Genomic DNA, 55,954 nt, shown 5'->3' with positions numbered 1-55,954 from the left:
TCCGTCGTCGTCGCTCCGTCAGCCGCAGTGCTCGAACGGGCTGGTGTAGCTGGAGCTGCCGACCGAGCCGCCCCACCTGACGCAGGTGCTCGGCGCCGACCGCTTGACCGGGCCGGCGTAGTACTCGAAGCTCCCCGAGTCGGTGGTGCGGGTCGAGCCCTGCGGCTCGAGGAACGCGGACACCGCCGACGGCGTGCCGATGTTGGTCGACTTCAGCGTGACCACGCAGTTGTTGCCGGTGCTGGCGTTGTACATGAGGTAGACGCGGCCGGCCGTGCCGAGCGCCGCCGAGTCGATCTGCGTGAAGCCGCTCCCGCAGACCTCGCCGGGCGTGTACGGGTTGGCCGAGCCGCACGCGTTCGTGCTCGTGACGGCCTTCTTCTGGCCGAGCGACACGGTCACACCGTCGACGGTCGGGCTGGTGTCGACGGTGCCGGAGGCGTTGCGCTGCTCGTAGTGGAGGTGCGGAGCGCTCGAGCCGCCGGTGGAGCCGACGGTCCCGATCACGGTGCCCTGGCTGACGGACATGCTGCCGCCCGCCGCGCGGACCATCGTGGCGAGGTGGGCGTAGCGGGTCCGGGTGCCGTCGCTGTGGACGATCTCGACCCACTTGCCGTAGCTGGTGCCGCCTGCGTCCCGGAAGGTCGCGGTGCCGCCGGCCGTGGCGCGGACGGTCTCACCGTTGATGGCGTCGCTGCCGTAGGACTGCCAGTCGATCGAGCCGGACGGGTTGTGCCCGCCGGTCCAGTTGTTGGCGTAGAAGGTCTTGCCGCAGTTGAACGGGGACTTGTGCCCGCTCAGCTGGATGCTGACGTCGGCCGAGGCCGGCGACGGGGTCATGGCGAGCGTGAGGGCGACGGCGGCCAGCGCTGCGAGCAGCCAGCGCGTGGAGATCGATCTGACGAGCGTGGTGGTGGTCAACGTGCTCTCCGTTCTGTGGGCGGTACCGGTACGACGAGGCTATGGGTCACCGGTGAACGGAAACATGGGCTGTTCTGACCATTGACCAAACGTTTCTTGACCATCGACGAGGGGTCAGCGTGCGAGCCGCTCGACCACGGCGCCGTAGAGCCACGGTGCCCGCGACGCCGCGGGCACGATCGCCCCGCGGGCGGGGCTCGACGCCCAGGCGAGCAGCCCGGTCGTGAGCGCGCGATAGTCGCGCGTGACCGTGCGCCACGCGCGCTCGTACGCGGCGGCGTCATCGAGGTGCCGGACGGCGGCCTCGGCCTGGGCGAGGCCCACCCGTACCCCCTCGCCCGTCAGCGCGTCGACGTAGCCCGACGCGTCGCCCACGAGCCGCACCCGGCCTGCCGTGCGGCGCCGCGACCGGACCCGGAGGGGACCGGCACCGAGCAGCGGCCCGGAGCCCGACGCCGAGGCGAGCCGTGCGCTCAGCTCCGGGAACTGCGAGCGCAGGTAGGCGTCGAACCCGGCTCCCGCGGCGGCCGCCGTCGGCCGGACGCCGAGCAGCGCGACGCCGACGACGTCGGCGGCGACGGGCGTGACGTAGGCCTCCGCGCCGGGGGCCCAGTGGACCTCGACGAGGTCCGTCCACGGCGCCACGTCGAAGTGGCGGCGCAGGCCGTACCGGTCGCGGGTCCGGCCGTCGCGCCCCCTCCCGTCGCCTGCCCGCGGCCCGACGTCGAGGCCCCCCAGCCGCCGCACCGCGGAGTGCAGGCCGTCGCACCCGAGCACCCAGCCCGCGCGCAGGGCGAGCGGCGCTCTGCCGCCGGAGCCGGCGTCGTCGAGGCCACCGGGCTCCCGCCCGGGGACCATCTCGACGTCCACGCCTGCGGTGTCCTGCCGCAGGCCGGTGACCCTGCCGTGCAGGAGCGTCACGCCGGAGTCCGCGGCGCGCTGCCGCAAGGCCGCGTGCAGCACGGTGCGCCGGACCCCTCGACCCGACCCGGCGGCGAACCGATGGTCGGCGTGCCCGTCGGCCGTCCGGTAGCTGATGCCGGTGAGCGGGTGGCCCGGAGGGTCGGCCCCGAGGGCCTGCACCGCCCGCAGGGCGCCGGGGAGGAGGCCCTCGCCGCAGGCCTTGTCGAGGATGCCGGCCCGCCGGTCGACGACCAGGACGCCGAGCCCGGCAGCCCGGGCGTGCAGCGCCGCAGCCAGGCCGACCGGTCCGGCGCCCACCACCACGACGTCGGCGTCCACGGCCCGGGCAGTCATGCCGTCGTGGGCGTTCCCGTCGCGGCCCGGCGGAGCGCCCGCTCCTCGGCCGGGATACGGAACCGGGCGAGGAGCACCAGGTTCAGCACCGTGAACCCGACGGCCGTCACCCAGCAGGTGTGCACCAGCGGGAGGGCCACCCCCTCCGCCACCACCGCCACGTAGTTGGGGTGCCGCATCCACCGGTAGGGGCCGGCGGAGACCAGCGGCAGGTCCGGAACCACGATGATCCGGGTGTTCCAGCGACGCCCCAGCGTCGTCACGCACCACCACCGCAGTACCTGGCTCGCCACCACGACGGCGAGCATGGGCCAGCCGAGCCACGGCAGGAACGGCCGTCCGGCGAGCACTGCCTCGGCCACGCAGGCCACGAGGAGCCCGGTGTGCAGGGCCACCATCGCGGGGAAGTGTCCCCGCCCCGACTCGACGCCGCCGCGAGCGAACGACCACCGCGCGTTGCGGGCCGACACCACCAGCTCGACGAGGCGCTCGACTCCCGTGGCGGCGACCAGCGTGATGTAGAGACCGAGCATCTCAGCGGCCCTCCAGCTGCAGCAGCACCAGCTCGCACGACACTCCAGGGCCGAACGCCATGAGCACGGCCGGAGACCCTGGCGGGGCCTCGGACCGGGCGAGCGTCCGGGCGAGCACGTCGAGGACGGACGCCGACGAGAGGTTGCCCGCCTCGGCAAGGCTCGCGCGGCTCTCGCGGACCGTGTCCTCGGGCAGCCCCAGGGCGTCCCGTACCGCGTCGATCACCCGCGGCCCGCCCGCGTGCACCACCCATGTGGGCACGTCGGAAGGTGTCAGCCCGTGCTCGGTCAGCAGGTCCTTGACGTCGGCGAGCAGGTGCGCGCGCAGCAGGTCGGGCAGGCCCGCGGAGAGGACGATCGCGAACCCCGTGTCGCGCACCTCCCAGCCCAGGGCTCCCGTGGTGCCCGGGTACAGCCGCGATCGGGTGTCGAGCACCCTCGCCGTGCGCCGCAGGCGGCCTGCCGCGGGCCGCTCGGGAGCCGACGTCGGCCGCGCCAGCGGGTGCATCGCCCCCACCACGACGGCAGCGGCCGCCCCGTCGCCGAACAAGCCGCTGGCCACCATGTTCGCCGTCGAGTCGTCACCGTGCTGGAGGGTGAGGGAGCACAGCTCCGCGGACACCAGGAGCGACACGTCGCGGGGGCGGCCCAGCAGGTGGTCGTGCACGCGCGCCAGCCCGCCGGCCCCACCCGCACAGCCCAGGCCGAACGACGGCGTCCGCCGCACGTCGCTGCGCAGCCCGAGCCGCTCGGCGAGCAGCACGTCCAGCGACGGCGCGGCGATTCCCGTCACGGAGGTGGCGAACACATGGTCGACGTCCGACGCGACGAGCCCCGCCGCGTCCAGGGCCCGCCGGCAGGCCTCCTCGGCCAGCACGGCGGCCTCGCGGACGAAGACCGCGTTGGCCGCCCCCAGCGACCCGAGCTCCGCGTACTCCTCCAGCGGCAGCACCAGGTGACGCCGGTCCACGCCGGCGCTCGCATGCAGGCGGCCCAGCAGCGCCGTCCGGCCCGGGTCGGGTGCCACCAGCGGTCCCACCGCCGCGGTGATCGCCTCCTGGGCGTACACGTGCTGGGGCAGGACCGGCTCGACGGCCACGACGCGCGACATCTCAGCATCGTGGCCCAGGACCCGGCCACCCGCGCGGGGGACTCGTCCGGGCTAGCGTTGCGAGCATGGTCCCCGGTACCGAGGTACGCCGCCTGACCCGTGGTCTGGTGCTCGCCAGCCACGCCGCCCCGGCTGCGGTCGTGACCGGCCTGGCGGCAGCGCTCGCCGCGGCCCTGGGCTCCGGTTCCCATGTCGTCGCGCTCGTCGCGGTGGCGGTGGGCACCGGCCAGCTCTCCGTCGGCTGGTCGAACGACTGGATCGACGCCCCGCGCGACGTCGCCGTGGGCCGCACCGACAAGCCCGTGGTCGCGGGGCTGGTCACCGCACGCACGTTGCGCGGAGCGGCGTTCTTGGCTGCCGGGGTGTGTGTCGTGGCCTCGTTGGCTCTCGGCGTGGTGCCCGGGACCGCTCACGTCGTCGCTGTGGCAGGGGCGTGGGCGTACAACGCCCTGCTCAAGACGACGGTGTGGTCCTGGCTGCCCTATGCGCTGTCGTTCGGGCTGCTGGCCGTCTTCGTCGTGCTCTCCGCGCCCGGCCCGCGGGTCCCGGCGGGCTGGGCGGTCGCGGCGGCGGCGCTCCTCGGCGTCGGGGCGCACGTCGCCAACACGCTGCCTGACCTGGACGACGACGCCGCGACGGGCGTCCGAGGGCTGCCCCACCGGCTCGGTCGGCGCGCGTCCGGCGTGCTCGCCCCGGTGCTGCTGGTCGTCGCGGCCGCCGTGGTGGTCGCCGGGCCGCCCGGTGCGCCTCGGCCTGCCGCCTGGGCCGGCGGGGCGGCAGCCGCGGGCCTGGCACTCGCCGCGGGTGTGGTGGCCCTGACCCGGCCGCGCAGCCGGGCGCCCTTCGGCCTGAGCATGGGGGTCGCCGTGGTCTGCGTGGTACTGCTTGCTCTGGCCGCGCCGCACACCGCGGTGCTGCCATGACGCCGGGTGCGCGCCAGACTGCCTCCAGGACCGCCTAAGGGCCGCTTCGCGGACCTGGAAGCAGTCTGGCGTGCATCAGGTCAGCTGCTGCTCCAGGAACGACGTGTGCGTGTTGTGGACCAGGCGGGCGCGGGCGCCGTTGACGAGGATCATGTGCGGCGGGACGTGGCCGCAGTCGACGTCGGCGATCACCGGGACACCCAGGGTTCCGAGCGCGTCCAGGACTGCCTCGTCCTGGGTGAGGGTGGGGGAGCCGGGAGCGGTCGTGCGCCCCACGAGGACCGCGGCGGCGCCGTCGAAGAAGCCGTTGAGGCGCATGCCGTGCAGCGAACGGCAGATCGAGAAGGCGTCGTCCTCACACGCCTCGACGTAGACGACGAGCGGCTCGTCGCCGCCAGGGCCCCGCAGCGGCGCCGGATCGGCGAAGCGGGTTCCGGCCAGGTGGCGCAGGGTCTCGATGCACCCGCCGATCAGGCGGCCCGAGACGTCGACGTCCCCGGAGCCGCTGTCGAGGCGCCGCCAGCTGCCCGTCCCGTTCCAGTGGTGCCGGGTGGGAGTCGCGTCGTCCTCCCAACGGTCCCAGTCGTTCGCCCGGTGCACGCCGGGAGGCGCCTGCCGGAACAGGCTCGCGGGGCCGCCCTCGTCGTCGTACCCGGAGACGAGGTCGAACCAGTGGAGCAGGCCGGTGGCTGGTTCGTACGGTGTCTCCATGAGGTTGTCGCCGTGCACGGTGGCCCAACCGGAGAGCAACGTCAGCGGCACCAGGAGCGTCGAGATGTCCGAGTAGCCGACCACCCACGTGGGCTCCGCGTCGCGCAGGGCGTCGAAGTCGAGGAGCGGGACCAGGTCGATCGCCGTCTCGCCGCCCCACGGCGGCACGACGGCTCGGATCGAGGGGTCCAGGAGCATGCGCATCAGCTCGTCGGCGCGGGCTTCGGCCGGAGCGCTCACGTGCGAGGAGCCGTCCATGCAGTCGCCGACCTCGACGTCGGCACCGTGATCCCGCAGCCACGCGACGGCGACGTCGAGCCGACCACGGAGGCGGGCCGGAACTCCGGACGAGGGCGACGTGACGCCGATCCGGTCACCGGGCTGGAGGAAGCGGGGGTAGCGCACCATGGCCGGATCCTTCCACGGCGGGGACGTCGTCCGGGGGTGTCGGTGGGTCGCCGTACCGTGGTGCCCGTGAACCGTGCCGGCCAGTCTCTCGCGTTCGTCGTGTTCCCGACGGTGATCGGGCACTGTGCGCTGGTGTGGGACGAGAGGGGAGCCGTCGTCGGCTCGACCCTGCCGCAGGGCGGCGAGGGCCAGGTGCGGCAGGCGGTACGGCGGTGGTACCCGGGGGCGGTGGAGACGGCGCCTCCGGCGCCCGTCGCCGACGCGGCTGCGCAGGTCGCGGAGCTGCTGGCCCAGGGGACCGGGGACCTGGCCGGGGTACGCCTGGACCTGAGCGCCGTGCCGGACTTCGACCGCCGGGTCTACGAGGTGGTGCTGGCGATCCCGCCGGGGCAGACGCTCACCTACGGGGAGGTCGCGGCCCGGCTCGGCGCGCCCGGGGCCGCGCAGGCGGTGGGGCAGGCGCTCGGCCGCAACCCGTTCCCGCCCATCGTGCCGTGCCACCGGGTGCTGGCCGCCGGCAGGAAGATCGGCGGATTCTCCGCCCGGGGCGGCGCGCGCACCAAGCTGCGGATGCTCGAGACCGAGGGCGTCTACCTCGAGCAGCCGACGCTCTTCGACCTCTGACCTCCGGCGCGAGCCGGGGGAGCGGCGAACGGCTCAGGCGCAGTTGTCGCAGTTGCCCATCGCGGGGAGCTGGTGGAAGCAGCCGGGGCAGATGTGGACCGGGCGCTCCTGGACCACCTTGCGCTTGACGGGCTCGCGCTTGACGGCCGGACGCTTCGCCGGTGCCTTGACGGCGCGGGCGGGAACCACGGTGCCGACGGGCAGGGCCGCCTTGGCGTCGAGAAGCTCGGCGCGCACGTCGAAGCCGAGCGCTTCGAGGATCGGGGCGGTTCCCGAGCGTCCGGGGCCGAACTCCTCCGCCTGCGCGGGAGTGCCCGTGGCGAACCCGTGGGCCACGCCGAGGATCGCCTTCGAGTCGTACGAGCGGCCGTCGTGCCAGATCACGTACTCGCGCGAGGGACCGAACCCGTGCTCGGACTGGAACTGCTCCGGGCCGACCTGGTCGTGCTCGCGCAGGGCGGTCAGGACGTGATCACGGGTGACTGCGCTGAACGTGGGCATGGGTCCGACTCTACGCAACATCTGGGGGCCCAAGATCCACTGCGCGATCCGGTCCATGAGCCTCGCCGCTCCGTATGCTCGCGAAGTGTCCTACGGAAGCGTGGTGCTCTACCGGAACATGAACCTCGGGCAGGCCCGGAGCCGCAGCCCGCGCCGGTCGGAGCTGGAGGGAGCGCTCCTGTCGGCGGGGGCGCGGTCGGCGCGGTCGTTCCAGTCCAACGGGACGGTCCTCCTCGACGCGGACGACCCGGGGCGCGTCGTGGAGGCGGCGGCGGGTCTCCTCGCGGCAGCCTCGGGGTACGACGACGCCGCGTTCGTCCGCTCCCTCGACGAGCTCGCCGACGCCGTGCGTGGCGACCCCCTCGCCGCCGCTGTCCGGGACGAGGGCGGCACGCGTTGGGTGGAGACGGTCACGATCTTCGACGACGGGCCGCTGCCCGTGACGCTCCCGTGGACCAGCTCCCGGGCCACGGTGCACCTCGTCGCCGAGCGGCACGGGATCGTCGTCGGCCTGGCCAAGGAGACGTCTGCCGGGACGGGGAGCCCGACGGTGGAGGTGGAGCGGCTCACCGCCGGCGCGGCGACCACCCGCACGCTGGGCACGGTTCGCCGGCTCCTCGCCGTCGCCGGACGGGAGTGAGGCCGACGATGTCCCAGGGTCCGTCTAGATTGCCCGCATGTCCACCGAGCACGTGAGCGCTGTCGCCGCCAGCTTCGACGAGCGGGCCGCCACCTACGACGAGAGCGTCATGCATCGCGAGCTCGCGGTCGCCGTCGCGCAGTTCGTGGGCCTGGGCGCGGTCTCCGGGGCGGGCGCGGGCGTCCGCGTCGTGCTCGACGTCGCGACCGGGACGGGCCTGCTGCTCCGGGCGCTGAGCGCGCGGGTCGCGCCGGACGTGCGGCTGATCGGCGTCGACCTGTCGCCCGGGATGCTCGCCGTCGCGCGGGCGCACCTGCCCGGCGCGACCCTCCTGGTCGGCGACACGAGCGCCCTCGGGCTGCCCGACGGGTCAGCCGACCTGATCACCTGCGTCACGGCGCTGCACCTCTTCGAGGACCCGGTGGCCGTGTTCGCGGAGTGGGCGCGCGTGCTGGCGCCGGGCGGGCGTGTCGTCACCGCCACGTTCGCGGCGCCTCCCGGGGGGAGCGGACGCGGTCCTCGCGTGGTGAGCTCGCGCCCGTACCGGGCGAACCACGCCGCGTTCGAGTCGCACGAGCTCGTGGCCGGGGCCGCGGCGTCGGCGGGGTTCTCGTTGTCGCGGCGCGGGACGTGGACGGGCGCCGAGGACCGCTGCGTGCTGACGGAGCTCACCCTGGAGAGCCCGCCCGGCTGAGCGACCGCAGGAACTCCCGCACCCGGCGGGCCATCTCCTGGGGAACCTCAGCGACGGTGAAGTGCCCGCCCTCCGGCAGACGGTCGAAGACGCGGAGGTCGAGGTAGTGGCGGCGCGCGATCGACTCGGGGTACGACGCCTCGTGGCGCTGCACCAGGACCGCGGCGGGCACGGCCGTGGGCGGGATCGGGTCCGGCTGGTCGGCGCCCTCGTAGTACGGGCGGAAGGACGACCCGATCGTCTGGGTCACCCAGTAGATGGTGGCCTCGGTGAGGATCCTGTCCCGCGAGATGCGCCGCTCCACCCACCGGGGGTCGCCGGCCGGGGTGTCGCTCCACTCGACGAGCTTCTCGGTGAGCCAGGCGAGGAGGCCCGCGGGGGAGTCGTTGAGGGCGGAGGCCAGGGTGTCGGGCCGGGTGGCCTGGACGTGACCGTAGGCGCCGTCGGTCTCGTGCCGGGCCGCGATCTCGTCGAAGAAGGCCCGCTCGGCCGGGTCGGTGAGGCCGGTGCGCTCGCCGCTCGTGGGGAAGTGGGCGTGCGTGGCCACGATGCCGGCCACGTGCTGCGGATAGCGCGCGGCGATGAGGTCGCTGACGTTCGCCGTGACGTCCTCCCCGTAGGTGAGGTACCGGTCATAGCCGAGCACCTCGGTCATGAGCGCGTGCATCGTGGCGGCCAGGCGCTTCTCGGACATCTGGCCCGCGCGGTACGGCGAGGAGAACGCGAAGCCGGGGAGGCTCGCGACGACGACGTGGACGTCGGGCAGCAGGTCGGCGAAGTCGAGCTGCAGGGCGAAGGTGTGGGGCCAGCCGTGCATCACGAGCAGCGCGGGCGCGTCCGCCTCGGCCGACCGGAGGTGCGCGAAGTGCACCGTGGCGTCCCCGACCTCGGCCAGGAACTGCGGGTGGCCGTTCAGCCATGCCTCCCGCGCACGCCAGTCCCAGCCGATCCACGCCTCGACCAGCTCGCGCAGGTACGTGGCGGTCAGGCCGGACGACGGCCGCCGCGGCGAGTCGTCCAGTATCCTGGCGCGCTCGAGTCGGTCCCGCAGGTCGGCGAGCACCCGGTCGGGAACGTGCAGCGTGAACGGTCGCGGTTCGCTCATGGAGCGACGCTATGCCGTGCCACCCACAGTCGACGGGACGCGGCCAGGGCTGCTCAGTCCCACCGCGGGAACCCGCCGATCCGGACGAGGTTCCCGTGCGGGTCGACGACTGGGAAACCGGTTACCCTGGCTCCACCCTTGCCGCCGTGGGACACCTGAAGGGCCTGTTCATGGACGCGCTGGAACTCCTGGACCGCGAGGCGACGGCCCTCGGCATCGCCCTCCACAGCGTCGAGCTGACCGTCGACGGCGAGCCGGTGCTCAGCACCGGGTCTGCCCCGCTGGGGGTGCACACCCCGCACCGGATGTATTCGGTGACCAAGTCCTTGACGGGCCTCGCCGTGGGGCTCTTGGCGGACGAGGGTGGCCTGTCGCTCGACGACCCGGTCGTCGGCTACTTTCCTGAGCGCGGCGAGGTGCATCCTTGGCTCGCCCAGACCACCGTCGCGCACCTGCTGGCGATGCTCGGACCGCACGCCGCGACCACGTACCAGCGGTCCGAGACCGACTGGCTCGCGTCGTGGTTCCGCGTGCCGCCGGCCTTCCCGCCGGGTGCGGTCTTCACCTACGATACGAGCGGCTCGTACGTGCTGGCCGGCCTCGCCGAGCGCGTCGCCGGGACCACGCTCGCCGGGTACCTGCGCCACCGCCTCGCGCCGCTCGGCCTCGGCGACGACTTCCGGATCCTGCCCGGCCCCGACGGCGTCAGCCATGGCGGCTCCGGCCTCGTCTGCCGCCCGCGGGACCTGCTGCGCCTGGCCCACCTCCTGCTCGACGGCGGGGTGTACGACGGCGAGCCGCTGCTCCCCGCCGCCTACCTGCGCGCGGCCACGACCGTGCAGGCAGACACCGCCTCGCTGACGTGGGGGACGCCGTTCCGCGACGGCTACGGCTACCAGCTGTGGCTGCCGGAGCGCGGCGGCTACCTCATGTTCGGCCTGGGCGGCCAGATCGTGTACTGCGACCCGGAGCAGCGCCTTGCCCTCGTCGTCACCGCCGACTCGCTGACGTGCGAGAGCGGCGACCAGCGGCTCGCCGGGCTGGTGTTCCGGCACCTCGTCGACCCGGTGGCGGGGCCGGGCGCGTCCTCGGCCGACGACGGCCACCGTGCCCTCGCCTGGCCCTGCCCGCGGCACCTGCCGGAGCACGCCGTCGACGTGCGCGGACGCTACTCGGCCCGCATGCCGGGCGCTTGGGTCGCCGTCCTCGACGTCGATCTCTCGGCGGACGGGGGCGTCGTGGCGGCGTCGTCGGGCGAGTGGCGGCTGGAGGTGCGCCTGGGCGCGCCGCACGTCCAGCCTTTCGGACCCAGGGCCCGCCCGGTCGTCGTGGCCGCGGGCTGGGTGGCGCCCCGCACGCTCGACGTCGAGGTGCGGTGCGTCGACGACGAGCTCGAGGTCGTCCGCCTCCGCCTGCACGCCGGTCCCGACGGCACGCTGACGGTGCGCGGCGAGGGCTTCGGGGAGCAGGCCGATCCGAGGTGGACGTTCGCGGGCGCCTACGAGCCGGCTCCCTGAGCCGCCTCAGACGTGGAGGCGCTCGCCGTCGACCGTCACGTCCGTCAGGTGCAGGCCGGGGGACTGCTCCACCTGGAGGCCAGGACCCTCGCAACCGGTCACGCGCACCCGCGTCATCCGGAGGTCACCAGCGAATCCGACGAGGAAGCCTGCGCGGGCTACCTCGTCGACCCCGGTCGCCATGGCGGGGTACCCGGGCACGGCGTCGTCCGCGTAGGAGATCGAGACGTCGTCGAGGGTGACGTCCTCCAGCGGGCGCTCCGGCAGCCCGTAGAGGTAGCCCGCCGCGGCGTGGACGTTGCGGGCGGTCACGTGCGCCAGGTGGATGCGACGGAAGAGCGGGGTGCCGTCGTCGATCGGCTGCGGCGTGCGGTCGTGGACGATGGGGTCCATGCCGCCGGGCCCGCAGAAGTAGTACTCGTTGAGCACGAAGGGGCACATCACGTGGTCCATGACCACGTTGGTGACCCGCACGTCCTCGACGACGCCGCCACGTCCGCGCCGCGACTTGACCCGGATGCCCCGGTCGGTGCCCTGGAACACGCAGTTGCTGATGACCACGTTGCGGACTCCGCCGCTCATCTCCGAGCCGATGACCACGCCGCCGTGGCCGTGCACCATGGTGCAGTTCGTGATCGTGATGTTCTCGCAGGCGACCCGCTCCCTGGTGGCCTGTGTGCCGGCCTTGATGGCGATGCAGTCGTCGCCCACGTCGATGTGGCAGTCGCTGATCCGGACGTTCTTGCACGACTCGGGGTCGATGCCGTCCGTGTTGGGCGAGTCGGCGGGGTTGATGATCCGGACGTTCTGGATGGTGACGTCCTCGCAGAGCAGCGGGTGCAGCGTCCAGCTCGGCGAGTTCTGCAGCGTGACGTCGCGGACCGTCACCCGGCGGCACTCGTGGAGGCCCACGAGCGTGGGGCGCGGGTAGGCGAGCGACTCCCGGTCGTTGCGGAAGACGTCCCACCACGGCGCGCCCTCGCCGTCGATGACGCCGAACCCGGTGATCGCGACGTCGGTCTCGCCGTGCGCGTACAGGCAGGACGCGTAGATGCTGGCGGGGGCGCCCTCCCAGCGCGCGTCGACCACCGGATACAGGGCCGGGTCGGCGACGAACTGCAGACGGGCGCCCATCTCGAGGTGGAGCTCGACGTAGGAGCGGAGCCGCAGCGAGCCGACCCGGTGCGCGCCCGCGGCCACGACGACGGTTCCGCCGCCGGCGTCGTAGGCCGCGTCGATCGCGGCCTGGATGACCTCGGTCGCGAGCGCGTCGGGTGCCTGGGGTGCCTGGATCGCGATGGTGGGCACGTGCTGTCTCCTTGTCGCCGCGTGGGAAACCGGTTTCCCGCGACGGAACGTAGCACGGTGCGCGCAGGCTCGACAACGGGTTTCGGGGGCCTCCCCCTCTCCCCGCGCACGCTTCGAGAACGCCATCAGGTGGTGTCAGGCTCTGAGAAGCGCGGCCTGATGACGTTCTCGAGGCGGACTACCGACGCACCACGTCACACCCGCCGCGCCGTGTGCAGCACCAGGTCCGCGTTCACCTCGAACCGGTCGGGCAGCACGGCGCCGACCGCCGCGAGTGCAGCGGCGCGCTCCGGCTCGGCGAGCAGGCGGTAGGCGGAGACGGTGTGGAGGTGCCCCAGGTAGGCGTCGCGTCCCATCACCGGCCGACGCCGGAGGACCCGCTGGGTCACGTCCCCGAACCGGGCGTCGGCCAGGAACTCGTTGCCCGGCCACGCGATGCCGTCGACGTCGGGGGACGGGGCGGCGATGCCGGCGCCGTCGGGCAGCCAGGAGCGGACGGCGTCCGCCTCGGCGGCGACGAGGCCGAGGTCGCCCAGCGCGAGCGGGCCGCCGACGGAGGCGAACAGCCCGCCCGGCCTCAGCAGCGCTGCGGCGCGGTCGAGGCGGCCGGCCGGGTCGGTCCAGTGCCAGGCCGCGGCGGCGAACAGCAGGTCGACCGGGCTGAGCCGTTCCACGTCGAGCGCCTCGAACGTGGACAGCACCGCCCGGACCGGCAGCCCTGCACACTCCCGGACGAGCACCGCCAGCATGCCGGCGTCGGGCTCGACGGCGACCACCTCGATCCCCGCCCGGGCAAGGACCCGGGTCGCCTTGCCGGTGCCGGCCCCCACCTCGACGGCGGTCGAGAGGGGCCCGCCCGCGAGCGCGGTCAGCAGCTCGGGCAGGTCGTCCGGGTAGCCGGGCCGGAACCTCTCGTAGTCCTCGGCGGCGGATCCGAATCTGAGGCCGCGCGGCGGTGACACCATGCGGGCAAGGCTAGGCGAGGGCGCGGTTCAGAACCCCTCCAGGTGTACCGCCTTGCGGACCGTCAGCTCGTCGAGGAGGTCCGGGCCGTAGCCGGCGCCGCCACCGCTCCCGCGGCGCGGGTCGGCGGACCCGCCGGGCGCGCCACCGAACACGGCGTTGATCTTGACGGTGCCGACGTCGAGCGCGTCGGCGGCGCGCAGCGCGTGGTCGAGGCGCGGCGTCAGCACGGTGGCGGCGAGGCCGTACGACGACGTCGCGGCGCGGCGCAGCCCGTCGTCGAAGTCCGCAACGCGCACCACGGGCGCCACCGGCCCGAACGTCTCGTCCCTGAGGAGCGGGACGTCCTCGGGGCAGCGGTCGAGCACCGTCGGGGCGTAGAACGTGCCGGGTCGGTCGAGGCGGCGCCCGCCCGTCACCACCTCGGCGCCGGCCTCTACGGCCCCCGCCACGTGCGCCTCGACGACGGCGAGCTGTTCGGCGTCCACGAGCGGTCCCATCGTGGTGGCGGGGTCGGCCGGGTCGCCCACGACCAGGCCCTCGGCGAGGCGCGCGAGCTCCGCGACGACGGCGTCGGCCACCTCCTCGACCACGTACGCGCGCTCGACGGCGGTGCAGAGCTGGCCCGCGTTCGTGAACGCGCCCGTGGCGATCTGGGCGGCCGCGGCTGCCGGGTCCACGCCGGCGTCGACGAGGATCGGGTCCTTGCCGCCGTTCTCCAGCAGTGCCCGGGCGCCACGGGCGCCGGTGGCCGCGGCGATCCAGCGCCCGGCCGCCGTCGACCCCACGTGGGCGACCAGCGCGACGTCGTCGTGCTCCACGATCGCCCGGCCGGTCGCGGCGTCCCCGCTGACGACCGACAGGACACCGGGCGGCAGCGCCCCGGCGACCAGCCCGGCGAGCAGCGCCCCCGGCGCGTCGCTGCGCTCGGACGGCTTGTGCACCACGGTGTTCCCGGTGACGAGCGCTGCGGCGAGCAGGCCCGCCGCGGCAGGGTACGGGTCGTTCCAGGGCGTGAGGACGGCGACGACGCCGCGTGGCTCGCGCCGGACGACGTCGAGCGCCGCGGGGTCGCCCGCCAGGACCCGCCCCGCGCGGGCCAGGCCGGTCACGGCCGCCTCGTCGAGCAGGTCGGCGGCGACGACGGCAGACTCGCGCGCCTCGTGCAGCAGGCGACCGGTCGTGGCGCACAGCAGGTCGCCGAGCTCGTCCGCCGCCTCGCGCACCGCTGCGGCGGCCTGCCGCAGCAGCCCCGCACGCTCGGCGGGAGGAGTCGCGCGCCAGCCGGGGAACGCGGCCCGTGCGGCGCGGACCGCGGCGTCGACCTGGCCCGCGTCGGCGCAGACCACGGTCCGGCCGGGACCTCCGGTCGACGGGTCGAGCCGCTCGATGGTGCGGGCGGGGCGGGCGGCGGTGGTCGTCATGCGAGCCTCCTCGACAGCCGGGCACGGGCTGCGCCGTGCGGACGGCCACGAGCCTGGCCCAGGCCCGGCCCGCTCGCATCGCGGGTCGCGGCGCCCCCGCGATGAGTTCCGCCGCCTCCGGCCGTCTGCCCCTCGGGGAGCACGCCGAACGAGGAGGAGCGGACCATGCCTGACACCGAGATCCTGGAGACCGAGTTCCTGCGGCCGGGGGACGCGGGCTACGACGAGGCGCGCCAGGTGTGGAACGCGATGGTGGACCGGCGTCCGGCGCTCATCGCCCGCTGCCGCAGCACGGACGACGTCGTCGCGGCGCTGGCGCTGGCCCGGCGCGACGGCCTGGAGGTGGGCGTGCGGTGCGGGGGCCACAGCGTCGTCGGCCACGGGGTGCCCGAGGGAGGCCTCATGATCGACCTGACCCCGATGGGCGCGGTCGAGGTCGACCCGGAGGCCCGCCTGGCGCGCGTCCAGGGCGGCGCCCTCCTGGGCGCGCTGGACCGGGCCGCGCAGGAGCACGGGCTCGCGACCACCGCGGGCAACGTCTCGCACACCGGCGTGGGCGGGCTGACGCTCGGCGGCGGGATGGGCTGGCTGGGCCGGCAGTGCGGCCTGGCGTGCGACAACGTGGAGTCGTTCGAGGTGGTCACGGCCGACGGCGAGGTGGTGCGCGCATCCTCCGACGAGAATCCCGGCCTGTACTGGGGGCTGCGCGGGGGCGGCGGCAACTTCGGCGTGGTCACCGAGTTCGTGTTCCGGCTGCACCCGGTGGGCTCGCAGGCGCTGAGCGTCGAGCTCGACTTCCCGGCCGACGGTGCCCTGCCCGCCCTGACCCGCTGGCGCGACCTGGCGCTCCGGGCGCCGCGCGAGGCCGTCTACACGGCGTACGTGGCGGGCGGCACCGCGATCCTCGGCTTCGTGTGGGTGGGTGACCCGGAGGCCGGGCGGGCGCACGCCCGAACGCTCGACACCCTGGGCGAGCCGGCCGAGCAGCGCGTGGAGGAGCTGAGCTACCTCGCGCTCCAGACCCGCGACGACACCCCGCAGGGGCACACGTTCCGCCGCTACTGGAAGGGCCACTACTTCCGCACGCTGCCGGACGCCGCGCTCGAGCGGCTGATCACGCTCGACCCCACTGTCGCCGCGAGCCTCCAGTCGTACGGCGGCGCCATCGCCGACGTGCCCGACGACGCCACGGCGTTCAGCCACCGCGACGCGGCCTTCGAGCTCGTGGTCGCCGTCCGCTGGACCGAGCCGGCCGACGACGAGGCCCGGGTCGCCGCAGCCCGCGCGGCCGCCTCCGCGCTGGAGCCCTTCGCGAGCGGCGCCTACGTCAACACGCTCGGGGACGACGGCGCCGCGGGTGTCGGCCGCGCCTACCCGCCCGCCAAGCTGGCCCGGCTCACGGCCCTGAAGGACGCGGTGGACCCGCGGAACGTGTTCCACCTGAACCAGAACGTGCCCCCGAGCGGTCAGGGGTGAGGCGCGGGCATCACCCGATCCCGAGCGAGCGGCACCGTCCTGACGCAGCATGACGTCACAAGCAGGCGCGTCGAGAAGGTGGCGCTCTCTCGCAGGACCGGGAGGCCTCATGACGACCACGCCGCAGACCGACCAGCCCACGCCGTCGCGCCGCATGCCCGTGCCCCAGCCCCGCGGACCCGTCAGCCAGGCGCTCCTCGACGTCCTGCTCGCCGGCCCGCCCGGCCCGCCCGGCCAGGCCCGGGCCGACGCGGCGAGCCTCGCCCCCGTCGCCGCCGCCCTGGACGACGCCGGGATCGACGGTCCCGACGGCCCGGAGGCCGCCCTGTCCGACGACGTCCAGCTCGCCCTCCTCGCGCTGTACGAGCTGCACTACCGCGGCCTCGACGGCGTCGACGACACCTGGGAGTGGCACCCTGACCTCCTCGCCGTCCGCGCCCGGGTCGAGGGCCCGTTCGAGGCCGCCCTGCGCCGGCGGGTCCCCGTCCCCGAGTGCGAGACCACCGACGCCGTCGGCGTCGCCGACCGCCTCTTCCGGCTGGCCGCCGAGGACGACGGCCCGAGCCTGTCCCGCTACGTCGCGAAGAAGGCGGACGCCGAACAGGTGCGGGAGCTGCTCGCCCTCAAGTCGGTCTACCAGCTCAAGGAGGCCGACCCGCACACCTGGGCGATCCCCCGGCTCGCCGGCACGCCCAAGGCCGCTCTCGTCGAGATCCAGGCCGACGAGTACGGCGGCGGAGCACCCGGCCGCATGCACGCCGAGCTGTTCGCGCGGGCGATGCGCGGCGTCGGGCTGGACGACGCCTACGGCCGGTACGTCGACGTGGTCCCCGCCGTGTCACTCGTCGCGGTCAACACCATGTCGCTGCTGGGCCTGCACCGGCGGCTGCGGGGCGCGGTCGTGGGCCACCTCGCGGCCTTCGAGATGACCTCCTCCATCCCGTCCCGCCTCTACAGCAACGGGTTCCGCCGCCTCGGCCACAGCGAGGACACCACCTGGTACTTCGACGAGCACGTCGAGGCCGACGCCGTCCACGAGCAGATCGCCGCCCGCGACCTCGCCGGGCGCCTCGCCGAGGAGGAGCCGGACCTGCGCGACGACGTCCTGTGGGGCGCCGCCGTGTGCCTCGCCGTCGAGGGCGACGTCGCCGCGCACGTCCTCGAACGGTGGCAGCGCGGCGAGCCCGCGCTGCGCGTCCCGCCCGGGTCGCCCACCCAGCCGGCCCCGGCCGACCGGACCGCCGCGGCCTGAGGCGCGCCATGATCCCCGGAGCCGTGTACGTCCTCCCGCTGCGACGGCAGCACGTCGTGCGCGCTGACGTCGCCGACCTGGCCACCTACCTCGCCCGCGTCGCGGCCGTGCTTCCGGTCGTCGTCGCCGACGGCTCGCCACCGGCCGTGCGTGCCGCGCACACGCGGGCCTGGGGAGAGCACGCGCGGGTCGTGCCCGTCCCGGCGTCCGGGCCCGGCACCAACGGCAAGGTCGTCGGGGTCCTGGCGGCGCTCGCTGCCACCGTCGAGGACCGGGTCGTCGTGGCCGACGACGACGTCCGGTACGACGACGCCACGCTCGCCCGGGTGGTCGGCCTGCTCGACGTCGCGGACGCCGTGGTGCCGCAGAACGTCTACGACTCCCTGCCCTGGCAGGCCCGCTGGGACACGGCCCGCTCGCTCGTCAACCGGGCGTTCGGCGGCGACTACCCGGGCACTCTCGCCTTCCGGCGCGCCGCCCTGGGGCCCGCCGGCTACGACGCGGGCGTGCTCTTCGAGAATCTCGAGCTGCTGCGCACCGTTCGGGCCAGGGGAGGCCAGGTCCTCCGCGCCCCGGACGTGTACGTCCCGCGCCGGCCGCCCACCGTGCGGAAGTTCACCGAGCAGCGTGTACGGCAGGCCTACGACTCGTTCGCCCAGCCGGGGCGGCTCGCGGCCGAGCTCGCGCTGCTGCCTGCGCTCGGCACGGCCGCCTCGGCCGCGGTCCTCGGGCGTGGGCGGGCGCGGCGTGCCGGGGCGGCGGCCTGCGCCCTGCTGGCCGGAGCGGCGGTCGCCGCGGCGGAGACCGGGCGGCAGCGTGCGCAGGGCGCCCGCCGGTTCCCGCCGTCGGCGGCACTGTGGGCGCCCGTCTGGGTGGTCGAGCGGGCGGTGTGCGCGTGGGCGGCGCTGGCATGGCGTGTCCGGGGCGGTGTCCCGTACGCGGGGGCACGGCTGCGGACCGCTGCCCACCCGGAGGGCGAGCTGCGCGCCCGGGCGACCACAGGACCGTCGTCGGCCCGCCAGGACGAGCACCGGGAGGCGGCATGACCATCCCCGACCCCAGGTGCCGTCGGCCCGACGGCGTCGCGTCGCCGCGCGAGGCCGAGGTCACCGTCCGCGCCTGCCCCGACGGGCCGCTGCTGGTGCGGGGCCCCGCCACGATCGTGGGGGCGGACGGCGAGCCGGTGGCCCGCCACCGGGCGACGGTGGCGCTGTGCCGCTGCGGCGGGACCGCCATCCCGCCCTGGTGCGACGGCACGCACAAGGTGAACGGATTCCGGGCCTGACGACCGGACTCAGCGCGCCGCGTCCTCCGCCCCGAGCGAGCGGCCCTCGCGGAAGGCGCGCTGCCGCACGTACTCGTGGAAGCGGTCGAGCAGCTCGAGCTGCGCGCGGGCCGTGGCGATCAGCCCGTCGAGCTGCGCCGGGTCGAGCCCGAGGTCCTCCGCGTGCTCGCGCAGGGTCTGCCAGCCGCCGATCTTGCCGAGCACCGCCGACCGCATGAGCTCGGCCTCCAGCACCGCCGACATCGGTGAGCGCCGCAGGAGCCGGCCGTTGAGCTTGAGCCGTCCGGCCTTCTCGCCGAGCCAGGCCGTCGCCGTGCGGTAGCGGCGCGGCGGCACCCGGAGCCGGTCGAGCAGGTCTCGGTAGAGCTCCCGCTCGCCGCGCAGCTGCTCGGTCGCCTCGGCGAGCTCGGCGTGGAAGGGGGTGTCGCGGTAGGTGCGGGTCATGAGCTCCATGCGCTCGAGCCCCGCCGTCGCGCCGGTGAAGTGGTCGGAGAGGTAGAGGCCCAACAGGTACCGGTCCATCGAGCCCGGGATCCGGACCTCTCCGGTGTCGCGGAGCGGCAGCACCGACGAGCCGGCGGGCCGCGGAGTGGCGGGGCGCAGCGGAGCGGACCGGAGGCCTTGTCCCACCGCGATACCGTCGAGCAGCTCCTCGACCGCCTCGGCGGCCGTGCGCCGCGGCGCCCACCCCAGCTCGGTCCGGACGCGCGCGGTGTCGAGCACCGGGACCGTCATCGCCATGTCCAGCCAGCCCGGGTCGGAGCGCACCAGCCGGCTGTCGTAGGCGACGCCGAGGACGGCTCGGACCGCGGCGGGAGGCACCGCGACGAGCCGCCCGTGGTCGACGATCCGGGCGAGGTCCTCGCCCCGGAGCAGGTCGTCCGCCGCGACGTTGAACGCTCCGCGCGCCCGCTCGACGACCACGCGGCGGTAGGCGTCCGCGACGTCGTCGGCGTGCACGGCCTGCATGCGCAGGCCGGCGGGCAGCGGGAGGACGGGCAGCCGGCCCTGCCGGAGCAGCTGCGTCGGTACCAGGGGGCCCAGGAAGTACCGCACGACCGACTGCGCGGCGTCCGCCTGGAAGATGAGTGACGGGCGCAGCCGCGCCACCACCAGGTCCGGGTGGGAGGCCTCCACCTCGTCCAGCACCCGCTCCTGTGCGGCCTTGTCCACGCTGTAGTGCGACGTCGGGATACCGTCGGTGGGCCAGTCCTCCTGGCGGGGCTCGTCGTCGTCGACGGGGGAGTACGCCCCCACCGACGACGCGACCACCAGCTGCGGCACGCCCGCGCGGACGACCGCCTCCGCAACGCGCCGGGTGCCCTCCACGTTGGTGCGGCGTAGGAGCCCGCGCTCACGGTTGGGTTGGATCAGCCAGGCGAGGTCGACCACGGCATCGGCGCCGCGGAACCGCTCGGCGAGCCGCGTGACCACCGTCTCGTCGAGGTCCTCCGCCGCGACGTCCTCCACCGCCCACCCGGCCTCCCGGTACGGCTCGGCAGTGCGGTCCGGCAGGCGGCGGGCGATCCCGAGCACCGAGGTGACCCGAGGGTCCGTGCGCAGGGCGTGCAGCAGCGCCGTCCCGACGTTCCCGGTGGCTCCCACGACGACGACGCGCATGAGGCCACGGTGGCACCGGTGCGCCGCGCACGCACGCGGCATGGTCCACTGGTACGTGCTCACCGTCCGCCACACGTCGCCGCGCCGGCTCGACGTCGCCCTGACGCTCGCGCCGCTCGCGCACGGGCCGGCGGACCCCACGTTCCACCGCGCCGCCGACGGCACTATCTGGCGTACCTCGCTGCTGCGGACCGGGCCGGTGACGCAGCGGTTCGCCCCGGCGGGGCCGCACGAGGTCGTGGTGCAGCTGTGGGGCGCCGGCGCCCGCGAGGCCGCCGAGGCGCTCCCGGCGCTGCTCGGCGAGGACGATGACGCCACCGGCTTCGTGCCGCCGCCGCAGGTGCAGGACGCGCACCGGCGGGCTGCAGGTCTCCGGATGGCCCGCAGCGGCCGGGTGCTGGAGGCTCTCGTGCCCGCCGTGCTGGAGCAGCGCGTGCAGACCGTCACCGCGCACCGCGCGTGGCGGTGGATCGTCACCCGGTACGGCACTCCTGCGCCCGGGCCGGTGCCCGCGGGCCTGCGGGTCGTGCCCGACGCGCGCACCTGGGCTCGCATCCCCGTCTGGGACTGGCACCGCGCCGGCGTCGACCCGGGACGCGCCCGTACGGTGGCCCGGTGCGCGGTGGTGGCGCCCCGCCTCGAGGAGGCGTGCGCGATGGCGCCCGCCGAGGCACGGGCCCGGCTGGAGAAGGTGCAGGGAGTGGGCGTGTGGACGTCGGCGGAGGTGGCGCAGCGCGCCTTCGGCGACGCGGACGCTGTCTCCGTGGGCGACTTCCACCTGCCCGCCGCGGTCGGCTGGGCCCTCGCGGGCGAGCGGACCGACGACGACGGCATGCTGCGCCTGCTCGCCCCGTACGCGCCGCACCGGCACCGCGTCGTCCGCCTGCTGATGATCGACGGACGCCACCAGGCCCCGCGCCGGGGACCGCGGCTGCCGGTGCCCGACTACCGGGCGTTCTGACCTGGCTCGTGCCCGCCTGGCCGCGCCAGCCGGTCCGCCAGCGTCCGGCCGATCCACGCCGACGACCGCACGGCGCTTCCGCACCGGGCTGCCAGCAGCCCGGGTGCGGGCTCCGCGACGACCAGGGTCTTCTCGTCCGTGTCGACGCCCCACAGGACCCGTTCGACCCGGGCGTCGCGCAGCCAGGGCAGCACGTCACCCAGGCCGTGGGCCAGCAGCTTGTCCCAGTAGTCGACCGGCCCGGTGACGTCGTCGTCGTCGACCAGGTCCTCCTGCCCGACGACGACCCGGAACTGCCCGTCGAACCTCTTGACGAAGACGTACGCCCAGCCGTTGCCGAGCGGCACGATCGTGTGGGGGAGGGCCTCCCGGGGGCCCTCGACCGGCAGGTCGAGCACGAACAGCTGCCGCTTCTCGGAGGTGGCGTCGAGCCCGGGCAGCACCCGGTCCGTGGCGGCGCCCAGGGCCAGCAGGACGCGGCCCGCCCGGAGCTCGCCGCGAGAGGTCTCGACGACGTGCCCGCCCGTCCCGCCGGCCGGCCGCACGCCCGTGACGAGCGTCCCCGGGTGCCAGGACGCGCCGGAGCGGCCGGACTCATCGAGGAGGTGCGTCACCAGCCGCGCCGCGGAGACGTTCAGCGCGGGCACCGCCTGTCCCAGGTCGAGCTCGTGGTACCAGTTCTGCAGCGCGTCGAGGTCCACCCCGGACTCGAGCAGGCCGCGCACGAACCCTGCCGTCTCCGTGGTCATCTCCGACTTGACCGGGTGGTCCCACGTCCAGCGGATGCTCCCGCCGGAGTACCGATAGGTGGAGGTGTGCTCCGGGTCGTCCGGCCGGTCGTCGCTCACCACGGCGACCCGCAGGCCCGGGTGGTTCCGGGCAAGGAAGTAGGCCGTCGAGGCGCCGATCGGGCCTGCGCCGCAGACCGCCACGTCGACCTCGGCGGGCAGGTCGTCGCCGGCTGTCGGGGGAAGGGTCATCGCAGGCCTCCTGGCAGGTAGGTGAGTCCGGTCCGGGCGTAGGCGTCGAGCAGGTCGTCGGCGGGCGTGCGCCCGTGCGCGAGCAGGTTCGCGAACGGAGCCAGGAGGGCCTGCTCCGGGCGGCCGGCCAGGGCCGACGTCGCGGCGGCCAGCACCTGGGCCGCGCCGTCGGCGATCTCCGCGTCGTGGAAGGCGCCGGACGCCGCCCGCTGATGGAGCGCGCGGCTCGGGACGTCGCTGCGGTCGGGGAGCGCGTCGGAGAGGCACACCCCCAGCACGAGTGCCCCGCCGGCGAGGAGCAGGTCGCGGGAGAGGAACGCGTCGTACGCCTTGAACTCGATCCGCCCTCGCTCGCGGGGGATCCGCGGGGCGTGGTGGAAGGCGGGCGACACGGCCGGGTCCGGGTCGCGCTCCACGAAGCACCGGGCCGCCGCACGCGGCCCGGTGCGGACGTACGTGCGCCGGCTGGGCCCGGACCACAGGCCGCCGTCGAAGAACGGGGAGCTGAAGCTGAACGGCACCAGGTACGGGCTGTAGTGGGTGAGCCTGCGGGCGAGGTCGACCGCGTCGTCGTCGGTGGCGTCCGGGAAGGACAGATTCACGTCCGGCCCGTAGGTGAGGTTGGAGATGTCCGCGTGGTCGTAGTCGCGGTCCTCGGACCGCAGCGCCTGCTCCCAGTCGTTGAGCGGCGGCTCGAAGCGGTACTCCGTCTGCGTGGGGTGGAAGCCGACGACCGCCAGGCCGAGCCCGAGCGGCTCCAGCCGCTCCGCGAGCAGGGCCTGGAGGCGCTCCAGGTGGTCGGCCGCCTCGGTCAGACCGGCGCTGACCGGGGTCCGGATCTCCACCCCCTTGACCCGCAGGTCGGCGAAGACCCCGTCGGGGCCGAACCGTTCGTCGCCCTCGAGGTACCAGTAGCCCGACTTGATGCCCATGTCGCCGTGGGTGATCGCGTCGTCGTCGGTCCCCTCGCCCCCGGCCAGGGCGGTGTGGAGCGCGCGGAAGTCCAGGTCGGAGGCGCCGCGGACGCGGCCGGTGGGGTCCACCAGGGCGTACTCGAACTCGAACCCGCAGCTGTACGGCACCGCCCCACCGTACGGGGCGGACGTCCGTTTTGGGCGGAACATTGCGAACGTGTCGAGTGTGGTTCGCCTTACCTCTGTGAATGACGCCCTCCAGGCGCAGACCCACCTCGTCGTGACCGCCACCGAGCGGCGCACCCCCGGCATGGTCCGCCTGCGACTCCGCTCTCCCGACCTGTCGGCCTTCGCGGGGAGCGTCTTCACGGACCGCTTCGTCCGGCTGGTGTTCCCGCAGCCGGACGGGTCCACGGTGCTGCGGACCTACACCGTGCTGGACCCGTCGCCCGCCGACGGGACGCTGACGATCGACGTCGTGGACCATGGCGGGGCGGGCTACGCCGGCCCGTGGGCCGCGCGGGCCAGGCCCGGCGGCACCATCACGGCGCGCGGTCCGGGCGGCTACTACCGCCCGGACCCGACCGCGGACTGGCACCTCCTCGCGGGCGACGAGTCCGCGCTCCCGGCGATCCGCGCCGCGCTCGCCCTGCTGCCCGACGACGCCCGTGGTCACGTGCTCCTTGAGGTCCCGGCCGCGGAGCACCGGCAGCCGCTCGACCACCCCGCCGGTGTCGAGGTCACCTGGCTGGTCGCCGGTGAGCCGGCCCCCGGCGTCGAGCCGTTCGCCGCGGCCGTGCGCGCGCTGCCGTGGCTGCCCGGCCGGGTCCAGGCCTTCGTGCACGGCGAGGCTCACGCCACGATGAAGGGCGTGCGGCCCTACCTGCTGTGGGAGCGCGGCGTGCCGCCCGAGGACGTCTCCATCTCCGCCTACTGGCGGCGGGGCGCCACCGAGGAGGGCTTGCGGCGCTGGAAGGCCGAGCAGGTCCGGGCGCGGGAGCTGCAGCCGGTCTGAGCGCGAGCGCGTACCCTCGCCGTCGTGGAGACCGCAGAGCTGCAGATCCTGCTGCGGACGGGGCTGGTCGCGCTCGTCCTCGGAGTCGTCGGCGTCCTGAGCGTCTATGCGCGCAAGCACCCGAACCTCGCCAAGAAGGTGCCCGGCGGCGTCCGGCTGCCGAAGTTCTTCGGCTTCGTGGGCTGGCTGCTCGTCGTGGTCGGCGCGGTGATGTGCCTGGTGGCTTTCGGGGACGACGGTCCGCTGGACATGCGGGTCGCGTCGGTGACGGTCCTCGCCGGCGGGCTGCTGTTCCTCGTCGGCTACCGGAACTGGTACATGGTCATCGGCACGGACGAGCTCTCGTTCCGGACGTTCTTCGGCGTCGCCCGGACGGTGCGGTACCACGAGGTCACCTCGTACGAGATCGTGCAGCGCCAGGGCGGTCCGGTCCTGACGCTGCACGCTGTCGACGGTTCCCGGTTCACCCTCAACGCGCGGACCTTCGACGTGACCCGGCTGATCGGCGGGATCGAGGAGCACCGGCGTAGGTTCGGGCTGCCGCCGATCACGTCGTGACGCCGCCCGCGAGGTCGCGCAGCGCCGGCAGGGCCCGCTCGAGCATGGGGGTCGTGGCGGTCAGGCTGATCCGGAAGTGGCCCGGTCGGTCGAACACCGTCCCCGGCAGCACGAACACCCCGCGGTCGGCGAGCGCCGCGACGAAGGTGGTCGCGTCGCCGCCCGGCGCGGCGCTCCACAGGTAGAAGGTGCCCTCGGGCACGGTGAGGTCGTACCCGGCCTCGCCGAGTGCGCCGACCATGAGGTCCCGTCGGCGGGTGAGCTCGGTGAGGTCGAGCGAGACGGTCTCGAGGGCGGGCACCGCGTACTGCATGAGGGCGTCGGGGAAGCCCCAGCCCATCCCCATCTGGAGGGGGAGCGTGGCGGCGCGCAGGTCGTCCCGGACGTCCCGGGGGATCAGGGGCGAGAGCGCGAGGTAGCCGAGCCGCTGGCCCGGCGCGAGCAGCACCTTGCCGTAGCTGTAGTCCACCAGGGTCCACGGGTAGCAGGCGGCCGGGCTGGTGAAGCCGACGCCGTCGAAGCGGATGCGCCGGTACGGCTCGTCGGACAGCAGCCAGATGCGCCGGCCGTTACGCGCCGACGCGGCCTCCAGCGCCGCGGCCAGCTCGACGAGCCGGTCCTTGCCGTAGACGCGGCCGGTCGGGTTGGCGGGCGAGTTGACGACGACGATGCGTGTGCGCGGCGTGATCGCTCGGGCGATCGCCTCGACGTCGAGGTCGAACGTGTCCGGGGCGAGCGGCGCCTTGACGGGGACGAGGTCGGCCGCGCGGAGCATCGGCGGGTAGAACCAGCCCGGTTCGGGGATCACCACCTCGTCCCCGACGTCGGCGACCAGGCGGAACGCGAGCGCGATGGCGCCGAACGCGCCCTGCGTCATGGCGACGTCGTCGGGCGCGAACGGCAGGCCGAGCTCACGCTCCAGGCCTGCGGCGACCGCCTCCCGCGCCGGGGCGAGGCTGGTCTTGTACGCGAACCAGTCCTCGGCGCGGGGCTCGAGGTTGGCGCGCAGGGCGTCGACGAGCGCCGGGAGCGGCATCTCGTGCGGGTCGCCGAACGTCAGGTCGACGACGTCCGGCGACCCGTCCATCGCGCGCAGCGAGAGGAAGAAGGAGGTGACGGGCTCGATGGCGTCACGTGCGGCGTGTGCTCGCTCCGACAGCTCCATGCCCCTCATGATCCACCCGGAGGGTCAGGCGTACCAGGCCTTCGTGAACTCCTGGAGGCCGATGGCGCCGTCGTCGTCGTGGTCGGCGGCCGCGAAGATCTCGTCCAGCTCGGCGTCCGTGACGGTCTCGCCACGGCCCTCCATCGCGAGGCGGAACTCGGCGGCCGTGATGAGGCCGTCGTTGTCGGAGTCGAACTCGTCGAACGTGGCCGCGAGCTCGGCGGCCTCGCTGTCTGGGGCGGTCGGACGATCGGACACTTCGGACCTCCTGGGTCTCGGTTGCGGGGCGGGCCCATGCTGCCACGAAGGCGGTCCTGCCGGGGGAGCGGTCCGGGTGATCGAGCGGGAGGCGCACCGCAAGAGGGTGGCACGGAACCGCGTGCAAACGTTTTCCGAGAGTGACGCCATCCTCGCGTCGCGGGGTGCGTAACCCGCGATGCGGAGCCGAAACTACCGGAAACTTTCGAGTGAATACGTTTGCACAATTCTCGGTGGGAGCCCTTGGCGCGGCCGCTTTGCACCGGTATGGTCGCTGGTGGTGGGGAACGCCGACGGAGGCGTCCTCGCCGGTTCGAAAAACGATTTCGGTGCACCATCCCGGCACGGCAACTCAAAGGAGAGACAAGTGACTCGTGGAACCCGTTCCCGGCTCAGATCACCACTCTTGGTCGCCGCCACCGCGGCGGTCGCGCTCGTGGCATCCCTGGTACCCCCGACGGCGACTGCGGCTGCCGGTGACGTCGTCGTCAACGTCAGCCAGAAGCACCAGGTCATCCGTGGTTTCGGCGGCATGACCCACTCGTCGTGGATCGGCGACCTCACGCCGGCGCAGCGCGACACCGCGTTCGACAACGGCTCGGACGACCTCGGCATGACCATCCTGCGGATCCCCGTCCCCGAGGACAGCGCCAACTTCTCGCGCGACCTCGCCACCGCCCAGGCGGCTGTGAACAAGGGTGCGCTGGTCATCGCGTCGCCCTGGAACCCGCCGGCCTCCATGACCGAGACGGTCAACGGGGTCAAGCGCCTCCGGTACAACCAGTACGGCGCGTACGCGGCGCACCTCGAGAGCTTCGTCGACTACATGCGCGCCAACGGCGTGGAGCTGTACGCGATCTCGATCCAGAACGAGCCGGACTACGCGACGGAGTGGACCGCCTGGACGCCCCAGGAGATCGTCAACTTCCTGCGTAACAACGCGGGCACGATCAGCACCAAGGTCATCGCGCCCGAGTCGTTCCAGTACCGCAAGAACATGTCGGACCCGATCCTCAACGACGCCGCGGCGCTCGCGAACACCGACATCATTGGCGCGCACCTGTACGGGACGGCGTTCAGCGACTTCGACTACCCCCTCTTCGAGCAGAAGGGGGCGGGCAAGGAGCTGTGGATGACCGAGGTCTACACGCCCAACAGCCAGGCCGACTCCGGGAACCGGTGGCCCGAGGCGCTCCAGGTGGGCGAGCACATCCACCGCTCGATGGCGGACGCCGAGTTCCAGGCCTACATCTGGTGGTACATCCGTCGCAGCTACGGCCCCATGCTGGAGAACGGGTCCATCAGCAAGCGCGGCTACATGATGGCCCACTACACCAAGTTCGTCCGCCCCGGCGACGTGCGCGTCGAGGCCACCAAGGAGGTCCGGGCGGGCGTGCTGACCTCCGCCTACCAGGGCGACGACGGCAAGATCACCGTGGTGGTGGTCAACAAGAACACGTCGTCGGTCCAGCAGGGCATCGCCGTCGAGGGCGCGAACATCTCGACGGTCAGCTCCTGGGTCACCGACGGCAGCCGCAACCTGCAGCAGCAACCGGCCGGCTCGGCGTCGGGCAACCGATTCACGGCGACCCTTCCGGCGCAGAGCGTGACGACGTTCGAGCTGGGCACGGGCCCCGTGACGACCCCGCCCCCGAGCACGCCGCCGCCGAGCACCCCGCCCCCGGCGGGTGCCTGCTCGGCAGCGCTGCGGATCGTCAACTCCTGGCAGGGCGGCTACCAGGGTGAGGTGACCGTCACCGCCGGCTCGGCGGCGATCAGCAGCTGGCGGGTCACCCTGGCCGGCGGGATCACGCCGACCCAGATCTGGAACGGCACCCTGTCCGGGTCCACGGTGTCCAACGTCTCCTGGAACGGCAGCCTCGGCGCCGGCCGGAGCACGAGCTTCGGCTTCATCGGCAGCGGGACCGCGCCATCGGCCACGTCGCTCACCTGCGTGAGCTGACGCTCGTCCACATACCCCCGGGACCCTGACCCCGGCCCGGGGGCCGGGAGCCGCAGAGAATCTGCGGCTCCCGGTCACTTTCCGGGCGTCTCGCCGGACGACTCTGCCTCGCCCGCCGCCCACGCCAGGTACTCCGGGTTGCCGCCGAGGATCGGGGTGACCACGATCTCCGGCAGGTCGTACGTGTGCAGCGCACGCAGGTGCAGCACGAGCGCCTCGGCGAGGTCGGCGCGGGTCTTGAGGACCAGCCGCCACTCCCGTTCGCGCTGGACCTCGCCCTTCCACCGGTAGACCGACGTGATCGGTCCTTCGAGCTGCGCGCAGGCCGCGAGCCGTGCCTGGACCGCCCCGTCCGCCAGCTCCAGGGCGAGCGCCTCGTCGTCGGTCGTCGTCGTCACCTGCACGAGTACGGGATCCACCGGGCCAGCCTAGGTCCGGGGGAGTGAGGCCCACAACTACCTGGTCGCGGTCATTCCGCCCCCGCTGCTGGGGTGAGGCTGTCCGCTGGGCGAGATGTCTCGTGACCAGACGTTGCCACGGCGAACCATCTGGCACCCTGGCGGCATGACGGGACCAGCACCAGGACGCACGGCAGACTTCCGTTTCCGCGACATCGCGGTGGTCGCCTACGCGCCGTCGGTGGTGAGCTCGGTGGGGCACGGCGCGGTGATGCCGGTGCTGGCGATCCACGCCGTCGACCTGGGGGCGAGCGCGTCCGTCGCGGCGCTGGTGGTGGCCCTCATGGGGGTTGGGGCCCTGGCCGGTTCGCTGCCCGCGGGTGCCGTGGTGGCGCGGTTCGGGGAGCGCCGCACGCTGATGGTCGCGGGGCTCGTCGACGCGGTCGCGATGCTGGCGGCGTTCCTCGCTCCCTCGGTCTGGCTGCTGGCCGTGGCCGTGCTGGTCAGCGGGGCGAGCTGGTCGGCGTTCCTCCTGGCCCGGCAGGGCTTCCTGATCGACGCCGTCCCGGTCACGCATCGGGCGCGGGGGATGGCCCTGCTGGGCGGCTCCATGCGGGTCGGCCTGCTCGTGGGCCCGCTCCTCGGGGCGGCGCTGATCCACCTGTTCGGTGTGCGGGCCGTCTTCGTGCTCGCGGCGTGCTCGGCGGTCGTGTCTGGCCTCATCGTCCTCCGGATGCCCGACTTCGGCCGCCGCGAGCGCGGGACCACGCCGATACCGGTGCGCACCGTTCTGCGGCAGCACCGCCGGACCTTGCTCACGCTGGGGCTCGCGGTGGTGGTGATCGCCGCCTCGCGCTCGGTCCGCACGGGCCTGCTGCCCCTGTGGGCCGACCACGTCGGCCTCGATGCGGCGGTGGTGTCGCTGCTCTTCGCCGTCGCCGCGTCGATCGACATCCTCCTCACCCTGCCGGGCGGCTGGCTGCTCGACACGCGCGGGCGCCAGGTGGTCGCGGTGCCGGTGGTCCTCGCCGTCGGGATCGGGTGCCTCCTCCTCCCGCTGACGGACTCGGCGCTCGGGGTCGGCGCCGTCATGGCACTCATCGCGCTGGGAAACGGCCTCGGCTCAGGGATCGTGATGACCCTCGGCGCCGACGCCGCGCCGGTCGAGGGGCGGGCGCAGTTCCTCGGCGGCTGGCGGCTCTGCGGCGACCTCGGTTCCACCGGCGGCCCGCTCCTGGTGACCGTGGTCGCGGCGGTGGCGCCGCTCGCGGTGGCCCCGCTGGTTCTGGGCGTCCTCGCGCTCGCGGGCACCGTCTGGGTGGGCTACTGGACCGGGAAGGCGGACCGGGCGCGTCGTGCGGCCCTGGCGGGCGCCGTCTCCTGATAGGGTCACTTTGACCCTATCGAACGGGGCCTGTCGAACGAGCGAGGAGCGACCCGCCATGGAGGAGTCCCCCGAGTACGACCCGCACGACTACCCGCCCGTGGCCGTCACCGTCGACGTCGTGATCACGACGCTGCGCGGCGGGCGCGTCCACGTCCTGCTCGTGGAGCGCGGCGCGCCGCCCTTCCAGGGCGCCTGGGCGCTGCCCGGCGGCTTCGTCGAGCCGAGCGAGGACGCCGACGCCGCCGCCCGGCGCGAGCTGGTCGAGGAGACCGGCATCGGCCTCGCCACGCCGGTGCACCTGGAGCAGCTGCGCACCTACACGGCCCCGGACCGCGACCCGCGCATGCGCGTGGTCTCCGTCGCGTACGTGGCGCTCGCCCCGGACCTCCCGGACCCGGTGGCCGGCAGCGACGCGGCGTCGGCCCGCTGGTGGGCCGTCGACGACGTGACCGACGGCGAGATCGAGCTCGCCTTCGACCATGCCCAGATCCTGTCCGACGCCGTCGAGCGCATCCGGTCGAAGCTCGAGTACACGACCCTCGCGACGTCGTTCCTGCCGCGCGTCTTCACACTCGGCGAGCTGCGGGCGGTCTACGCGGCCGTCTGGGGCCAGACCCTCGACCTGCAGAACTTCCGCCGCAAGGTGCTCGCCGCGCCGGGGTTCGTCGAACCCGTCGACGAGGTGCGGGTGGGGGTGCCCGGGCCGCGCGCGCAGCTCTACCGGGCGGGCGGCGCGGCGGAGATCGTCCCGCCGTTCCGGCGCCCGTGATCGCCGTGCCCGCCAACCCTGTGCCCGCACCCGCCGCGGTGCTGGCCGCCACCACCTGGGACGCGCTGGGCGTCCCGCGCACGCGCGAGGGCCTGCGGGCGCTCCGCCGGTCGCTCCACCCCGACGTGTGCGCGGACCCGCTCGCCGGGGCCGCCTTCGCGCACGTGACCGCCCTCTACGACGGGCCCGACGTCGTCCTGCGGCTCGCCACCGCCCGCCGCGACGGCCCGGGCCGCCTGGTGTGGACCCCGCAGCCGGGTTTCGAGGACCTGGCCGACGTCGCGGAGCGCGCCCACCGCGACCTCGACCGCGCCCGCCACCCGCAGTTCTTCACGCGGATGTCCCCGGCGCTGCCGGACCGCGGCGCGGCGCTGCCCGGCGCGCGGTCCGGCGCCCGGCTCGTCACCTACGACGACGGCGGCCCGGCTCGCTGGTGGTTCCTGGCCGACGTCGGCCCGCTCGACTCCCGGACCGCCGTGTGGGTCGTCAAGCGGCTGGCTGCGGCGATCGAGCAGGCCGCCGAGGTGGGCTGGGTGCACGGTGACGTCCACCCGGGCACCGTGGTGCTGTGTCCCGAGGAGCACGGGCTGCGCCTGGACGGCTGGTGGTCGGCGGTCCGGGTGGGGGACCGGCTCGCCGTCGCGCCGGCGGCGGTGACCCCGCCGCGGTGGCTCGGCGGTGCCCGCGCCGACGCGCGCCTCTCCGTAGCGCAGGCCGCCGCCACGGTGCTCGAGGTCGCGCGGGTCGACCGCCCGCTCGACGAGGTGCTGCGCCACCACGCGGCCGACCCGGGCCTCCCGGCCCACCTGCTGAACGACGTCGACGCCGCGGCCCGGCGGCTCTACGGCCCGCCGGCGTGGCACCCGCTGCCGGAGCCGCTGACCCCTTCCCTCTGACCCCTCGGAGTGATATGGTCATCTCGACCACATAAAAGGTGAGACTGAAGCCCGGGCGGGACGGCCCGCCGTCGGGCACCGGAAGGAGAAGGCGATGGGTGGCGGAAGCTGGAGCAAGGACACCTACGACGCCGTGACGGGCGCCCGCGCGGCGTCCGGGGCGACGTTCGGGTACGACCGGGCGGCACGCCGCGACGGCCGGTTCGAGGCGCACACCGACCTCGACCCGAAGCGGCTGGGCCGGGACGGGCGGAACATCCGGGAGTCGCGCGACAGCGCGGAGCACCCCGCCTCGCTGCCGATCGTGGTCGGGTTCGACTCGACCGGGTCGATGGGCTCGGTGCCGCGCGTGGTGCAGCAGAAGCTGGCGACGCTGTTCGGCCTGCTGGTCGACAAGGGCTATGCCACCGACCCGCAGGTCGCCGTGGCCACCTACGGCGACGCGACCTGCGACCGCGTGCCGCTGCAGGTGAGCCAGTTCGAGTCCGACAACCGGATCGACGAGAACCTCGACCGGCTGCTGCTCGAGGGTGGCGGCGGCGGCAACGACGGCGAGACCAGCAACCTGCTGCTCTACTACCTGGCCCACCACACGGCGACGGACGCCTGGGAGAAGCGCGGTCGCAAGGGCTACGTCTTCCTCATCGCGGACGAGAAGCAGGTGCCCATCACGGCCGAGCACGTGCGCCGGTTCGTCGGGGACCGGCAGCCGCTGGGCGGGCTGGACTTCGCGACCATCGCCGCCGACGTCTCGCGCACCTGGAACGTGCGCGTGCTGCTGATCAACAACGGGTCCGCGGTGCGCCAGCGCTCGCAGGAGTTCTACGAGGGGCTGTTCGGTCCCGACGCGCTGACGATCGTGCAGGACCCCAACGCCATCGCGGAGACGATCGCCGCGATCGTCGGCTTCGAGGAGGGCAGGGACCTGGCGACCATCACCGACGACCTCACGGTCGCCGCGGGCCGGGAGGTCGCGCTCCGGGTCGGGACCAGCCTGGCGGGCCGCCGTCCTGCGGCAGGCCTCCGGTGACTGCCCGCTCCGTGCCGGGGCCGGGGCCCAGGCCCGCCACCGCCGACGTGGTGGTGGGCCTGGGGTTCGGCGACGAGGGCAAGGGCGCCACGGTCGACGCCCTCGTCGCCGCCTCCGGAGCGGACCGGGTGGTCCGCTTCAACGGCGGCCAGCAGGCCGCGCACAACGTCGTCGTGGACGGCCGGCACCACACGTTCGCGTCGTTCGGCTCGGGGTCCTTCTCGGGCGTGCCCACCTGGGTGGCGGGCTACTGCACGGTGGAGCCGACGGCGGCCGCGGCCGAGCGGGCTGCCCTCGTCCGTCTCGGCCTCGCCCCGGTCCTGAACGTGGACGGCGCGTGCCTCGTCACGACGGCGGCCCACGTGGCCGCCAACCATGCCCGCGAGGCGGCGCGGGGTGAGGCCCGGCATGGCTCCACCGGGACGGGCTTCGGGGAGACGGTCGCCTTCGGCCTCGCCCTGCCCGACGACGCCCCGCGCGCGGCAGACCTGCTCCGGCCCGACGTGTTCGTGGCGAAGGCCGTGGCCGTGGCGGAGGCCCTCGTGGCCGACGGCGTGCTCGACCCGGCCTGGGTGAGCGCGGACCGCGCCGCCGCCGCGGCCCGGTCGCAGTGCGAGGCCGCGGTGGCGTTCACGGTGGTGGACTCGGGGCGCCTGCTCGACGAGCTCTCCACCGGGCACACGGTGTTCGAGGGCGCGCAGGGCTTCTGGCTCGACGAGAGCTTCGGCTTCCAGCCCCACACCACCTGGTCCACGACCACCCCGGCCAATGCGCGGGCTCTCGCTCGCGCCGCGGGGATCGAGCAGGTGCGGACCGTGGGGTGCACCCGTACCTACGCGACCCGGCACGGGGCGGGGCCGCTGCCGGGCGAGGACGCGCTCCCGTTCCGCCCGCCCGAGCCGCACAACGGCGACGACACGTTCGCAGGCACGTTCCGGACGGGGGCGATCGACGCGGAGCTGCTCCGCGCCGCCGTCGACCAGACCATGACCGACGTGCTGGCGGTGTCCCACGCCGACGTGTTCGACGGGTTCGTCACGACGGAAGGGCTGCTGCCGCTGGACGCGTTCGGGCCCGTGCTCCTGGTCGCGCGGGGGCCGGCGCGGGAGGACCGCCGCGCTGTGTGGCCGGTGGCCGAGGCAGGTCAGGAGCTCGCAGCCTCCGCGAAGCTCACCAGCTCGGGTGGCAGCTCCGTGATGGGGCCCTGGTCCAGATAGGTCGTGCGGCGTGTGCTCGGCGACGCCGACTCCGGGCACGACCCGAGGTCCTGACTCCTTTCGAGCACCGTCAGCAGGGCCGGGTCGACGACGAGTGTCTTCGTCTGGCCACCCCGGGTGAGGGCCACCGACCAGCCCGGACGCCCTTGCGAGTCTGTCGCGTCCTGGGTCACGACCGCCTCCGGGTGGGACGCCAGCAGGTCCCAGGCCGCGATCCGCACGCCACGGGGCGTCGGGGCGCCCGAGAGCAGCTGGGTCGCCAGCTCGAGCTCCGGGACGGTCCGGGCGCCGCCGAAGTCGTTCTGTGGTTCGGGCAGGTGCCCGGCAAGCGCGGCCGAGCCGGTCGGGAGGGCCTCCAGGTCGCCCCACGTCAGCGCGACGTTTCCCGTTCCCGCGCTGAACGCCGCGGGGCCGGCGGTGGGCGCTCCGCCGTCGGTCACGAACACCGAGGGGCCGCTGCGGGCGAACCAGGCCTCGCCACTCTGTGTGACGACGGGACCGCACGCCTCGATGGTGGTCGTCGTCCGGACGTGCCAGTAGGTCGCGTCGGGCCAGCCCTCCGCCGGCAGAGCGGCGCCGAGCGGCTGATGCTGGACAGCCGGGGACGGGCTCGGGGCTGCGGTGGTCGATGCCGCGGCGGACGGCGCCTCGCCGTCCGGCTGGCTGCATCCCCCGAGCGCTGCGATGACGGCGAGGCCGACCACACCCGCCGCAAGGGTGCGTGCGACGGGTGTGGGGCCCGGGTGGGCTCGGAAGCTGCGCGCAGTCACGCGCTGGACCTTAGCGTGACGCCGCCGGCTCTGAGTGCATGCCATGGGGAGTCCTCCCCGTCGGGCGGGCTGGCCGTCCGGGCGCCGCGCCCGTAACGTGACCTCGCCGAGCCGAGGGACGTGGGGGGATCAGTGGGTGAGCGTGCAGGCGCCGTCCGTCGAGACCAGCGCGCCGTCGACGTCGACGTCGACCCGCCCCTTCGAGCGCAGCTCGAAGACGGCACCGGACGGGTCCTGGGCCGACAGCGAGAGCCAGCCGCCTGTGCCGTCGCCCTCGACCGGCTCCGCGAAGCCGCGTTCCGCCAGGACGGGGGCCACGGCGTCGGCGATCTCGGACCAGGTGGCCGCGTCCACGTCGACGTCGGCGCGGAGCCGCTCGGACGAGAACGCGCACCCGGCGTCGGACGCGGCCGCCGAGGCCTCGTACTCCGGGGTCCACTCGGCGGGGGAGCCCGTCGCGCCGTCGACCACGCCCGTGACCTCCCGCAGGAGGTCGCCGTAGTGCGCCTCGGCGTCGTCGAGCTCCACCTGGGCCACCGGGTCCTCGACCGGCGGGAGCGGCGTGGTGACGTCGCCGGGCGGGTCGGCCTGGGCGGTGCACCCGCTGAGCATCCCGACGGCCAGTGCCGCGCAGGCCAGAGCCAGGCCGCTGGTGTGGTCGGTCTTCGGCATCGTCGTTCCCCCGCGCGTCGAGATCGTTCTGAACCATCCCGAAAGTACTGCACGCGCGGCCACCGCCGCGCCCTACCCCGCACGGAGACCATATGAGCGAGTTCTGGGGAGCGGACGTCCAGCAGCTCCGGGAGCTGGGACGACGTCTCGGCTCCTGGGGCGAGGACCTGCAGGACGTGCCGCGTTCTGTCGACCCCGCTGTGGCGAGCGCGCCCTGGAAGGGGCCCAACCGGGAGGCGTTCGTGTCCGAGTGGCGCGGTCAGCACCGCCCGGCCATCGCCGCGGCGGGCGCGGCGCTCGCCGACATGGCGACCCGTCTCGCGGCGAACGCCGAGGCGCAGGAGCGCAAGAGCAACGGCGGCGGCGGCGCGGGCGGAGCCGGTGGTGGTGCCGGCGGCGGTGCCGGCGGGAACGGCGCACCCCAGTCGACCGAGGGCAACCCGACCGACAACGGCGAGCACAAGCCCATCGACCCCGTGGACCTGGACGAGGACGAGTTCCGGCCCGACAACATCTCCCAGGGCCAGATGGGTGACTGCAGCCTGCTCGCGTCGGCCGCGGCGATGGCCAAGGCGGACCCCGAGTGGCTCCAGGAGCACATGAAGTACGACGCGGACACCAACACCTACACCGTCACCCTCTACGACGAGGACGGCAACCCGGTGGAGGTCAAGGTCGAGGGGAGCCTCATCGACCCCGCGGCCATGGGCGCGGACGGCAACCCCGCCTGGGTGAGCATCTACGAGAAGGCCGCCGCGCAGTTCCGAGGCGGCTACGACAACATCCAGTCCCAGTGGCCGCAGGACATGATGAAGATGATGACGGGCAAGGACGCCGACGAGTACTCCACGGACGCGTTCCTGCCCTGGAACGAGCGCAGCACCGGCGAGATCCGTGACGACCTGGCCGACGGGAAGCCCGTGGTCGCCTGGACGCCGAAGGACGTGGACCATGACGACATCGTGGGTGGTCACGCCTACATGGTGGACAGCGTGGACGAGGACGGGAACGTCCGGCTCATGAACCCGTGGGGTCCCAACGCGGGTGAGCCTCACTACGTGACGCTCACGGAGGAGGAGTTCAAGAAGAACTTCAGCAATGTCGTGGTGAGCGAGAAGCCCGGTGACTGACACGCAGCAAGGAGACGACATGACCGAGAACGCAGCCGACGCCCAGCAGGACGACGTGGTCATCCCGCTGGCCTCCCGGGCCAGGATCGGCGCCACGACCATCGGCGTCATGACGGCGGTCCGCCGGGAGACCGGCCTGATCGCCCGCCTGACCATCCAGGGCGAGGGCGGCGAGACGGCGAAGATCGTGATCTCGCCCGGCGACGAGTTCAGCATCTTCGGCGAGGGCCGGGCCCGGCTCGTGGACGTCCGCATCCCGGAGACGGTCTCGTCGGCGCCGGGCGGGTCTGCCGCGACGACGCCGAGCGTGGTGATCCGCCGGCTGGAGGCCTGAGCCGCGAACCGGCCACCGGCTCCCGAATACTTGTGCACCAGCCTGCATATATGTTGCTGTGGCACGGGTGTTCGACTAGGGTTGGGGTGTCGGGCAGGGGGTCCGGCGCGGGCCGCGTGGCGGCCCGGTCTGGCCTGGTCGGGGGTGGTCGCCGGTGGTTCTCCGGATGCGTACGGCGGTGCCCGACGGCGGCCGCCCGGCCCCTGTGCCCGACGGCGGCCGCCCGGCCTCGGTGGCGGCGCTGGCGGGCGTGCCCGCAGGGGCGGGGCTTGCCGAGCTGCTGGAGGCGGTGACCGGTCCCGTGGTCGGCGCCGTGGCTGGCAGCGTGGCCGGTACGGTCACGGGCTCGGGCGATCGCGCTGTGCTGGCGGACGCGGACGAGGCGACGCTGCTGGACGTGGCCGCCGCCTGGGCGAGGCTGGTCGGCTGGGCGACGGCGGCTCAGGCCACGGTCGCCGCCGAGCTCGGCCGGCGTCGGGGCTGGTCGGCCCAGCAGGCCCACGCCGCGGTCGAGCTCGGCGCGCGCCTTCGGGTCCCGACCGGTGAGGCCGACCGGGTCATGGCCCGCGGCGCGGGCCTGGCCCGCCATCCGCAGGTAGCCACCGCCCTGGTCAGCGGCGAGATCGACGTCGTCAAGACGGACCTGGTCCTGACCGCGGGCACCACCTTGACCGTCGAGCAGCGGGCGCAGGCCATCGCCGACGTGCTGCCCCAGGCCGCAGCGCACTCACGCTCCTGGGTGAGGGACCGGATGCGCGCCCACGCCCGCCGTCACCTCACCCCCGCCGAGGTCGCCCGCCACGACCACGACGGGCGCGCGGTCTACCTCGACCCGGTCGAGGGCGGCACCATGGCCTGGCTCTCGGCCCTGCTCCCCGCCGCCGACGCGACCGCGGTATGGGACACCCTGGACAGCGCCGGCCGTGCCCTGAAACGAGCCGGCAAGGACCGCACCCTGCCCCAGGCCCGCGCCGACGTCCTCACCGCCGTCCTGACCGGCCGCCTCATCCTGCCCACCGAGCCGCACACGCAGCCGGGGGACGCCGGGCCCGGAGAGGAGACCCGAACCGGCGAGGAGACCCCGCCTGGACCCGTGCAGGTCACGGTCCTGCCGGTACGTCCCACGATCCGCGTCACGGTCGCGGCCTCGACCCTGCTGGGACGCGACGACGAGCCCGGATACCTGGACGGGTACGGCCCCGTGGACGCCGACACCGCCGCCCTGCTCGCCGCACCACCCACCGGCGCCGGCCCTGCAACCGGCACCTGGCAACGGCTGCTCACCGACCCGATCACCGGCATCCTCACCGACCACTCCACCCACACCTACGCTCCCGGCCCGGTGCTGCGCGCCGCGGTCATCACCCGGGACCACACCTGCCAGTTCCCCCAGTGCGACCGGCCCGGCACCACCGCGGACCTGGACCACACCGTCACGTTCGACCACGCCCTGGACCCCGCGACCCTCCCCGCCGGGACCCCTGGCCAGACCCGCGCGACGAACCTGCAGGTCCTGTGCCGCCGACACCACAACGCCAAGACCCACCACGGCTGGACCGCCCACCGCGACCACAGCACAGGCACCACCGTCTGGACCGCGCCCACGGGACACTCCTACACCCGCCCGCCTACCCAGCACAGCCCCACGACCACCACCAACCCGCCCAGCCCCCGCACACCCGCGAGCCTGCGCGCCCACGACCACGCCCGCCTCCACGGGCCCACCCCGGGCACCGGGGAGCCGATCCCGGTCACGGCACCGACCCCCGACACACCACCGAACGACGAGGCACCACCGTTCTGAGGGATCATGGACCGGTGATCTCCACCGATCTCGCCACCGACCTGCGCGACGCCGGCCTGGTCTGGAACCCGGTCGACGGTGACCAGTTCCGCATCGACGCGCCCGAGCTCGCGGGCGACGTCTTCACCGTGAGCACGATGACCATCGAGGCGCGGGAGTACCCCACCGGCACCATCCTCGGCTTCAACGGCACCACCGAGTGGGCGCTCGACTCGGTCGCGATCGAGGACGCGCTCTGGCTGCCGCGAGAGGACCAGCTGCGGACCCTCCTGCGGTCGAGCTTCCGCGCGCTGCGCCGCACCGGGGGCGCCTACGAGGTCGAGGTCGAGCTCCTCGGGCAGGCGCGCGCGTTCAACGCCCCGGAGCCGGCTGACGCCTACGCCCGGGCGCTGCTGGCGCTCATCGAGCTGAGCCGCTGACCCGGGAGGCTGCCCCGCCGAGCGCCGCGCACCCCACCCCGGGTGCGCGGCGCTCAGCTGCGAGGCCCCGGCCCTACCGCTGCAGCGTGAGGAGGCCGGGCCGGTAGGGCAGCAGGCCGTAGTCGCCGCCGGAGCTGGGTGAGCGACCCTGGTAGAGCAGCTGCAGGTTGCAGGCGTCGACCGTCATGGTCTGGTCGGCGCTGGTACGGATGAGCTCGCCGTGGCTGATGTCGTTGGTCCAGGTGGCGCCGCTGTTGGCCTTGCCCGCGAAGGGGTTGGCCTCGGTCGCGGCCTGGGGTGTCCAGGAGCCGGAGAGGCTGGTGGCGGTGAAGGACCGGAAGTAGCGGCCGTTGGTGCCGATGGCCTCGACGATCATGAGGTACTTGTTCAGGCCCTGGAGCTTGTAGACCTGGGGAGCCTCGAACAGGTTGTTCGTGGTGTCGGTCATGATCGTGGTGTACGAGGAGCCGAAGTTTCCGGGGAAGTTCCCGATCGGCATGCTGGCCCGGTAGATCTTGCCGTTGTCCCCGGCGAAGAACAGGTACATGTTCGTTCCGTCACCGATGACCGTCTGGTCGATCGGGCCGGTGCTGGAGCCGGAGATGCTGCCGGTGAACAGGGGGCTGGCGGCGGACCAGCCGTTGGGGTTGGTCGGGTCGCTGGAGGTGCGGTACATGAACGCGGCCGCGCCCCACTGGTAGGTCAGCACCCAGATGTTCTTGGGGGCGAAGTAGAACAGCGACGGGGCCACGGTGGCGGAGGACATCGCGTTCTGCGAGGCCGTGCCCAGCTCGGAGAAGTTGTTCACCAGCCCGAAGTTCATCGAGCCCCACGACGTCCCGAAGTCATGGGTCGTGGCGTAGACGAGGTGCTTGCCGTTGTACGGCGCCGTCGTGAAGTCCTTCAGCGACGCCCACCCCGACCGCGGCTGGGCCAGGACACCGGTCGACGACCACCGGTACGACGACGGCAGGTCGCACGTCCCGCCCGTCGGCGGCGCGTTGCTGACCAGCGAGGCGTCGTCGATGTAGAGGCCGTCGGTCCCGGCCGTCGTCTCGACGTAGAACGACGCGGACGACAGGGTGCCGGACCAGCTCGCCGTCGCGGTCCCGGTGAGCTGCGTCCAGCCGGACGAGCTCACGGCGCCCTGCGCGAGGGTCAGGTAGTTCGTCGTGCCACCGGCGGTGATGGCCAGCGTGACCTTGCCGGTGGGGGTGCCGCTCTGCGAGCGGACCCACACGCTGGCGGTGTAGCTGGTGTTGTTGGTGAGCACCGAGGTCACGGTCTGGGCGGGGCTGTGCCACGACGCCGTGCGGCCCGTCCGGGCGAGGGCCCGGGCGCCGCCGTGGACGGGGCTCGTGACGGAGGCCAGCGACCCGGCGCCGAACACGGACCAGCCGGTCGTGCCGTTCTCCATGTCACCGTTCGTGAGCAGGTTGCTGCTCGCCGCGGCCGCGGGGGAGGCCTGGATCGGGGCTGTCGCCGCGACCGAGGCCAGCACGAGGGCGGTGGCCGCCCCCAGTGCCTTCAGGACGACGGACCTTCGTGTGCGCATCATTGCTCCTCAACTCGTCGGAAACCTGGGTCGTCTGGGCGCACGCCGCGGGCCTTCCTCGGCACGACGGCGAGAGCCAGGATGTGAGCGCTAACATCGTTGTTGCGAGAGCCTGGCCTTGACTCCTTTTTAACGTTACACGGGCGGTTCGCGCCGCACAAGGGATCCCGGCGAAACGGACCTAACGGCGGGCTCGGGTGGACCCGCGCACCACGAGCCGCACCGGTGCGACGAGGTGCTCCGCCGGGGCGGCGCCGTCGGCCATCCGCCGGTGCAGCAGCCGGACGGCCTCCTGCGCGACGCCGGGATGGTTCGGGTCGATCGAGGTGATCCCCGGCGGCACGAAGCTCGACAGCTCGAGGTTGTCGAACCCGACGAGCTGGACGTCGTCCGGCACGCGCCGCCCGCTCTCGGCCAGCGCGGAGACCGCCCCGAGGGCCATGACGTCGGTGGCGGCGAAGATGCCGTCGAACGGCAGGCCGGACGCGACGAGGTCCAGGACGGCGTCGCGGGCGCTCTGCGACGAGTAGGTGGGGAGCGGCACGACGTACCGCTGGTCGACGGGCAGGCCGGCCTCGCGGTGCGCCGTCTCCCACCCGACGCGCCGGTCGGTGGTCATCATGTGGGTGCTCTCGTGGGTGCAGCCGAGCGCGAGGATCCGCCGGGAGCCGCCCTCGATCAGGTGGCCGGTCGCGAGGCGCGCGCCCTCCTCGTTGGCCAGCCGGATGTGGTCGAACCGGTCGGGCACGTCGCGCTCGCCCAGGAGCACGATGGGCTTCGGCGTCCGGACGCGGTCGAGCTGCTCGCGGTCGAGCGCGGCCACCGACACCAGGACGCCGTCGTAGAGGTGCAGCCGCGGGACGCTGAGCGACTCCATCTCGTGCTCCGGGCTGGCGCTCGTCCGCTCCAGGACGAGATGGCGCCCCTGGGCCTCCACCAGCGGCGCGATCGCGTCGGCGACCTCGCCGAAGTAGTCGTGGAAGCTCGGGACGATCAGCGCGATCGTGTCGGTCCGCCCGGCCCGCAGGTGGCGGGCGGTGAGGTTCACGCCCTCGAATCCGAGCGCCTCTGCGGCTGCGAGGACCCGCGCCCGGATGGGCGCGCCGACCGGGCGGCGGTCGCTCAGGACGTTCGAGACGGTCATGACGGAGACGCCTGCCTCGCGCGCGACGTCGGACATCGTCACCACGTGCGCGTGCTCCCGCGCACCACCAGGGTGACGTCGCTGACGACGTGCTCCGGCGTGGCCCCCTTGTCGTCCAGCTGCCGGCGCAGGAGCCGCAGGGCCTGGGACACCATCGCGTCGTGCCCGGGGTCGACGCTGGTGAGGCCTGGTCCGACGTGCTCGGAGATCCGCAGGTTGTCGAACCCGACGACCTGGACGTCGTCGGGCACGGTGCGGCCCGCGTCGCGCAGGCCGGCCATCGCCCCGATCGCCACCTCGTCGGTGACGCCGAGGACGCCGTCCACCTCGAGCCCGCCCCGGACCCGTTCCGCGATCGCGGCGCGAGCCTCCGCGATCGAGAAGGTCTCGAGGGGGACCACCAGTGCGGGGTCCGGGCTCAGGCCGGCTGCCTCCAGAGCCTCGGCCCAGCCGCGCGCCCGGTAGGTCGCCATCTCCGGGTGGGGTGCCTCGAGCCTGCCGCCGAGCACGGCGACCCGCCGTGCGCCGCACGCGAGCAGGTGCTCGGTCGCGAGCCGCGCCCCGGAGACGTTGCCCATCCGGATGCGGTGGTACCGGTCGGGCACGTCCTGCTCCCCGAGGAGGACGATCGGCACGTCCGGGTGGATCCGGTCCAGGTCGCGGTAGTCGAGGCCGACGGCGCTCAGCAGGACGCCGTCGTACTGCTGAAGCCGGGCGAGCGAGAGGGCGGAGAGCTCTCTCTCGCGGCTGGCGCCGGACTGCTCGACGACGAGGTGCAGCCCTTCCGGAGCGAGGACGTCGGAGATTCGCGCCGCCAGCTCGCTGTAGTACTGGTGGTCGAACCGGGGCACGATGAGGCTGATCGCGCCGGTCCGCCCGGACCGGAGCCGGCGTGCCGTCAGGTTGATCTCGTATCCGAGCTGGTCGACGACCTCGAGGACCCGCAGCCGCGTCTCCGCTCCCACGTTGGGGCGCCCGTTGAGCACGTTCGAGACGGTCATCAACGAGACGCCCGCGGCCTTGGCCACGTCGCTCATCTGGGTCCTGCGTCGTTCTCCCACGTCGGGTCACTCTGCCAGGCCTGCCCGGGTCGGCACATCCTGCGCCGCGAGCGCATCACGGAACGGCCACGATCCAGGAGCCTGCTTGACGACCCAGGAGGTGCGGTGGTGAACTCTCGCCCACTGAGTTTATCGATATACCTTACGTGTGTCCGGCACCGACGCCGAGACGCGGACAACCAGGGAGATCGTCGACGATGACCATCACGAACCGCCGCAAGGCCGCGGCCACCGCGGCCGGCATCCTCGCGGGAGCGCTCGCGCTCTCCGCCTGCTCCAGCAGCGCCGGGCCCGAGGGCACCGAGGTCGCGGAGGGCGAGCCGTACACGCTCACTGTCTGGACCAACTACACGACCGGCCCCGGGAAGGACTGGTTCGACGACGTGGCCGCCCAGTACGAGGCCACGCACGAGAACGTCACGGTCGAGGCGCAGCACATCCAGAACGAGGAGGTCGACGGCAAGCTGCAGACCGCGCTCAACTCGGGCGACGCTCCCGACGTCTTCATGCAGCGCGGCGGCGGCAAGATGAAGGACATGGCGGCCGCCGGTCAGCTCCTCGACCTCACGGGCACCGCCGTCGACGCCCCGGAGCTGCGCGAGCAGCTCGGCGACGCCGCCTACGACGCGCTCACCATCGACGGCAAGCTCCTCGCAGGCCCCCAGCTCATCCAGCCGGGCGGCATCTGGTACAGCCAGGACCTCTTCGCGCAGGCCGGTATCACCGAGACGCCCGAGACGATGGACGACCTCTACGCCGCCATCGAGAAGCTCAAGGCAGCGGGCATCACCCCGATCGCCCTGGGCGGCAAGGACGCGTGGCCCGCGGCGCACTGGTTCTACTTCTTCGCGCTGCGCGAGTGCTCGCAGGAGACGCTGACCGAGACGAACACGACGCTCGACTTCTCCGACCCGTGCTTCCTCGCGGCCGGCCAGGACCTCGCGGACCTCGCGGCGCTCGAGCCGTTCAACGAGGGCTTCCTCTCCACGTCGGCCCAGCAGGGCGCCAGCTCCTCCGCCGGCCTCCTCGCCAACCACCAGGCAGCGATGGAGCTCATGGGCGCCTGGCAGCCCGGTGTCGTCATGTCGCTGACGCCCGACGAGAAGCCGCTGCCCGACCTCGGCTGGTTCCCGTTCCCGCAGGTGCCCGACGGCGCCGGTGACCCGGGCGCGTTCATGGGCGGCGGGGGCGGGTTCTCCTGCTCGGCGACCGCTCCGAAGGAGCTCTGCGCGGACTTCATCGCCCTGATGAACTCGCCGGAGAACCAGGAGAGCTTCTACCAGGCGTTCGGCACCATCCCGCTCAACAAGGAGGCCAAGGACGCGGTCACCGAGCCGTACAACCTCCAGATGATGGACGCGCTCGCCAACGCCACCTACGTGTCCGACTGGCTCGACACCAACTACGGCCAGAACGTCGGCACAGCCCTCAACCAGGCGGTCGTCGACATGCTGGCCGGCAAGTCCGACGCCGAGGGCATCGTCAAGGCGATGACCGACGCCGCGGCCAAGGGCTAGCCCACATGAAGGACGCACGTCCGCCCCACGGGAGCCGACGCCGGCTCCCGTGGGGCAAGTGGGCGGAGATCGCGCTGCTCGCCGGACCCGGCATCGTCGTCTTCGTCGCGTTCGTGATCTTCCCCGTCCTCATGGCGGCCTACTACGGGTTCTTCCGGTGGAAGGGGTACGGGCCGCCCACGGACTTCGTCGGGCTCAAGAACTACCAGCTCATCCTCGCCGACCCGGCGTTCCAGGACGCCCTCGCGCACAACGGCTTCATCCTGGTGATGTCGCTGGTGCTCCAGGGCCCGGCGGCCATCGGTGTCGCGCTGCTGCTGAACAAGCGGATGCGCGGCCGCTCGCTCATCCGGGTGCTCATCTTCGTGCCGTACGTGATCTCCGAGGTCATCGTCGGCACCGGGTGGGGACTCATGCTGCAGACCAACGGCGCCGTCAACGACCTGCTCACCCGTGCGGGGCTGGACTCCCTGCGCCAGGACTGGCTCGCCGACCCGGACAGGGCGATCTGGTCCCTGATGCTCGTCCTGGTCTGGAAGTACATCGGCTTCGCCGTGATCCTCATGCTGGCAGGCCTGCAGAGCATCCCCGAGGAGATCCTCCAGGCGGCCGCGATCGACGGCGCGTCGTACTGGAAGACCCAGTGGCACATCACCCTGCCGCTGCTCGGCCCGACGATCCGGATCTGGGCGTTCCTGTCGATCATCGGGTCGCTGCAGGTGTTCGACCTCGTGTACGTGATGTGGGGCCAGTACGTGGCCGCCACCGCGGGCACCTCGACGATGGCGACGTACATGGTCGTCAACGGCCGCATCTCCGGCAACTTCGGTTACGGCAACGCGGTCGCCGTGGTCATCTTCGTGATCTCGCTCGTCATCGCGCTGATCTACCAGCGCTACGTCCTGCGCCGTGACACCGAGGGCGCCCTGACCGGAGGAGCCACCTGATGCGCCCGACGACGACGCCCGCGACGCTCCGCCGGTCGCACGCCAGCGGCGGGTGGGGCAGCCCGGCCGCCTACCTCGTGGCGTTCCTCCTGGTGGGGCTGTGCATCGGCCCGGTGGCGTACATCGTGCTGGGCGGGTTCCGCACCAACTCGCAGATCATCCAGTCGCCGGCCGGTCTGCCCGACCCGTGGCAGGTCGGCAACTACCTGACGGTGCTCACGGGCGAGCTCTTCTGGCGCGAGCTGTTCAACTCCCTCGTGTGCGGGATCGGCACGACCGTGGGCGTCGTGGTGCTGGGCCTGATGACGAGCTACGTCATCGCCCGCTATCCGTTCCGGGGCAAGGAGGCCATGTACGGGCTCTTCGCTGCAGGCCTGATGTTCCCCATGACGGTGGCGATCACGCCGCTCTACATCCTGGTCCGGGACCTCGGGCTGACGAACACGCTGGCGGGCATCATCCTGCCCCAGATCGCGTTCGCGCTGCCGACCACCGTGATCATCCTGGTGCCGTTCCTGAGGGCGATCCCCAAGGACCTCGAGGAGGCGGCGTCCATCGACGGCGCGAGCCGGCTGGGCTTCTTCGCCCGGATGGTCGTCCCGCTCTCGATGCCCGGCGTCGTCACGGTCGGCATCCTGGCGTTCGTCGGGAGCTGGAACAGCTACATGCTGCCGCTGTTCCTCCTCAGCGACGACGCCCTCTACACGCTGCCGCTCGGCGTGCAGGCGTTCGCCTCGCAGTACTCCGTCGACACGGCGCGGGTGCTGGCGTTCGTGTCGCTGTCGACGATCCCCGCCCTGCTCTTCTTCTCGGCCTTCGAGCGCCGCATCGTCGGTGGGCTCACCGGCGCGGTGAAGGGATAGCCATGACCGACGCGACACGACCCGACTACACCGTCGATGCCCGGCAGCGGTCGGGGCCCGCCCTCAAGCACGTCTGGAACGAGTGCCTGGGTGCGGGCCGGGCCAACGAGGCGCTGCGGGCGGACTGGCAGGTTCAGTTCCGCGAGGCTGTCAGCGTGCTCGGAGCCCGGTACGTCCGGTTCCACGGCGTGTTCCACGACGACATGTTCGTCTACCGGGCGTCCGACGGCGGCGGCTTCGGCCCGCCCACCCCGCTGGCCGAGCCGGTGTACACCTTCAGCTACGTCGACAAGGTGTTCGACGCGATCCTCGCGACCGGGGCGAGGCCCTTCGTCGAGCTCGGGTTCATGCCGCGCGAGCTCGCGACCCGGACGGAGACGGTGTTCTGGTGGAAGGCCCACTGCAGCCCTCCCCGCGACCTGGGCCGGTGGGTCGAGCTGGTCACCACGACCGTGCGGCACTGGATCGACCGGTACGGGCTCGAGGAGGTGATTCGCTGGCCGTTCGAGGTGTGGAACGAGCCCAACCTGGTGCCGCACTTCTGGACCGGGACCAGGACCGAGTACTTCGAGCTCTACGCGGCCACCGCGACCGCGATCAAGGACATCGACCCGCGGCTGGTCGTCGGCGGGCCGTCGACGAGCGTCTTCGTGCCCGACGACCGCTACAAGGGCGAGACGCAGGACCGGTCGGCCGAGCACGCCACGGCCGCGGCCGCAGACCCGGACGCGCTCGACTGGCGCCCGGTCTGGATCGAGGAGTTCCTCGACTGGTGCGGCGAGCGCGGCGTCCCCGTCGACTTCGTGTCCACGCACCTGTACCCGACGGACTACGCCTTCGGCTCCGACGGCCGGGCCACGGAGATCCGGCGCCACGCCGACGCCACCCTCGACGACCTGACGGTGCTGCGCGACGTCATCGCCCGCAGCCCGTACCCGGACGCGCAGGTGCACATCACGGAGTGGTCGAGCTCGCCGTCGAGCCGGGACGCGATGCACGACACGCTGTTCGCCGCCACGTACATCACGCGCGCCTTCCTCGGCTGCGCCGGGCTGGCCGACTCGATCGCCTACTGGACGTTCACGGACGTCTTCGAGGAGGGCGGCGCGGGCATCGGGCCGTTCCACGGCGGGTTCGGGCTGGTCAACGAGCAGGGGATCCACAAGCCCACGTTCCATGCGCTGGCGATGCTCGGGCGCCTGGGGGACACCGTCCTTCTGGACGCCCCGCACGGCGTCGTGACCCGGGCGAGCGCGACGGGCGACGTGGCAGCGGTGTTCTTCAACTACCCGGACGAGATGGGCTGGGCTCCCATCGGGTCGGAGAGCTCCTACGGGGCCACCCGCCGGCTCGCCGACCTCGGGCCCGGCCGGCGGGTCCACCACGCGATCGAGGGCCTTGCTCCGGGGGCCCGGGTGGACGTCGAGGTCCTCGACTGGGAGCACGGCAACCCCGCCGAGGAGTGGCACCGGCTGGGCGAGCCGCTCAACCTCTCCCGGGAGGTGGAGGCACACCTGCGCCGCGTCGCGGACGACCTGCGCCGCACCACGCTCGAGGTGCCCTCGACCGGGGTGCTCGTGCTCGACGTGGAGCTGCCGCCCTGGGCGGTGATGTCGGTGGTCGTCCGGGCGGGCTGAAAGTTCGCCTTCCGGACACTCCGTGTATCGGTGGCGTTCATGCGGGCGTCAGCGCGAGGTATCGGGCCGGTCCTATCTTTCGAGCGTGCTGACCCGTGGCGTGGCCGGAAGCGTGCTGGTCCTGCTCGGGGGCCTGGTGGTCTCCGCACTGCCCGAGTCGGTACCGATCCTGGCGGGCGAGCAGCTGGCCGCCGTCCGGGGACAGACCGCAGGCCGTATGGCCGGACTGTGCGTCGTGCTTCTCGGGCTGGGCATGCTCGCCGCTGCGTGGCTGGCCCTGTGCCGGGCCGTCGCAGGCGTCGACGGGGCAGAGCGCGGCGCAGCGCTGGCCCTGGTCCGCCGGGCTACCGTCCTCTGGTCCCTGCCGCTGCTGCCCGCACCTCCGCTCTTTTCCCGGGACGGCTGGTCGTACGCCGCGCAGGGGATGCTCGTCCACGTCGGGGCCTCGCCGTACGACCACGGGCCGGGGGTCCTCACGGGGACCATCGTCGAGGCCGTGGACCCCCGCTGGATGGACACGCCCACGCCGTACGGCCCGCTGCCGCTGATCTTCGGCGACCTCGGGGCGGGGCTGACAGGCAACCCGTGGGTGCTCGTGGTGGGGCACCGCGTGGTGGCCCTGGCCGGGCTCGTCCTCCTGGCCTGGGCGGTGCCGAGGATGGCCGGCTGGACGGGGGCCAACCCGGCACTGGCCTCCGCCGTCGTCCTCGCCTCGCCGCTGATGGTGGCCAACGGCGTCGGCGGCCTGCACAACGACCTGCTGATGGTGGGCCTCATGGCCGCCGCCCTGGTGGCTGCCGTCGAGCACGGCTGGGTCTCCGGGGCCGTGCTCGGCGGGCTGGCCGCTGCCGTCAAGCTGCCGGGCGGTCTCGTCTGCGTGCTGGTCGTGCTCGTGTCGCTCCCCGCGGGGGCCCTGCTCGTCGACCGGCTCCGTCGTCTGGCGCTCGTCGCCGTGGTCTCGCTGGGGACCCTGGCCGGGACGGGCATCCTGTGGGGGCTCGGGGTGGGCTGGATCGGGGCGCTCGGCGTCCCGGCCAGCATCGACACCCTGCTCTCGGTGCCCACGCTGGTGGGCCGCGGCCTCGACTGGGCGTCCGCGATGCTCGGGACCGGCCTGGAGCCCACCCTGTTCCGTGACCTGGCCCGGGGCCTGGCCATGGTCGCGATGCTCGTGCTCGTCGGGTGGACCGCGCTGCGCCGGCCCACAGGGGACCCCGCGGACGCGGTACGGGGGACCGCCGTCCTGGTCGGCGGTCTTCTGCTCCTCAGCCCCGTGGTCCACCTGTGGTACCTCCTGGGGCTGATGCCGTTCCTGGCGCCGCTCCGGCTGCCGCGGGCCGGCACCATGGCGGTCGTCGCGGTCTCCGTGCTCGCGGGGCTCGTGGCCCCGCTGGACTCGTCGCTGCACGGCGCCTACCTGTTCATCATGGTGGGGGCGATGTCCGTCGCGTTCCTCATGCTGGTGCTGCTGCTGACCCAGCGCGGGCGGGAACGGGTCCGCAACATCGCCGAGGCGGGACTGGTCAGGCTCACGTGATCCGCACGCCCGGCGCGGCGGTCCTCTGCGCGGTGCTGCTGTCGCTGACCGTGCTGCTCACCGACCCGCCCTACGTCACCGGTGACGAGCCCGCGCACGTCGACTACGCCTACCAGGTGTGGCACGGCGAGCTCCCCGTCTTCGAGGAGGGCCTCGAGCACCGGCCCGACGGCGCCGTGCTTCCCCCCGTGCAGTGGACCGCCCAGCACCCGCCCCTGTACTACCTGCTCGTCGCGTGGCTCGTCGGGCCGCTGGCCGACGCCGGGCAGCCCGTCGCCGCCGTCTACGCCGCCCGCGCGGTGAACGTGCTCCTCGCCGGGCTGTTCGTGGTCGCGGCCTGGTGGAGCGCGGGACGGCTGTGCCGCCCGGGGAGCCCGCTGCCGCAGCTCGTGGCCATGGTGGCGGGCCTCGCGGCCGCCGTCGCGCACGCGGGCGGGAACGCCTTCAACGACCTCGTCGCCACCCTCTGCGTCACCACGATGTTCGGGGTGGGCGCGACGGCGATCCGGCGCGGCCTGGGCACCCGGCTCGTCGTCGCCCTGTCGCTCCTTGCGGCGGCCTCGGCGCTGTCCCGGCTGTCCACGGCGCTCGTCGCCGTCGTCGTGGCCGGGTTCGTCGTGCTGGCGGGCTCTCTGCGTGCGGCGCACGGCCGAGGGCGCTGGGCCCCCGTCGTGGGCCTCGCCGTCGGCGGACCGGCGACCGTCCTGGTGGCCGCCGGCTGGTTCTACGCCCGCAACCTCGACCTCACCGGGAACCTCCAGGGCTCGCACTTCGACTGGGCGCTCGCGAACCAGGTCCGCGTGGAGCGGCCCGTGTGGGCGGTCCTGCTCGACCCGGTCACCTGGGCCCGGCTGCCCGACTTCTTCTGGTGGGCCGGCCGCGTCCCGCCCACGACGCCGTACTCCGCCACGACGCTCGCCGTCACGGCGACGCTTCTCGTCTGGGCGCCCCTGGTCGTCGCGCTGGTGGCCGGGGTTGGCCGGGTCACCGGGTTCTCGCGTCGGCCGGTCGGGACGTCCGACGACGGCGCCGAGCACCCGGTCGACCGGTCGCTGATCGCCCTGCTGCCGTGGGCCGCCGTCGTCGTCTCCGCGTCCGTCCAGGTGCTGTACACCGCCGCAGGCGGTGGCACCTACCCGCGGTACCTGCTCCCCGTGGCCCTGCCCGTGTTCCTCGGGGTGGCCGCCGGGCTCGCCTGGCGGCCACGCCTGCTCGTGCCGCTCTGGGGCGCGGTCGCGACGGCGGACCTCATCAGCTGGCTCTTCGCCGAGCTCCTGACACCCGCGCAGCCCGGGCTCTACCGCGAGCCGACGGCGCTCGCGGCCGTGGCGGGCGTGCTGGGCGTCGCGGCGGCGGTCGTCGTGGTGGTGACGGCGGCGGCTGCGCTGCGCACGAACGGGACGACCGCTGCGGTGGGGGAGGATCTGGCAGGATCGGCACGTGTCCCGACCAGTACCGGATCCCATCAGGCGTGAGCAGCTGAGCCTGCGCGACGGCGGGCCGGACGACCTCGCGGTCGTCCTGGACCTCATGGACGAGGCGGTGGCGTGGCTTGCCGCCGCCGGGCGGACCGGCCAGTGGGGGAGCGAGCCGTTCTCGGCGAGCGAGGCCCGGCGTGAGCACTTCTCTCGGCTCCTCGCGTCGGGAACGGTGCGGATCGCCGAGGCCGACGGTGTCGCGGTCGGCGTCGCGGTGCTCAAGCCGGAGCCGACGGCGTACGTCCCCCCGGCCGAGGTCCCCGAGCTCTTCCTGCACCTGCTGTGCACGAGCCGGCGACGGTCCGGCAGCGGTATCGGGCGCGCGCTCGTCGAGGACGCCGAGCGGCTTGCCCGGGAAGCGGGAGCCGGGCGCTTGCGCGTCGACTGCTACGCGGGCTCAGAGGGTGCGCTCGTGCGCACCTACGAGCGGCTGGGCTTCACCGTCGACGACCACTTCGTGGTCGAGCGGGAGGGCCAGGCGCCGTGGCCGGGCTGCGTCCTCGTGCGCCCGACAGGACCGGTAGGGCCGACGACGGAGCCGGGGACGCGCTGAGCCGGACGAGAACAACATTGCGCACGCAATCAACCGGTCTTGCCTGCACGATGTTGTTCTCGTCGCGCTCGCGCTCGGATGGCTCAGAAGCCCAGGCTCCTCAGCCACGCCAGCAGGTCGTCCTCGCGCTGCTGAGCCGTGTCCGGCCGCCACCTCCCGAGCTCGTTGGCGTCCACGAGGACGCCGTCGCGCAGGTAGATGACGCGGTCGCCGCGGGCCGCGACCCCCGGGTCGTGGGTCACCATGACGATCGTGGTCCCGTCCCGGTGCACCTCCGTGAACGCGGCCATGACCTCGTCCGACATGCTGCTGTTCAGCGCGCCGGTGGGCTCGTCCGCGAACACCACGGACGGCCCGCCCGCCAGGGCCCGGCAGATCGAGGCACGCTGCAGCTGCCCGCCCGACACCTGCGTGATCCCGTGGTCCTTGACGTGCGCGATGCCGAACCGCTCCATCAGCGCGTCGACGCGGGCGATCGCGGCGTCCCTCTCCGCACCCCTGGCCGCCCCCTTGAGCGCGGGCAGCAGGATGTTGTCCCGGACGTCCAGGTTGCTCAGGAAGCGAGGCTGCTGGAAGACGAAGCCCATCCGTCTCAGGCGGACGTTGCTCATCTCCGTATCGCTCAGGGACGTCAGCTCGCGTCCCTCCAGCGCGACGGTCCCGCTGGTGGGCCGGTCCATGCCGCTGATGCTGTAGAGCAGCGTCGACTTGCCTGACCCCGAGGCCCCCATGATCACGAGGAACTCCCCGGCCCGGACCGTCAGGTCGACGCCGCGCAGCACCTCGGTCGGCGGGTCGGTGGAGTAGTACGTCTTGCTCAGCCGCCGTGACTCCAGGGTCACCGTCGCGCGATCCATGTCCTGTCCCCTCATTCGTGGAGCCACCGGCTCTTGTCAGCACGCCGGATCCCCGCGGTGAGCAGGGCGACGCCGAGATGTCCCGCCCCGAGCAGCAGCAGCGGGTACAGCACGTACACCAGCCACGGGTTCGGGATGAACGTCAGGTCGGTGATCCCGACCTGGGCGGCGACCAGGCCGGCGCTCGCCAGCGACTGCCCGGCCGTCGCCGCGAACAGGAGGCCCGCGGCTGTGCCGACGCCCACCGCCAGCAGCGTCTTGGTCCGGACCTGCGCCACGAGCTCCTTCGCCGAGAACCCGATCGCGGAGAGGACGCCCAGCTTCGACCGGTCGTGTGTGAGCCGGAGCTTGAGGAACAGGCTCGTGATCAGCACCGCGACGCCGAGCCCGAACACCAGCGCGATCCAGGCCGTGGTCCGCATCGAGTCGATCAGGGCGCCCAGCACGTCCCGGGCGTACTCCTGCGTCGGCTTCACGCCCGCGGTCGGGAACAGCTCGTCGTACTCGGCGGCGAGCCCGGCGGGGTCTGCCCCGTCGTCGGCCAGGTCCGCGTAGACCGTGTAGGCGGTGGCGCCCGCGGTGACCTCGCCGGGCATCTTGGCGGTGAGCCCGCCGCTGGTGACGTCCTGGTAGATCCCGCTGACCTGGACGGTGCTCGGCGCGTCGCCGTCGTGGATCGTCAGGTCGTCCCCGACCCCCACCTGGTACTTCTCCGCGTTGAGGACCGACAGCGCGATCTGGCCGTCCTGGGGCAGGCCGCCCTCGCGGAACCGGATCCCCTCGTCGCCGGACCTCTCCGCGATCTCGACCCGCAGCCTGGACCGCCCGTCCGCGCTGTCGGTGCTGTAGTCGACGTAGGCGTACGTCTGCACGTCCGTGAGGCGGTCGTCGCCGGCCATCGCGGTGACCAGCCGGTCCTTCACGCCGTCGACGTCCTCCTGGAGCTGCACGTCCGCGCGCAGATCCCGCTCCGGCGCACCCAGGTAGGTGACGAACCGCGGGCTCTCGAACGTGCTGACCAGGTTCGCCGGGAGCGTGACGAGCACCGCGGTGAGGCCGAAGACCACGGACACCAGTACCCACGCCCGGCTCTCGGCCCGCAGGTCGAGGAGGGCCAGGCGCCGGTTGACGTCCTTGCCCGACGACGCCAGGCTCGTCCGCCGTACCCACCGCGCCTGCCGCTTCGCGCGCCGGGCGGTCTGCTTCTCGTCCAGGGTGCTGCCGTGCACGAGGGCGTTCACGACCTCGATGTTCTTCACCCGGCCGAGCACCCCACGGCAGATCCCCACGACGATCAGGTAGACCGCGGCGAGGGCGATCAGCGGGACCAGCACCGTCCAGACCCCCACCGGTGCCTGCGCGTAGCTTGCCTGGATGCCCTGGGTCAGCGTGCTCGTCGCGGCGACCGCGAGCAGCCCCCCGACGACGCAGGCACCCAGCGTCAGGATGCTGTACTTCGTCAGGTAGAGCCCGGAGATCGCGCGGTCCGGGATACCGATCGCCTTCATCGCCCCGATCTCGTGGACCTCGTCCTCCACGGTTCCCGCGATGACGAACCGCAGGTTGAGCAGCGCGATCGCGATGAGGACCAGGCTGATGAACACGAGCGCGAGCGCGACGAGCCCGTCGCTGATCAGGCTGACGATCCGCAGCTGCGGGCCCGTGATCGGCTGGCCGTTGGTGGGAAGCCCGCCGGCGCCCTCGTACGCGGTCTGCATCGCGTTCGCGTCGCTCCCGGCGACCAGCCGGTACTCCACGATGATCTCCGGCGTGGCGCCCCCGCCCCGCTCCAGCGCCTCGAAGTCCTGGGGATGGATCAGGAACCGGGACGACGGCGAGAGCGAGGCCGCCATCTGCGCGTCCTTCACCGACCCCTGCACCTCGAGCGCGAGCGGCCCGGCGTCCGTCCCGACGGTGAGGACGTCCCCGGCCGTCAGCCCGTACCGCTGCGCGTAGAGGACCGGCACGTACACCTCGCCGGCCGCCGGCTCGACGGCGTCGCCGTTCTCGTCGACCAGGAAGTCGAACTCGGCGTTCTGCGTGACGAAGAGGTTGTCGATCCGGCTGGCGGCGAGGTCGCCGCTCTCACCGGTGCTCGGGCGCTCCCAGGAGAGGGACGCGCTGTCGAAGCCGAGCATCTCCTCGATCAGCCACGCGTCGATCTCGGGCTCGTGGTCCGCGGCGAACCGTTCGAGCGCGGCCAGGTCGTATTCCCCCAGGTGCATCTGCAGGAAGTCCGGTGGCTTGCCCTGCTCGGACAGCCGGCTGACGGAGCCGGACAGCCGTTCGATCACCATGGACCCGGTCGCCATGAGGAAGGCACTGAGCACCAGGATGACGACGAGGGCCGCGTTGACTCCCTTGTTCCTGATGAGGTCGTTGTACGCGTACCGGAGATAGAGCCGTTCCCCGTTCACCACTGTGATGCTCCGCATCGTCGGACCTGCGTCGGCGCCTGCGCCAGGACGTATCCATCCTGTCGCGGACGCTGTCCGGAAAGGATGGGTTCTCTCCCTGATCCGACCCTGGTTCGCTCCTCTGCGGACCCTGACCGCGGTCTTGACGGACCCTGACCTCAGCAGGCCGGGCTCACCGGCCTAGGGCGTGTTTCGGAAGTGGCCTGTGACCTGCAGTTTCGGCATGCTTCGGGTTCGTGGTGGACGCGGCTGGGCGACATGATCTGACGGATGCGGCGTGGGCGGTGGTCGGGCCGTTACTGCCGGTAGCGGCGCGTGGTCGTCCGGCGCGGAATCTGCGGAGACAGGTCGACGGGATCCGGCACCGGGTCCGGGCGGGGTGCCCGTGGCGGGACGTGCCGGACCGGTACGGGCCGTGGTCGAGCCTGTATCGCGTCTTTCGCCGTTACCAGCGGGAAGGTGTCTGGGACCAGGTCCTGGACGCGTTACGGACGCTGGCCGACGGTGGCGGGCAGATCTGCTGGGAGGTCAACGTGGACTCCACGATCGCCCGGGCGCACCAGCACGCAGCTGGTGCCAGGCGGGACCCGGACGCGCAGAAGGAACCGCCCCACGGCCCCGAGACGTCCGAGCCGGCGGATCATGGGCTGGGTAAGTCGCGTGGTGGGTGGACCACGAAGATCCACGCGGCCTGCGAGCAGGGCCAGAAGCTGATGGGGATGGTCGTGACCGCGGGACAGCGGGGAGACAGCCCGCAGTTCGGCCCCGTGCTCGCGCAGGTACGTGTGGCGCGACCGGGCGGGACCGGGCGTCCGCGCACGACGCCGGACCGGGTCCGTGGTGACAAGGCCTATGCCTCGGCGGCCAACCGTCGTCTCCTGCGCAGGCGTGGGATCCGCGCGACGATCCCGGACAAGAAGGACCACCGCGCCAACCGCCTGAAGAAGGGCTCGGCGGGTGGGCGGCCACCGAAGGTCGACTACGAGGACTACAAGAAGCGGCACGCGGTGGAGTGCATGTTCAACCGGCTCAAACGCTGGCGGGCCGTCGCGACCAGGTTCGACAAGCTCCAGGTCCGCTACGAGGCGAGCGTGAAGGTCGCCGCGATCGACGACTGGATCGTCGCCGTCGTCCGGGCGGGCCAACCGCTGGCATCCTGGTCGCCGTGAGCTACTACGCCGACGCCGAGGGCGGCGACCACGTCCCGCGCCCCGACCACGCCGCCCTGGTCAGGCTGATCGGGGAGCTGAACACCAGCGACAACACCTTCTTCGTGGTCTACCCGGACGACGAGGACCTGGAATGGGCTATCGCTGTGCTCACCCGACGTGGAGGCCTGGGCGGCTACGACGTCGAACACCTCGACCCGGTCACTGGTCAGGACGACACGATCACCGCTGCCGATCCCACCACCATCGCCACCGACGTCCTGGACTGGATCACACAGCGCTGACCACTTCCGAAACACGCCCTAG

54 protein-coding genes are annotated in these 55,954 nt (G+C 73.4%); 31 read left to right on the top strand and 23 right to left on the bottom strand.

Annotation, left to right across the window (positions count from 1 at the left end; translation table 11 throughout):
• Positions 1–18 precede the first annotated feature (18 nt).
• The 4 genes from AC060K_RS14145 to AC060K_RS14130 all read right to left on the bottom strand — a co-directional run bounded on the left by AC060K_RS14145 (position 19) and on the right by AC060K_RS14130 (position 3,822).
• Positions 19–921 (bottom strand): M23 family metallopeptidase, encoded by a 903-nt coding sequence (locus AC060K_RS14145; RefSeq protein ID WP_483766036.1) that lies wholly within the window; start codon positions 919–921, stop codon positions 19–21.
• Positions 922–1,035: 114 nt separating this feature from the next.
• On the bottom strand, positions 1,036–2,178 hold the full coding sequence (locus AC060K_RS14140) for an NAD(P)/FAD-dependent oxidoreductase (protein WP_483766035.1): 1,143 nt from the start codon (positions 2,176–2,178) through the stop codon (positions 1,036–1,038).
• Positions 2,175–2,711 carry an isoprenylcysteine carboxyl methyltransferase family protein gene (locus tag AC060K_RS14135; RefSeq protein WP_483766034.1) on the bottom strand — a complete coding sequence of 179 codons (537 nt, stop codon included), beginning with the start codon at positions 2,709–2,711 and terminating at the stop codon, positions 2,175–2,177. The genes AC060K_RS14140 and AC060K_RS14135 overlap by 4 nt, the downstream gene beginning before the upstream one ends.
• Before the next feature lies 1 nt (position 2,712).
• Complete coding sequence (locus AC060K_RS14130) at positions 2,713–3,822, bottom strand: type III polyketide synthase (protein ID WP_483766033.1); 1,110 nt, start codon at positions 3,820–3,822, stop codon at positions 2,713–2,715.
• A gap of 65 nt (positions 3,823–3,887) precedes the next feature.
• Between AC060K_RS14130 and AC060K_RS14125 the strand changes: the two genes are divergently transcribed.
• Entirely contained in the window at positions 3,888–4,745 is an 858-nt protein-coding gene (locus tag AC060K_RS14125) for a UbiA family prenyltransferase (protein WP_483766032.1), read from the top strand.
• Positions 4,746–4,820: 75 nt separating this feature from the next.
• Here AC060K_RS14125 and AC060K_RS14120 read toward each other — a convergent pair whose 3' ends face one another.
• Positions 4,821–5,864, bottom strand: coding sequence for a S66 family peptidase (locus AC060K_RS14120; protein ID WP_483766031.1), 1,044 nt, complete (start codon positions 5,862–5,864; stop codon positions 4,821–4,823).
• Positions 5,865–5,930: 66 nt separating this feature from the next.
• Between AC060K_RS14120 and AC060K_RS14115 the strand changes: the two genes are divergently transcribed.
• Positions 5,931–6,488, top strand: a complete 558-nt coding sequence (locus tag AC060K_RS14115; RefSeq protein ID WP_483766030.1) for a methylated-DNA--[protein]-cysteine S-methyltransferase — start codon at positions 5,931–5,933, stop codon at positions 6,486–6,488.
• Between the two features lie 33 nt (positions 6,489–6,521).
• On the opposite strand, the gene AC060K_RS14110 is transcribed toward AC060K_RS14115, so the two are convergent.
• Positions 6,522–6,989 carry a ScoMcrA-related endonuclease gene (locus AC060K_RS14110; RefSeq protein WP_483766029.1) on the bottom strand — a complete coding sequence of 156 codons (468 nt, stop codon included), beginning with the start codon at positions 6,987–6,989 and terminating at the stop codon, positions 6,522–6,524.
• Positions 6,990–7,074: 85 nt separating this feature from the next.
• On the opposite strand from AC060K_RS14110, the gene AC060K_RS14105 reads away from it, so the two are divergent.
• The gene (locus AC060K_RS14105; protein ID WP_483766028.1) at positions 7,075–7,629 is read left to right on the top strand and encodes a DUF1697 domain-containing protein; all 555 of its coding nucleotides are present in this window, start codon (positions 7,075–7,077) and stop codon (positions 7,627–7,629) included.
• Between the two features lie 37 nt (positions 7,630–7,666).
• Positions 7,667–8,323, top strand: coding sequence for a class I SAM-dependent methyltransferase (locus AC060K_RS14100; protein ID WP_483766027.1), 657 nt, complete (start codon positions 7,667–7,669; stop codon positions 8,321–8,323).
• On the opposite strand, the gene AC060K_RS14095 is transcribed toward AC060K_RS14100, so the two are convergent.
• Positions 8,298–9,428, bottom strand: coding sequence for an epoxide hydrolase family protein (locus tag AC060K_RS14095; protein ID WP_483766026.1), 1,131 nt, complete (start codon positions 9,426–9,428; stop codon positions 8,298–8,300). The genes AC060K_RS14100 and AC060K_RS14095 overlap by 26 nt on opposite strands.
• 146 nt (positions 9,429–9,574) lie before the next feature.
• Here AC060K_RS14095 and AC060K_RS14090 point away from each other — a divergent pair, with 146 nt between their 5' ends.
• On the top strand, positions 9,575–10,945 hold the full coding sequence (locus AC060K_RS14090; RefSeq protein ID WP_483766025.1) for a serine hydrolase domain-containing protein: 1,371 nt from the start codon (positions 9,575–9,577) through the stop codon (positions 10,943–10,945).
• Between the two features lie 6 nt (positions 10,946–10,951).
• Here the strand turns inward: AC060K_RS14090 and AC060K_RS14085 are convergent, their stop codons facing one another.
• The 3 genes from AC060K_RS14085 to AC060K_RS14075 all read right to left on the bottom strand — a co-directional run bounded on the left by AC060K_RS14085 (position 10,952) and on the right by AC060K_RS14075 (position 14,640).
• Positions 10,952–12,253, bottom strand: a complete 1,302-nt coding sequence (locus tag AC060K_RS14085; protein WP_483766024.1) for a glycoside hydrolase family 28 protein — start codon at positions 12,251–12,253, stop codon at positions 10,952–10,954.
• A gap of 194 nt (positions 12,254–12,447) precedes the next feature.
• Positions 12,448–13,218 (bottom strand): class I SAM-dependent methyltransferase, encoded by a 771-nt coding sequence (locus tag AC060K_RS14080; protein ID WP_483766023.1) that lies wholly within the window; start codon positions 13,216–13,218, stop codon positions 12,448–12,450.
• A 27-nt stretch (positions 13,219–13,245) separates the two neighbouring features.
• The gene (locus AC060K_RS14075; protein WP_483766022.1) at positions 13,246–14,640 is read right to left on the bottom strand and encodes an aldehyde dehydrogenase family protein; all 1,395 of its coding nucleotides are present in this window, start codon (positions 14,638–14,640) and stop codon (positions 13,246–13,248) included.
• A 165-nt stretch (positions 14,641–14,805) separates the two neighbouring features.
• Between AC060K_RS14075 and AC060K_RS14070 the strand changes: the two genes are divergently transcribed.
• The 4 genes from AC060K_RS14070 to AC060K_RS14055 all read left to right on the top strand — a co-directional run bounded on the left by AC060K_RS14070 (position 14,806) and on the right by AC060K_RS14055 (position 18,653).
• On the top strand, positions 14,806–16,116 hold the full coding sequence (locus AC060K_RS14070; RefSeq protein WP_483766021.1) for an FAD-binding oxidoreductase: 1,311 nt from the start codon (positions 14,806–14,808) through the stop codon (positions 16,114–16,116).
• A gap of 109 nt (positions 16,117–16,225) precedes the next feature.
• Complete coding sequence (locus AC060K_RS14065; RefSeq protein WP_483766020.1) at positions 16,226–17,368, top strand: iron-containing redox enzyme family protein; 1,143 nt, start codon at positions 16,226–16,228, stop codon at positions 17,366–17,368.
• 8 nt (positions 17,369–17,376) lie between these two features.
• Positions 17,377–18,414 (top strand): glycosyltransferase family 2 protein, encoded by a 1,038-nt coding sequence (locus AC060K_RS14060; protein WP_483766019.1) that lies wholly within the window; start codon positions 17,377–17,379, stop codon positions 18,412–18,414.
• Positions 18,411–18,653 (top strand): CDGSH iron-sulfur domain-containing protein, encoded by a 243-nt coding sequence (locus AC060K_RS14055; RefSeq protein WP_483766018.1) that lies wholly within the window; start codon positions 18,411–18,413, stop codon positions 18,651–18,653. The genes AC060K_RS14060 and AC060K_RS14055 overlap by 4 nt, the downstream gene beginning before the upstream one ends.
• A gap of 9 nt (positions 18,654–18,662) precedes the next feature.
• Here AC060K_RS14055 and AC060K_RS14050 read toward each other — a convergent pair whose 3' ends face one another.
• Complete coding sequence (locus tag AC060K_RS14050) at positions 18,663–20,273, bottom strand: NAD-dependent epimerase/dehydratase family protein (protein ID WP_483766017.1); 1,611 nt, start codon at positions 20,271–20,273, stop codon at positions 18,663–18,665.
• 40 nt (positions 20,274–20,313) lie between these two features.
• Here AC060K_RS14050 and AC060K_RS14045 point away from each other — a divergent pair, with 40 nt between their 5' ends.
• A complete protein-coding gene (locus AC060K_RS14045; protein WP_483766016.1) occupies positions 20,314–21,234 on the top strand; it encodes a DNA-3-methyladenine glycosylase family protein in 921 nt (306 codons plus the stop codon).
• On the opposite strand, the gene AC060K_RS14040 is transcribed toward AC060K_RS14045, so the two are convergent.
• Both AC060K_RS14040 and AC060K_RS14035 read right to left on the bottom strand, forming a co-directional pair.
• Positions 21,219–22,214 (bottom strand): NAD(P)/FAD-dependent oxidoreductase, encoded by a 996-nt coding sequence (locus tag AC060K_RS14040; RefSeq protein WP_483766015.1) that lies wholly within the window; start codon positions 22,212–22,214, stop codon positions 21,219–21,221. The genes AC060K_RS14045 and AC060K_RS14040 overlap by 16 nt on opposite strands.
• Entirely contained in the window at positions 22,211–23,296 is a 1,086-nt protein-coding gene (locus AC060K_RS14035) for a glutamate-cysteine ligase family protein (protein WP_483766014.1), read from the bottom strand. Before AC060K_RS14035 ends, AC060K_RS14040 begins: the two co-directional genes overlap by 4 nt.
• 76 nt (positions 23,297–23,372) lie before the next feature.
• On the opposite strand from AC060K_RS14035, the gene AC060K_RS14030 reads away from it, so the two are divergent.
• Together AC060K_RS14030 and AC060K_RS14025 are read left to right on the top strand one after the other, a co-directional pair.
• Positions 23,373–24,143: a siderophore-interacting protein gene (locus AC060K_RS14030; protein WP_483766013.1), complete on the top strand. Its 771-nt coding sequence runs from the start codon at positions 23,373–23,375 to the stop codon at positions 24,141–24,143.
• 24 nt (positions 24,144–24,167) lie between these two features.
• The gene (locus AC060K_RS14025; RefSeq protein ID WP_483766012.1) at positions 24,168–24,701 is read left to right on the top strand and encodes a hypothetical protein; all 534 of its coding nucleotides are present in this window, start codon (positions 24,168–24,170) and stop codon (positions 24,699–24,701) included.
• Here the strand turns inward: AC060K_RS14025 and AC060K_RS14020 are convergent.
• On the bottom strand, positions 24,691–25,866 hold the full coding sequence (locus AC060K_RS14020; protein ID WP_483766011.1) for an aminotransferase class I/II-fold pyridoxal phosphate-dependent enzyme: 1,176 nt from the start codon (positions 25,864–25,866) through the stop codon (positions 24,691–24,693). The two genes, AC060K_RS14025 and AC060K_RS14020, sit on opposite strands and share 11 nt — an antisense overlap.
• Positions 25,867–25,890: 24 nt before the next feature.
• Positions 25,891–26,124 carry an EF-hand domain-containing protein gene (locus AC060K_RS14015; RefSeq protein WP_483766010.1) on the bottom strand — a complete coding sequence of 78 codons (234 nt, stop codon included), beginning with the start codon at positions 26,122–26,124 and terminating at the stop codon, positions 25,891–25,893.
• A 367-nt stretch (positions 26,125–26,491) separates the two neighbouring features.
• Between AC060K_RS14015 and AC060K_RS14010 the strand changes: the two genes are divergently transcribed.
• Positions 26,492–28,087 carry a cellulose binding domain-containing protein gene (locus tag AC060K_RS14010; RefSeq protein WP_483766009.1) on the top strand — a complete coding sequence of 532 codons (1,596 nt, stop codon included), beginning with the start codon at positions 26,492–26,494 and terminating at the stop codon, positions 28,085–28,087.
• A gap of 74 nt (positions 28,088–28,161) precedes the next feature.
• On the opposite strand, the gene cutA is transcribed toward AC060K_RS14010, so the two are convergent.
• Positions 28,162–28,506, bottom strand: a complete 345-nt coding sequence (gene cutA / locus AC060K_RS14005) for a divalent-cation tolerance protein CutA (protein WP_483766008.1) — start codon at positions 28,504–28,506, stop codon at positions 28,162–28,164.
• Positions 28,507–28,651: 145 nt separating this feature from the next.
• Between cutA and AC060K_RS14000 the strand changes: the two genes are divergently transcribed.
• The 5 genes from AC060K_RS14000 to AC060K_RS13980 all read left to right on the top strand — a co-directional run bounded on the left by AC060K_RS14000 (position 28,652) and on the right by AC060K_RS13980 (position 33,784).
• Complete coding sequence (locus AC060K_RS14000; RefSeq protein ID WP_483766007.1) at positions 28,652–29,869, top strand: MFS transporter; 1,218 nt, start codon at positions 28,652–28,654, stop codon at positions 29,867–29,869.
• A gap of 58 nt (positions 29,870–29,927) precedes the next feature.
• The gene (locus tag AC060K_RS13995) at positions 29,928–30,641 is read left to right on the top strand and encodes an NUDIX hydrolase (protein WP_483766006.1); all 714 of its coding nucleotides are present in this window, start codon (positions 29,928–29,930) and stop codon (positions 30,639–30,641) included.
• 5 nt (positions 30,642–30,646) lie between these two features.
• A complete protein-coding gene (locus AC060K_RS13990) occupies positions 30,647–31,537 on the top strand; it encodes a hypothetical protein (protein ID WP_483766005.1) in 891 nt (296 codons plus the stop codon).
• A 94-nt stretch (positions 31,538–31,631) separates the two neighbouring features.
• The gene (locus AC060K_RS13985) at positions 31,632–32,567 is read left to right on the top strand and encodes a hypothetical protein (RefSeq protein WP_483766004.1); all 936 of its coding nucleotides are present in this window, start codon (positions 31,632–31,634) and stop codon (positions 32,565–32,567) included.
• A complete protein-coding gene (locus AC060K_RS13980) occupies positions 32,564–33,784 on the top strand; it encodes an adenylosuccinate synthetase (protein WP_483766003.1) in 1,221 nt (406 codons plus the stop codon). Before AC060K_RS13985 ends, AC060K_RS13980 begins: the two co-directional genes overlap by 4 nt.
• On the opposite strand, the gene AC060K_RS13975 is transcribed toward AC060K_RS13980, so the two are convergent.
• Positions 33,712–34,554 carry a hypothetical protein gene (locus AC060K_RS13975; RefSeq protein WP_483766002.1) on the bottom strand — a complete coding sequence of 281 codons (843 nt, stop codon included), beginning with the start codon at positions 34,552–34,554 and terminating at the stop codon, positions 33,712–33,714. The two genes, AC060K_RS13980 and AC060K_RS13975, sit on opposite strands and share 73 nt — an antisense overlap.
• Before the next feature lie 129 nt (positions 34,555–34,683).
• Positions 34,684–35,226: a hypothetical protein gene (locus AC060K_RS13970; protein WP_483766001.1), complete on the bottom strand. Its 543-nt coding sequence runs from the start codon at positions 35,224–35,226 to the stop codon at positions 34,684–34,686.
• A gap of 92 nt (positions 35,227–35,318) precedes the next feature.
• Between AC060K_RS13970 and AC060K_RS13965 the strand changes: the two genes are divergently transcribed.
• The 4 genes from AC060K_RS13965 (at position 35,319) to AC060K_RS13950 (ending at position 38,913) form a co-directional block, all read left to right on the top strand.
• On the top strand, positions 35,319–36,356 hold the full coding sequence (locus AC060K_RS13965; RefSeq protein WP_483766000.1) for a C2 family cysteine protease: 1,038 nt from the start codon (positions 35,319–35,321) through the stop codon (positions 36,354–36,356).
• Positions 36,357–36,375: 19 nt separating this feature from the next.
• Positions 36,376–36,690 carry a hypothetical protein gene (locus AC060K_RS13960; RefSeq protein WP_483765999.1) on the top strand — a complete coding sequence of 105 codons (315 nt, stop codon included), beginning with the start codon at positions 36,376–36,378 and terminating at the stop codon, positions 36,688–36,690.
• 166 nt (positions 36,691–36,856) lie between these two features.
• The gene (locus tag AC060K_RS13955; protein WP_483765998.1) at positions 36,857–38,494 is read left to right on the top strand and encodes an HNH endonuclease signature motif containing protein; all 1,638 of its coding nucleotides are present in this window, start codon (positions 36,857–36,859) and stop codon (positions 38,492–38,494) included.
• 14 nt (positions 38,495–38,508) lie between these two features.
• Entirely contained in the window at positions 38,509–38,913 is a 405-nt protein-coding gene (locus AC060K_RS13950; protein WP_483765997.1) for a pilus assembly protein CpaE, read from the top strand.
• 73 nt (positions 38,914–38,986) lie between these two features.
• Here AC060K_RS13950 and AC060K_RS13945 read toward each other — a convergent pair whose 3' ends face one another.
• The 3 genes from AC060K_RS13945 to AC060K_RS13935 all read right to left on the bottom strand — a co-directional run bounded on the left by AC060K_RS13945 (position 38,987) and on the right by AC060K_RS13935 (position 42,649).
• A complete protein-coding gene (locus AC060K_RS13945) occupies positions 38,987–40,468 on the bottom strand; it encodes a non-reducing end alpha-L-arabinofuranosidase family hydrolase (RefSeq protein ID WP_483765996.1) in 1,482 nt (493 codons plus the stop codon).
• A 181-nt stretch (positions 40,469–40,649) separates the two neighbouring features.
• Positions 40,650–41,648, bottom strand: a complete 999-nt coding sequence (locus AC060K_RS13940) for a LacI family DNA-binding transcriptional regulator (protein WP_483765995.1) — start codon at positions 41,646–41,648, stop codon at positions 40,650–40,652.
• A 2-nt stretch (positions 41,649–41,650) separates the two neighbouring features.
• Positions 41,651–42,649 carry a LacI family DNA-binding transcriptional regulator gene (locus tag AC060K_RS13935; RefSeq protein WP_483765994.1) on the bottom strand — a complete coding sequence of 333 codons (999 nt, stop codon included), beginning with the start codon at positions 42,647–42,649 and terminating at the stop codon, positions 41,651–41,653.
• A 221-nt stretch (positions 42,650–42,870) separates the two neighbouring features.
• On the opposite strand from AC060K_RS13935, the gene AC060K_RS13930 reads away from it, so the two are divergent.
• The 7 genes from AC060K_RS13930 (at position 42,871) to AC060K_RS13900 (ending at position 51,205) form a co-directional block, all read left to right on the top strand.
• The gene (locus AC060K_RS13930) at positions 42,871–44,190 is read left to right on the top strand and encodes an ABC transporter substrate-binding protein (RefSeq protein WP_483765993.1); all 1,320 of its coding nucleotides are present in this window, start codon (positions 42,871–42,873) and stop codon (positions 44,188–44,190) included.
• A 5-nt stretch (positions 44,191–44,195) separates the two neighbouring features.
• Positions 44,196–45,137, top strand: a complete 942-nt coding sequence (locus AC060K_RS13925) for a carbohydrate ABC transporter permease (RefSeq protein ID WP_483765992.1) — start codon at positions 44,196–44,198, stop codon at positions 45,135–45,137.
• A complete protein-coding gene (locus tag AC060K_RS13920; RefSeq protein ID WP_483765991.1) occupies positions 45,137–46,000 on the top strand; it encodes a carbohydrate ABC transporter permease in 864 nt (287 codons plus the stop codon). The genes AC060K_RS13925 and AC060K_RS13920 overlap by 1 nt, the downstream gene beginning before the upstream one ends.
• 2 nt (positions 46,001–46,002) lie before the next feature.
• The gene (locus AC060K_RS13915; RefSeq protein ID WP_483765990.1) at positions 46,003–47,637 is read left to right on the top strand and encodes a GH39 family glycosyl hydrolase; all 1,635 of its coding nucleotides are present in this window, start codon (positions 46,003–46,005) and stop codon (positions 47,635–47,637) included.
• Between the two features lie 85 nt (positions 47,638–47,722).
• The gene (gene mptB, locus AC060K_RS13910) at positions 47,723–49,174 is read left to right on the top strand and encodes a polyprenol phosphomannose-dependent alpha 1,6 mannosyltransferase MptB (protein ID WP_483765989.1); all 1,452 of its coding nucleotides are present in this window, start codon (positions 47,723–47,725) and stop codon (positions 49,172–49,174) included.
• Positions 49,171–50,649 carry a hypothetical protein gene (locus tag AC060K_RS13905; protein WP_483765988.1) on the top strand — a complete coding sequence of 493 codons (1,479 nt, stop codon included), beginning with the start codon at positions 49,171–49,173 and terminating at the stop codon, positions 50,647–50,649. The genes mptB and AC060K_RS13905 overlap by 4 nt, the downstream gene beginning before the upstream one ends.
• Entirely contained in the window at positions 50,615–51,205 is a 591-nt protein-coding gene (locus AC060K_RS13900) for an N-acetyltransferase family protein (RefSeq protein ID WP_483765987.1), read from the top strand. Before AC060K_RS13905 ends, AC060K_RS13900 begins: the two co-directional genes overlap by 35 nt.
• Before the next feature lie 83 nt (positions 51,206–51,288).
• On the opposite strand, the gene AC060K_RS13895 is transcribed toward AC060K_RS13900, so the two are convergent.
• Both AC060K_RS13895 and AC060K_RS13890 read right to left on the bottom strand, forming a co-directional pair.
• Positions 51,289–52,062, bottom strand: a complete 774-nt coding sequence (locus AC060K_RS13895) for an ABC transporter ATP-binding protein (RefSeq protein WP_483765986.1) — start codon at positions 52,060–52,062, stop codon at positions 51,289–51,291.
• Between the two features lie 11 nt (positions 52,063–52,073).
• Positions 52,074–54,497: an ABC transporter permease gene (locus tag AC060K_RS13890; protein ID WP_483765985.1), complete on the bottom strand. Its 2,424-nt coding sequence runs from the start codon at positions 54,495–54,497 to the stop codon at positions 52,074–52,076.
• A 218-nt stretch (positions 54,498–54,715) separates the two neighbouring features.
• Between AC060K_RS13890 and AC060K_RS13885 the strand changes: the two genes are divergently transcribed.
• The gene (locus AC060K_RS13885; RefSeq protein ID WP_483765984.1) at positions 54,716–55,648 is read left to right on the top strand and encodes an IS5 family transposase; all 933 of its coding nucleotides are present in this window, start codon (positions 54,716–54,718) and stop codon (positions 55,646–55,648) included.
• Positions 55,645–55,932: a hypothetical protein gene (locus tag AC060K_RS13880; RefSeq protein WP_483764940.1), complete on the top strand. Its 288-nt coding sequence runs from the start codon at positions 55,645–55,647 to the stop codon at positions 55,930–55,932. The genes AC060K_RS13885 and AC060K_RS13880 overlap by 4 nt, the downstream gene beginning before the upstream one ends.
• Positions 55,933–55,954: the final 22 nt, after the last annotated feature.

It is taken from the genome of Antribacter sp. NEAU-D49, assembly GCF_057158775.1.
The sequence above is the reverse complement of the archived record's forward strand: the minus strand, read 5'-3'. Positions and strand labels throughout refer to the sequence as shown.

Coding starts and splice junctions, on each gene's coding strand:
- AC060K_RS14140 (WP_483766035.1), bottom strand. CDS start 2,178: ATGACTGCCCGGGCCGTGGACGCCGACGTCGTGGTGGTGGGCGCCGGA.
- AC060K_RS14135 (WP_483766034.1), bottom strand. CDS start 2,711: ATGCTCGGTCTCTACATCACGCTGGTCGCCGCCACGGGAGTCGAGCGC.
- AC060K_RS14130 (WP_483766033.1), bottom strand. CDS start 3,822: ATGTCGCGCGTCGTGGCCGTCGAGCCGGTCCTGCCCCAGCACGTGTAC.
- AC060K_RS14125 (WP_483766032.1), top strand. CDS start 3,888: ATGGTCCCCGGTACCGAGGTACGCCGCCTGACCCGTGGTCTGGTGCTC.
- AC060K_RS14120 (WP_483766031.1), bottom strand. CDS start 5,864: ATGGTGCGCTACCCCCGCTTCCTCCAGCCCGGTGACCGGATCGGCGTC.
- AC060K_RS14110 (WP_483766029.1), bottom strand. CDS start 6,989: ATGCCCACGTTCAGCGCAGTCACCCGTGATCACGTCCTGACCGCCCTG.
- AC060K_RS14100 (WP_483766027.1), top strand. CDS start 7,667: ATGTCCACCGAGCACGTGAGCGCTGTCGCCGCCAGCTTCGACGAGCGG.
- AC060K_RS14095 (WP_483766026.1), bottom strand. CDS start 9,428: ATGAGCGAACCGCGACCGTTCACGCTGCACGTTCCCGACCGGGTGCTC.
- AC060K_RS14080 (WP_483766023.1), bottom strand. CDS start 13,218: ATGGTGTCACCGCCGCGCGGCCTCAGATTCGGATCCGCCGCCGAGGAC.
- AC060K_RS14075 (WP_483766022.1), bottom strand. CDS start 14,640: ATGACGACCACCGCCGCCCGCCCCGCCCGCACCATCGAGCGGCTCGAC.
- AC060K_RS14070 (WP_483766021.1), top strand. CDS start 14,806: ATGCCTGACACCGAGATCCTGGAGACCGAGTTCCTGCGGCCGGGGGAC.
- AC060K_RS14065 (WP_483766020.1), top strand. CDS start 16,226: ATGACGACCACGCCGCAGACCGACCAGCCCACGCCGTCGCGCCGCATG.
- AC060K_RS14060 (WP_483766019.1), top strand. CDS start 17,377: ATGATCCCCGGAGCCGTGTACGTCCTCCCGCTGCGACGGCAGCACGTC.
- AC060K_RS14055 (WP_483766018.1), top strand. CDS start 18,411: ATGACCATCCCCGACCCCAGGTGCCGTCGGCCCGACGGCGTCGCGTCG.
- AC060K_RS14050 (WP_483766017.1), bottom strand. CDS start 20,273: ATGCGCGTCGTCGTCGTGGGAGCCACCGGGAACGTCGGGACGGCGCTG.
- AC060K_RS14045 (WP_483766016.1), top strand. CDS start 20,314: ATGGTCCACTGGTACGTGCTCACCGTCCGCCACACGTCGCCGCGCCGG.
- AC060K_RS14040 (WP_483766015.1), bottom strand. CDS start 22,214: ATGACCCTTCCCCCGACAGCCGGCGACGACCTGCCCGCCGAGGTCGAC.
- AC060K_RS14020 (WP_483766011.1), bottom strand. CDS start 25,866: ATGGAGCTGTCGGAGCGAGCACACGCCGCACGTGACGCCATCGAGCCC.
- AC060K_RS14000 (WP_483766007.1), top strand. CDS start 28,652: ATGACGGGACCAGCACCAGGACGCACGGCAGACTTCCGTTTCCGCGAC.
- AC060K_RS13995 (WP_483766006.1), top strand. CDS start 29,928: ATGGAGGAGTCCCCCGAGTACGACCCGCACGACTACCCGCCCGTGGCC.
- AC060K_RS13985 (WP_483766004.1), top strand. CDS start 31,632: ATGGGTGGCGGAAGCTGGAGCAAGGACACCTACGACGCCGTGACGGGC.
- AC060K_RS13970 (WP_483766001.1), bottom strand. CDS start 35,226: ATGCCGAAGACCGACCACACCAGCGGCCTGGCTCTGGCCTGCGCGGCA.
- AC060K_RS13965 (WP_483766000.1), top strand. CDS start 35,319: ATGAGCGAGTTCTGGGGAGCGGACGTCCAGCAGCTCCGGGAGCTGGGA.
- AC060K_RS13960 (WP_483765999.1), top strand. CDS start 36,376: ATGACCGAGAACGCAGCCGACGCCCAGCAGGACGACGTGGTCATCCCG.
- AC060K_RS13955 (WP_483765998.1), top strand. CDS start 36,857: ATGCGTACGGCGGTGCCCGACGGCGGCCGCCCGGCCCCTGTGCCCGAC.
- AC060K_RS13945 (WP_483765996.1), bottom strand. CDS start 40,468: ATGCGCACACGAAGGTCCGTCGTCCTGAAGGCACTGGGGGCGGCCACC.
- AC060K_RS13940 (WP_483765995.1), bottom strand. CDS start 41,648: ATGTCCGACGTCGCGCGCGAGGCAGGCGTCTCCGTCATGACCGTCTCG.
- AC060K_RS13935 (WP_483765994.1), bottom strand. CDS start 42,649: ATGAGCGACGTGGCCAAGGCCGCGGGCGTCTCGTTGATGACCGTCTCG.
- AC060K_RS13930 (WP_483765993.1), top strand. CDS start 42,871: ATGACCATCACGAACCGCCGCAAGGCCGCGGCCACCGCGGCCGGCATC.
- AC060K_RS13925 (WP_483765992.1), top strand. CDS start 44,196: ATGAAGGACGCACGTCCGCCCCACGGGAGCCGACGCCGGCTCCCGTGG.
- AC060K_RS13920 (WP_483765991.1), top strand. CDS start 45,137: ATGCGCCCGACGACGACGCCCGCGACGCTCCGCCGGTCGCACGCCAGC.
- AC060K_RS13915 (WP_483765990.1), top strand. CDS start 46,003: ATGACCGACGCGACACGACCCGACTACACCGTCGATGCCCGGCAGCGG.
- AC060K_RS13895 (WP_483765986.1), bottom strand. CDS start 52,062: ATGGATCGCGCGACGGTGACCCTGGAGTCACGGCGGCTGAGCAAGACG.
- AC060K_RS13890 (WP_483765985.1), bottom strand. CDS start 54,497: ATGCGGAGCATCACAGTGGTGAACGGGGAACGGCTCTATCTCCGGTAC.